This window comes from Paenibacillus terrae, from assembly GCF_000943545.1.
Taxonomy (GTDB): Bacteria; Bacillota; Bacilli; order Paenibacillales; family Paenibacillaceae; genus Paenibacillus; species Paenibacillus terrae_A.
On the sequence record NZ_JTHP01000027.1, the window covers coordinates 1 to 57,538 of the forward strand.

A 57,538-nucleotide genomic window follows, 5' to 3' on the forward strand; every position below is an offset into this window, starting at 1 on the left:
ACACGACGACTAACATTTCCTTGTTTGATTTCCTGAATCATCTGGGAATCTGTCATCATCCGAGTGAGACCCTCCTCGCCCATACATGTGCTGTTCTCCCATCCGATTCTGTCTATATATACCGAACAGGCCAAAAAAAGTTGCGCACTCTGCGCAAATGGATGAAACAGCATCATGGAACATTTGTTTTTTTCTTACCCTATGTAGTGCCAACAATAACGGTGCTATCCCCAACATTTCTCAACATCCACAATGGACTTACCCATTGTACCACAAAATAGTCGTCAGTAAAAAAGTCCAGAATCCCCGTGATTTCCATCACAAGCTACATAACGCTAGCAACCGTTTACGATTTGCGGCATTTCCAACCTATTTTAAGTTTTTTCAAGATAAAGTGACATAACCTCGAAACTGTCCCTTTTGAATATGATGGTAAGAATAACTACCCAAAAGAAAACGCTTTAAAAAATCATTGACAAAATGAAAACGTATACATATAATAAAAGTACAGTATGGTTTCTCTCCACTCCTATCCTACTCAGCTACTCCATAAGAGCAGCTACCACCCGGGGCTTTACCCGGGTGGTCTTTTTTTTGAACTCATATTCTAAGCTGAACTGGAAAGTTACGTAAGGTGCCAACTGCGCAGTCGGATGGTGCTTCCCATCGCTGTTGTCCAGCACCATTACGCCTACTCCGTTTTTTATATAAAATTTTCAAATTTAGCTTATATAACAAAAAAATATACTTACCCAGCTATATCACCTCAACCGGGCTTTAGGTCATAAAATAACAAAAAAAACGGGCGAAGAGGATCTCACGCCCGTTTTAAATCTTTCATGCTACTTTCACTCCCAGAAAGTGCGTTGCTTTTAAGGCGGTCGGTAGCGCAGCGGTCCATTTGAATCTGAAGAAGCGCCTCAACCTCCTTAACCAACAATCACACTTTCCTTTCTATACCACCACTTTATAGCTCATTGAATCCAGCAATGCCCTGGCGCGCTCCCAGTCCCGTTCTTGGCGGAAGGAAAGCCGCATAATACCGGGAACATCCTCACGGCTTTCGATGATTTGCATATTGCTCAGGTTAATGCTGTTATCTCCCAGCTCTGTTGCAATTCGACCGATAATTCCCGGGGTATCCGGTACATCAATATACAGATCAAACGTTGAGACGATGACACCTTTGCGGCGTTCCGGCAGCTCACTGCGGAAATGCCCCGCCGTCAAAAACTCGTCAGCGATTCCCTCTCCGTCTTGTATTCTCAGTAAATGGGTAAAACGTTCAATCTGCCCGTTCCACTCTTCCAGCAGACCTAGCAAAACATCACGATTGCTCAGCAAAATGTCCCGCCACACAATAGGATCACTGGAAGCAATTCGCGTAATATCGCGGAAGCCGCCAGCAGCCAGCGTACGATACAACGGATTTTCGTCATTGTGCTTGCGCACCTGATTCACCAGCGCCGCTGCAATAATATGTGGAAGATGGCTGATCGCCCCGACAATGTCATCGTGCATATCAGGCTGGACACGCACAACCTGAGCTCCTGTATATTTCAACAGACGCTCCAGCGAACTGTATGCTTCCTCAGGCACACCTTCTGCGGGGGAAAGTACATAGTAAGCATTCTCAAACAGCAACGCAGAAGCAGCCTTCACACCGGAACGCTCCGATCCGGCCATCGGATGGCCACCAATAAAATAGGCATTACATAAAGAGATTTCCGACGCTTTTTTGGCAATCGACGATTTTGTACTGCCTACATCGGTAATAATACAACCCTCTTTAAGCGGCAACCTGCTTAACAGCTCCAGATAATGCTCCAGTAAGCCGACAGGTACGCATAAAAAAATAAAATCGGCATCCTCTGCCGCCTCTTCAACCGAAAGAGTCGCAGTGTCCACGACACCACGGCTCAACATCGGCTCCATGAGTTCGGGGAGATGAGCATGACCAACAACGGTGATGCCCGGCTTCCCTTTAAAACAAAGCGCAAGGGACCCACCGATCAGTCCCACGCCGAAAATGGCAATCTTCATCAATTATCAAATCCCATCTGCGGAAATTATAGACGCGCTTTCGCCGCTTCCGCCCCCAGGACCTGTTCCAGCGCACGGATAAACCACTCATTTTGCGGCTGTGATCCAACCGACACCCTAATATATGTCGGATATTTGTGATGACCAGCGCGAATAATCACGCCTTTACGAAGCAGCTCCTGAAATACCTCACCCGACGGGCGACGTACATCCAGCATAATGAAATTACCATGTGCCGGAAAATATTCCAGTCCAAGGCGCTTTAATTCATTTTGCAAATAGGCTCTGCCCTCTGCGTTGTGGTCACGGCATTCCTGCACAAAATCCTGATCTTCCAACGCCGCAACCGCCGCAGCCTGTGCTACCCGCGAAGTATTGAACGGCTCACGAACTTGATTAATCAGGCGAATCGTTGCCACAGCTCCCATACCGTATCCGATGCGAAGCGATGCCAGACCGTAGATTTTGGAGAAAGTGCGCAATACAACCAGATTTTCATAGGCTGGCAACAGACGAATACCATCTGGATAAGTGCTATCCGTCACAAACTCGAAATACGCCTCATCCAGCACAACCATAACATGCTTCGGCACCCGATCCAAAAATGCGATCAGCTCTGCTTCAGGTACAATCGTGCCTGTCGGATTGTTCGGATTACAGATCCAGATCATTTTCGTACGGTCGTTAATTTGAGACAACATGGCTTCCAGATCATGCACCCCGTCACGCAAAGGCACCTCAACAGCAACCGCTCCCTCAATTTCCACATTGCTCTTGTATACGGAGAAGGTCTGATCGGCCATGATACTTTCTTCCCCGGGAAGAAGAAAGGCACGCGTAATCAACGCAATAATCTCGTCAGACCCACAGCCATAAATAAACTGATCCTCTTTTAAGCCCGTATGTTTAGCCAGCGCCTGTGTTAAAGCTACCGCGCTGCCGTCAGGATATACACTAATATTCGCAAATTCCTCCTGAATGGCCTGCAATACTTTAGGAGAGCTGCCATACGGATTTTCATTCGAGGCGAGCTTAATCACTTCATCAAGTCCTAGCTCGCGCTTCACATCTTCAATCGGTTTACCGGGCTGATATACCGGCAAATGTACAATATGCGGTTTAGGTTGCATGCCCCTACCTCCTCTATTCCATTCAAAACTACATTTGCTTCTTTCTATATTGACGCCAGTTACTGCTTTAATTGTGCCACAAAATTATGAATTTGCAAAAGTCCCTCTTCTCTGCGCGCAGAATCGTCCAGCAGTGGGATCGCTTCCTCCACCTGACGCACAATGGCACTTCCGACGACAACTCCATCACAGATGTCTGAAAAACGGATTACCTGCTCCCTAGTAGAGATACCGAACCCAACCGCTACCGGAATATCCGTATGCCGCTTGACCTGCGCGATAAAGCCCTCTATGCCCTCAAAAAAGGAAGCTCTTTCCCCGGTCACCCCAAGGGAGGATACGCAGTATACAAATCCGCGCGCTTGACGAACAATTCGTTCAATCCGCTGTTCAGAAGTTGGAGCCACCAACGGAATCAGATGCACATCAACCTCTGCTGCCCGTCCTCCCAACTCTTCTGCTTCCTCAAGCGGAAGATCGGGAATAATCAGGCCGCTGATGCCATGCCTCTGCAAGCCTGCAAAGAAAGCATCCATGCCCATCTGCAACACAGGATTATAATATGTGAACAAAATAAAAGGCAGGCTTGATCCCGCCGCCCGGGCCAGAGAAGCCGTCTCCATACACGTGCGGATCGAGATTTGCCGTTTCAACGCACGCTCAGACGCACGCTGAATGACAGGTCCGTCAGCCAGCGGGTCCGAATATGGCACGCCCAGCTCTAATATATCGGCTCCGGCCGACTCCAGTTGCCGAATGATTTCTACCGTCGTGTCCACATCCGGATCGCCTACCGTCAAGAAAGGAATTAATGCCGTTTTGCCTTCATTTTTGAGGCGTCCAAACACCTGATCAATTAAATTCATGACGGATTTCCTCCCAAATGCTTAATAATGGAGTCCACATCTTTGTCACCGCGACCCGATAAACAGATAACAATAATATCATCCGCCGTTAAGGTAGGTGCCAGTTTAACAACCTGCGCAACTGCATGTGCCGACTCCAATGCCGGAAGAATACCTTCCGTGCGGCATAACAATTGGAGAGCATCCAGCGCTTCCTGATCGGTAATCGGAACATACTTGGCCCGCTCGATATCCTTCAAATACGAATGCTCCGGTCCAACCCCCGGATAGTCCAATCCCGCCGAGATGGAATGCGCAGGCTGTACCTGTCCATATTCATCCTGAAGCAGATAGCTCATTGAACCTTGGAAGACACCTTGCGTTCCCTTGCTCATCGTTGCTGCATGAAATTCCGTTTCCACGCCTTTTCCAGCCGCCTCGACCCCAAGCAAAGCAACCTCGTGATCCTCGATAAATGGATAGAACATACCTATGGCATTACTTCCGCCACCAATCGCCGCTACCACGACATCTGGAAGTCTGCCTTCTTTTTCGAGAATTTGACGGCGGGTTTCGTCGCCAATGACACGCTGGAAGTTGCGCACCATCATTGGATACGGATGTGGTCCGACCGCCGAGCCCAAAATATAGAACGTATCATGGACATGGCTCACCCAATACCGCAGAGCTTCATTCCCGGCATCCTTGAGTGTACGTGTGCCCGATGTAACCGGAATGACCTCTGCACCCAACAGTTGCATACGGAATACATTTAGCTGCTGACGTACGGTATCCTCTTCTCCCATGAACACCTTACACTCCAGTCCGAGCAATGCCGCGACGGTCGCCGTTGCAACACCATGCTGACCTGCGCCTGTTTCGGCAATGACCTTCTGCTTACCCATACGCTTCGCCAGCAGTCCCTGCGCCAGCGCATTATTAATTTTGTGGGCTCCGGTATGGTTCAGGTCTTCACGTTTCAAGTAAATTTTAGCCTTGCCCAAATGCTGACTCAGACGCTCTGCATAATAGAGAGGCGTTTCCCGGCCCGAATAATCCTTTAGCAGTCCGTTCAGCTCAGCGTTAAAATCAGGATCATCCGCATACTTCCGGTAGGATTCCTCCAATTCAATCAGTGCGTTCATCAACGTTTCCGGTACAAAACGTCCGCCAAATGTTCCGAAACGTCCGTTATTATCAGGTAATTGTGTCATGCCTGCTTCACCCTTTCTACGAATGCTGTGATTTTTGCAATGTCCTTGACTCCATCCGTCTCTACACCGCTGGACACATCCAGCCCTGCGGGATGATACTCAGTAACCAGCTTTTCCGCATTATCGGCAGTCAGCCCGCCGGCTACAAACAAAGGAATTCCATGTTGTTGGGTCCAAGCCTGATAGGCAGGAATCCGATCCCACGCAAACGTTTTGCCGGAGCCGCCACCATACAGGGGATCATATGTATCCAGCAGTAAAGCGTCTATCGTTCCAACATAAGCATCCAATTCGTCCGTCAGGCGTTCTGTCTCGCCCTTCACCGTCTGCCCTTTACTATCCACAGACCATGCCTTGAATACCTGTACGCCAAAATGCTCCCTGATCTCCCGGCAGCGCTGCGGACTCTCCTGCCCGTGCAGTTGAATGACATCTAATGTTGCTTTCTCCATGACATCATTTAACAGTGCATCATCAGGGTTCACAAATACGCCCACGCTGCGCGGTCTGCTGCCTGGGGTCCATTCATCCAATACGCGAAGCAGCTCTCCAGCCTGTGCGCCGTCAATCCGGCGCTTGCTGTCGGCAAACACAAAACCTATATAATCGACCGGTAAGTTTACCATAGATTTTAGCACTTCAACGCTTTGAAGTCCACAAATTTTTACGCCCGTTTTGTTCATGCTTTAACCCCGTCCATCAAATCGGCTACAGCCTGTCCTACATCATCCTTGCGCATCAGATGCTCTCCAACCAGGATGCCGTGTGCGCCTACCGAATGCAAATACTTTACATCTTCGGGTCCCGCAATGCCGCTTTCGCTAATAAACGTAACTCCTTTAGGAATCAGTGAGATCAGCTCCTCTGTCGTCTGGAGGCGGGTCTCAAATGTCCTCAGATTTCGGTTGTTCACGCCAATCAAGGTAGCTGTCCCCAGATCCAGTACAGCTTTAAGCTCCTCACTGTCATGCACCTCTACCAATGCGTCCAGTCCTAGATTCTTAGCAATCTGTAAAAATGACCCCAAAACACGTGGCTCCAGTATAGCCGCAATCAACAGCACCGCATCCGCTCCCAGCAGACGAGCTTCATAAATTTGCCGTTCATCAATGATAAAATCCTTGCGCAGCAGTGGAATCTTTACCTGTTCACGAATTTGGTGCAAATATTCAGGACTCCCCTGAAAGTACGTCACATCCGTCAAGACAGAAATACAATCGGCTCCAGCTTCCTCATATGCCCGTGCAATGTCCACCGGATGAAAATCCGGTCGGATCAACCCTTTGGAGGGGGAAGCCTTCTTCACTTCGGCAATCAGTCCGAGCGGACGATTGCGACGCAGAGCTATAGCATCCTCGAATCCTCTCGTCGCAGGTAAATCGGCAACCAATCGTTCGACTTTACTGATTTGAAAATGCTCCTTAAGCTGCTCTACTTCCTGTCGCTTCGTCACTACAATTCGATCAAGATACATATTGATATTCCCCCGTTGCCTGTATTAATTGATCCAGCTTGGACAGGGCCAGCCCCGAGTCAATAGCTTCAGCCGCCCGTGCTACTCCGTCCGTTAAGGTAGCTGCTGCGCCCGATACATAGATGCACGCGCCGGCATTCGCTAACACGACGTCCCGATAAGCTCCCCGCTCCCCGTTCAAAATCCGACCTATAATGTCGGCGTTAACCTGGGCGTCCCCACCCAGCACTTCATCGAGACGGTGCGTCTGTAAACCCAGATCCGACGGGTTAAGTTCAAACGTATGAACCTGACCATCCTTCAGCTCAGATACCCGTGTCGGTGCCGAAATGCTGATTTCATCCAATCCGTCCAGACTGCTTACGACCATGGCCCGCTTGGAGCCGAGTCGATTCAGCACCTCAGCGATCACTTCCGTTTTTCCCGCGTCATAAATGCCCAGCAACTGGCGATCCGCACCTGCCGGATTCGTCAAGGGACCGAGCATGTTAAACACCGTTCGTACTCCAAGCTCCCTGCGTGGAGCGGCAGCATGCTTCATAGACGGATGGTACAACTGCGCAAATAAAAAGCAGATGCCGATACGATCCAGACATGACCGCGCCTGATCACTCGTCAAATGGATATTGACCCCTAGGGCCTCCAGCACATCGGCGCTCCCGGCACGTCCGCTTGCAGAGCGATTGCCATGCTTCGCTACCCGTACAGATACCGAAGCCGCAATAATAGCGGATATCGTGGAAATATTAAACTTGTGAATACCCGAACCTCCGGTTCCACATGTGTCCAGCAAATGGGTATCACCTTCTCCGATTTGCACCGGACTGGCATAGCTGCGCATAGCTTCGGCAAATCCGGTGATTTCATCCACCGTCTCCCCCTTGATGCGCAGAGCCGTCAGCAGCCCACCAATTTGCGCCTGCGTGGCACTCCCACTCATAATCTGTTCCATCACGCCACGGGCCTCCGTACGTGAAAGATGCTGTCCCTCAATGACCCGGCTTAACCCCACTTGCATCATGTCATGTCGTTCCATCGTCGTCTCCTCCTCAAAATCAGATTTTTGTATGTTACGGAGTGTACAAATAATCCTGGTTGATGACGCTGTTGTAGGGCTGTACCGTCGCCGGGAACATCGCTTCAGCCGTGCGGATCGCTTTCAGCATCGCCTTGGCCTTGTTCACCGTCTCCTGATACTCGCTTTCCGGAACCGAGTCCCACACAATCCCTGCACCCGCCTGAACATAGGCCCGGTTCTTTTTAAACACAATCGTACGAATCGTAATGCAAGTATCCATATTGCCCGAGAAGCCCAAATATCCGATGGCTCCTGCATACGGACCGCGCGCTTCCCGCTCCAGCTCGGCAATAATCTCCATCGCCCGCAGCTTCGGAGCCCCTGATACCGTGCCCGCTGGCAAGCAGGACAGGAAAGCATCGAAGAAATCTTTATCCTCGCGCAGCTTACCCGATACATTGGATACAATGTGCATCACGTGGGAATAGCGTTCAATTTCCATAAACGTATCGCAATTGACCGTACCGAACTGAGATACACGTCCCAGATCATTTCTTCCCAAGTCGACCAACATCAGATGCTCGGCACGTTCTTTTTCATCCTTCAGAAGCTCTTCAGCAAGCGCTATATCCTCTGTCTCTGTCACGCCACGCGGCCTCGTTCCGGCAATAGGACGGGTTTCCACCCGACCGTTTTCCACTTTGACGAGCGCCTCCGGCGAAGTGCCCACGATGATCTCGTCATCCATTTTCAAATAATACATATAAGGAGACGGGTTCATCGTGCGCAGCACGCGGTATACCTGTAAAGGAGAGGCATCTGTATCAATGTGAAAGCGCTGGGATAGCACGACCTGAAAAATATCGCCTGAGCGAATATATTCCTTCGCCTGCTCCACATTGGAAATAAACTGCTCCTTCGTCACATTCGATTGAATCTCACCCAGCTCCACATCGTCAGGAATGGAGACTGCTCCCAATGTCTCTGGTGGTGTCTGCTTACGCAGGTACTGCGCCGTTGCTTCCAGCTTCCGTTCCACCTCGGCATAAGCAGCGCGGATGTCCTCATCGCGGAAGCCTTCGCCTACATGAACATTGCCGACCAGCAAAATTTGCTGTTTCACATGATCAAAGACAATAACTTGATCGCAGAACATAAAACGAATATCATCCATATTCAAATCATCTACTGAATGCTCTGGCAGTTTTTCATAGTATTGCAGCAGATCATATCCAAAAAATCCGATAGCCCCGCCTGTAAATGGAGGCATTTCTTTCAGCTTCGGGCTACGGTACTTGCGCAGCAACGCCTTGAGCTCTTCAAGCGGCTTGTCGTTTAATATTTGTCGCTTACCATGCTGCTCCAGGATCAAACGGCCTTTTTTGCCGGAAACCATCAGGAACGGGTCCGTCCCGATGAATGAATGTCGCGCCCACTGCTCGCCTCCTTCTACACTCTCCAGCAGAAAGGCCCGGTCCCGCTCAGCGTACCGACGGAAAATCCGGATCGGCGTCTCCATATCAGCCAGCACTTTTTTGTACACAGGAATCAGGTTAAATTCATTCGCCATCGTTATCACTTGCTCCACATGCGGCGTTAACATGAGATCACTTCCTTTCCAATTTGGCGCAGAACTCAAAGGAGAGAATATAAAAAAGCCTCTACCCGGAAGGTAGAGGCTGTCAGTTATTGAAATTATAAGAATGCTACCATATGCAAAATGACTACAGCAAATATACAAAGTAGACTCATCCCTTTGCATAACCTGGGTTACTTCAAATAAGCCTCTCTGTCTAGGAAGGTTCTCCGTGGACAAAAGCTTACCCGCTACCGCTGGTCTCTGTAATCTTCATATGGAATTGGCTCAACTGCACTCTTCTCATCTCAACTCTGGCTCTGGCTAACTCTACTCAACTCTGCTACACACACTATATCTCATACGATGTTACTTTGGCAACCATCAACTTCAAAAACAGGCGATTACTTCCCTTGGGAAGCCAAATCCGGTCTTAGCGCCTGCGCTCCGTTCAAATATACATGTTTGATTTCCCGCTGTGTTTTAACCGTATTCACCTGTACCATCAAACGGATGCATTTCGGCAAACTACCCTCTACGGGAATTTCTAACGAACACATAAGCGGAACCATATCCCAGCCGTCAAGCTGGCGGATCGCCTTTGCCGGGAAAGTAGCATTCAGATCATGGGTCACAGTAATCCATACGTTGCTAATATCCTCCGGCTGAATTCCATTGTAGGACACAATTTCCTCTAACAGTAGGCATGTGGCTTCCAAAATTTCGTTTTCTTCATTGTTCGCTACGGTTGTCGCCCCACGAATTCCACGATTATACATCGTTACGCCTCCTCTTTTAGCTGTTCAATTACTTGTCGGATGTAAGAGACGGAAATATCCTTCACTACCTCCACACGCCCGATGCTGCGTGGGACGACAAAAGTAATACTGCCTTCCTTAAACTTTTTGTCATGCATCATCGCATCCAGCAGACGATCTGTTTCGAGATGAGCGGGAAGAGAAGTCGGTAAACGAAGCGAAGCCAGCATATCCCTCGTTTCTGTTACCAAAGAAGGATCTGCCCCCAGCTTCACACCCAGAAGTGCAGAGCCGACCATACCAATAGAAATCGCTTCCCCGTGTAAAAACTCGCCATACCCCGCAATCGCCTCTATCGCATGACCAATGGTGTGACCGAGGTTTAGAATAGCGCGTAAATCGTTTTCACGTTCATCGCGCGACACCACTTCGGCTTTCACAGAACAGCCCTTCTCCAGCCCATACTCCAGGGCTGCCGCGTCCAAAGCCAGCAAATCAGCCGCATGATCGCGGCACCACTGGGCAAAATCAGCATCCCAGATCAAGCCATGCTTGATCATTTCAGCCAGCCCGGCGGATACCTCACGCGGAGGCAATGTAGACAACGTATCCACGTCATACAATACCAATTCCGGCTGATGGAAGGCTCCGATCATATTTTTCGCCAAAGGATGATTGATGCCGACCTTGCCGCCCACGCTGCTGTCATGCGCAAGGATTGTAGTTGGAATCTGTACGAACTTGACGCCTCTCATAAAAGAAGCCGCCACAAATCCTGCCAGATCGCCCACTACACCACCACCAAGTGCGATAACGGCTGAATTGCGGTCCAAACCGCCCTCGATAGCTGCTGTAATCACCTGCTCATACACAGCAAGCGATTTGGACTTTTCACCCGGCTTGACGACAAAGGATACCGTCTTGTACCCCGATTCCTGAAGATTACTCTCCAGTATCGCCAAGTAAAATGCTGCTGTATGTTCGTCAGAAACAATCAACAATGGACTTTTTTGCGCAATTTCTCGTTCCTTCAAAAGCTCTCCGGCCCGATGCAGCAGTCCACGCCCGATATGAATGGGATAGGAACGTTCTCCAAGCTGTACCGTCAGCTTACTCATCTTAGTACCGTCCCAGTTGTTCTTCGTAGGATGCAATGTTCGCACGGATCTCTTCAATGGAATCCCCGCCGAATTTTTCAAGTAAAGCCTTGGCAATCTCCCATGCTACAACATGCTCCATAACCACACTTGCCGCTGGTACGGCACATGCATCCGAACGCTCAACCTGAGCGGTGAACGCTTCCTTCGTATCAATATCCACGCTTTGCAGCGGCTTGTACAGCGTCGGGATCGGCTTCATCACGCCACGAACCACGACAGGCATTCCATTTGTCATACCACCCTCGAAACCGCCCAAACGATTGGTACGGCGGTGATATCCACGTTCGTCATCATGCAAAATCTCATCATGCACCTGCGAACCACGCAGTTCTCCAGCTTCAAAGCCGATACCGATTTCCACGCCTTTGAACGCATTAATGGACATGACTCCTTGGGCAATGCGTGCATCCAGCTTCCGATCATACTGAACATGACTGCCCAGACCGATTGGAACACCTTCCACGATACATTCCACTACGCCACCAACTGAATCGCCTTCTTGCTTGATAAGGTCAATGTAGGCTTCCATTTTCTTTTCGGTTTCCGGATCGGTTACTCTCACTGAAGAAGCTTCTGTCACGGCAATCAGCTCGTCAATCGGCAACTCACGGTAAGGTGCCTCGATTTCTCCAATGCGGATAACCTGCCCAGCCACCTTGATTCCGAACTCTGCCAGCAATTGACGGGCCAAACCGCCGCATGCAACACGAATCGCCGTTTCACGGGCACTGGAACGTTCCAGCACGTTGCGCAGATCCTTCAGATTGTATTTCAGTCCGCCGTTCAGATCTGCATGACCCGGACGCGGACGGTGAACCCGGCGCTTTTCCTCGTCACTGCCTTCGATGGGCTCAATATTCATAATGTTCTGCCAATGCTTCCAATCGTTGTTTTCCACAATCAGGGCAATCGGCGCACCTGTGGTATACCCGTGACGAACGCCTCCGGCAATGTTGGCCGTATCCTTTTCAATCTGCATACGCCGCCCCCGTCCATACCCCTTCTGACGACGGTGTAGCTGAAAATTCAATTCTTCAAAATCCAATTTTAAATTGCTCGGCATGCCCTCTACAATCGCAGTAAGCTGGGGACCATGCGTTTCCCCCGCGGTTAAGTAACGTAAACTCATGACGCGTTCCCCCTTTAAACTGTTAAACTGTGCATCACTAAAATCTTTAACTGTGCTTCATTATAGTATACGCACCTTTCTTTGACAAGAAAAGCCATGGGTGTTCAGATAAAGAAAAACACGCCCTTTGGTCAAAGCCAAAGGACGTGCGCTTCTGATAAGACAACAGCCAACGTACTCGTTGTTAGGCACAACTAGCTACAAAACAATGGACTATATGTCCAGGTTTATGCTTTTTTACGATAAAAAAAGGTTTCTGTTGATTCCAGATCATATTGGTTTGGAGAAAAAATTTGCTCTGTACTGCCGACAAATAGCACGCCGCCGGGACGAAGACTGGCTGCAAACTTCTGGTACAGCTTATGCTTGGCCTCTTCCGTAAAATAAATCATGACATTACGGCAGATAATGAGATCGTAGCCGTCCTCAAACCGATCCAGAAGTAAATTTTGCTTTTGAAATTTCACAGCCTGCTTCAAACGGTCGTCAATTCGATACATCGCACCATCCGGCTTGAAATACTTACTAGCTACCTGTTCAGGCACATCCTTGAGCGAACGCTCCAAATATCTGCCTTCCTTGGCTTTAGCCAGTGCGCCGTCATCAATGTCAGAGGCCGTAATGGAGCAATTCCCCAAAATTCCCTTGCCGTCCAGCACCATAGCCAAGCTGTACGGCTCCTCGCCAGTCGAGCAGGCCGCACTCCACAGCTTGAGCTTCTGCTTACCTGCAAGCAGCTGTGGCAAAATCGTATCCCGCAGTACTTCCCACCGATTGGGATTACGCCAAAACTCTGAAACATTGATCGTCATCCGATCCAGAAATTCATAGAACAGGGGCTTTTCTTTCATCATGGCATCATAAAAAGAAACAAAACTGGGAAACCCGTTTTTGTTGCGAAGCGTCGTTAACCGCCTTTTCATCTGTGCTTCCTTGTATTGTGCAAGATCAATACCTGTGCTGTCCTTGATTTTGCGGATAAACGCTGTGTAATCGGGGTCCGTCTGACCCAGTTCCATATCCGTCATGCTACCATCCTTCTTCATTCGAAATTAAACTTACACCCAGGTCGCCACACTTTTTTCATACCGAACGGTTTCCTCCGGCGTGAAAAAATTCGCAATCTCGCGCTCCGCGCTCTCCGGTGAATCTGAACCGTGAATGAGGTTAAACGGTGTATGTGCAGCAAAGTCTCCCCGGATCGTGCCCGGAAGAGCCTCTGTCACTTGTGTTTTACCAATCAGCAGGCGGGACAGGGTAACGATGTTATCCCCCTCCCAAACCATGGCGAATACAGGACCAGAAGTGATAAAGCCTACAAGCTCTTCAAAAAAGGGCTTGCCCACATGCTCCGCATAATGCCGTTCCGCCTGTTCTCTAGATACCTGCACAAGTTTACCAGCCGTCATTTTGAAGCCTTTGTCTTCCAGACGACTAATAATACGTCCAATTAGTCCGCGTTGTACTCCATCCGGTTTAACCATCAAAAACGTACGATCCATCGGCTCACTCCCAATCCAATCTAATGTATTTATACAGTACTAATCTGTATTATAACAGAAAGCTTGGAAACGGTTAAAGTATTTTGTCATAGCAAACCCAAAACACAACTTTAGTAGGAGCGGCGAGTCACAAAATGAGCAATATCGCGCAGCGTCTTTTTTGTTTTGACATCAGGCAGTAAGTCCAGCGCGAGTAGCGCTTTTTTAATATATCGGTCGGCGAGAATTTCTGCTTTAGCGATTCCTTCACTTTTTTTAATCATATCCACCGCTTTGCGAGCATCTCCCTGCCCGTCCCCAGCCTGAATACGACCGATTTCAGCCAATAGATCGTCACGCAGCTCAGGCTGTCCAAGCGCATAAATAACCGGAAGCGTAATATTTCCCTGCCTCATATCACTGCCCGGCGGCTTGCCAATCTTTTTTTCCGTGCCACACAGATCGAGCAAATCATCCTGAATTTGAAAAGCCATACCTACATTGTAGCCATAAGTATACAACAGGGAATTCACGCTTTCCCGCGCACCCGCAGCCATAGCTCCCAATTGGCAGCTGACCGCAATCAACAATGCCGTTTTGCGACGTATGCGAAGCAAGTAATTACGTACACTCTGATCCACATTAAAAAAATCGCGGATTTGTTCCATTTCACCGATGGACATTTGCACCAGCGCCTTGGACAGCACCCGATGAATGTCCGGATTCGGCAGGCCCGCGACTATCGAAAGCGCACGCGCATATATGTAGTCTCCGGTGTACATGGCCACCCGATTGTCCCATTTGGACTTCACAGTTGGCTGGCCGCGCCTCATCTCCGCATCATCAATCACATCATCGTGAACGAGAGAAGCAGAATGAATCAGTTCCAGCGGTACCGCTATGCGTTTGAGCTTGTCCAGATCGTATTCCCCAAACTTGCCTCCCAGCAGTACAAATACCGGCCGCAAACGCTTGCCTCCCGCTTTGAGCAGATGAAGCGACGTATTATTAATCAACGGCTCTGTGCTGTCGATGCTGCGGTACAGCTCTTCTTCTATGAAGTTCATATCCTTCTTTAATAAACCGAACAAATCCAATCGTTTCATTCTTTCACCCGTGTCAGCGTATTGTCACTCCAGAGAAGCGGCTTCACTCGTCGGTCAAGCAGCCCCAGTTCATGCGCATACTGAAAATAAAGCTCTAAACCCTTTTGTTCCTTCTCTCCAAAATCATAACACAGATTAGTAAAGTAGCGCTCCCAATAATCCCGCAGGCCTCCAATTTCCTTGCAGGCTTCGGAAATAACAGACGTCAGATCAGACAGGCTGCGCTGCTTGCTTGCACGAAATGCATTCGCTACTTCAGTCACCGCATCAGGATTCTGTGTAGCAAAAACACGGCGTACTGCCCATACGGCAAAGGTCATACTGTACCCCGTCCAGCGTTTCCACTCTTCTCCGAGGTCCGTAACGTACAGACCATCACGCCGCCAGGATGCCTTGATCGCGTGATCTCCAATCAACAGCCCCGCATCCGCCTGCTCCAGCATCAAATCCAAATCCGGCTCGCAGTCGAAATAGGAAGGTTGGCCTTCCCACGCCTTCTCCATCAAAATTTTCAACAAATTCACAGATGTAGCAGACGTATTCGTCAACGCAATTGTTCCGTTTTTAATTTCATCCAGCGGTTTGCGTGAGAACAGCAAAATGGATTGCACAGGACCGTCTGCGCTGACAGACAGATCCGGCAACAGCAGCATATCCTCGGCACCGGATGCATAAGCAAAGGAGGACATCGCGCTGATATCCAGATTTCCTTTCAGCATACTGCGGTTCAATTCAGCCGGGACTCTAGAAACCAGCTCCGCCGGATGGAGGAGGTGTGAAGGATTAAAATAATGAAAAATGGGCCACGCATTTGTATATTTAATTTTTCCGATTGTGATTGTCTTGGTGTCCGGTGTCGGCATCGGAATCCCCCCATCTCGTAAACAGTTGATGTTCGATACGCAAGCTGTCCAATACTTTGCCTACGAGGAACAGTACGATATCATCCAGCGTCTTCGGATGAAAGTAAAAAGCCGGCATAGCAGGAATCATTTTGACTCCGAGCCTTGCAAGCTTAAGCATATTTTCCAAATGAATGGCATGCAGCGGTGTCTCACGCGGCACTAGAATTAGCGGACGGCCTTCCTTCAACATCACGTCTGCTGCACGCGCCATGAGATTATCGGACGAGCCATGCGCCACTGCAGACAATGTTCCCATCGAGCAGGGCATGATAACCATCGCGTCCACCAAATAAGAGCCACTCGCAATCGAAGCGCCAATATCCGTGAACGGATGGTATACAAGAGAACCGGGATGGCCTCCGAATTTGTCATTCAGAGCCCCTTCCCGGTCAGTCACGTTCCAGCCCAATTCCTCTTTGAGTACCCGCCAGCCAGCGTTGGAAACAATCAGGTGAACTGTGTATTGCAAATCCAGCAGTATCTCTACCAGCCGTATCCCATAAATGCTTCCGCTCGCGCCTGTAATGCCAATAACGATTCGTTTGCCTTGATGGTTGCTCACCTGATTATGATTCATAAGTATTGACGCACCACCAAATCAACCAGTGTAAAAGCAAATACGACAATGCTAAGCACACTGTTCATCGTAAAGAATGCTGTCTGCAAACGACTCAGGTCCTTCGGAGTTACGATATAATGCTGATAAAATAACATCATATAAGAAATAATCATGCCCGCCAGATACCACCAGCTTAAATCAGCAATAAAAAACATCACAATAAACCCGATCGCCGTAATCACATGGAATGCACGAGCAATTTTAAGCGCACCTGCTATACCAAAACGGGCAGGAATGGAGTAAACCCCCTCGTTCTGGTCAAAATCAATATCCTGACAAGCATAAATAATATCAAAGCCAGCCGTCCAGAATGCAACAGTGAGATAAAAAACAATAGCCGTCATATCTATTTGCCCAGTCACAGCTACCCAGCTACCCAGTGGCGCCAAGCCAATCGTCAAGCCAAGCACAATATGACAGAGCCAGGTGAAACGTTTGGTATAGGAATAAAAAACAAGCATAAAAAAGGCCAGTGGAAACAGCTTGAACGCCAGTGCACTTAAATTGAGCGATGCCCAAAATAGTAGCGCCAAGCTAACAATAATAAAAAGAACCACTTCGCTGGACTTGAGTAGCCCCGCCGGGATGGCACGTCCTGCCGTACGCGGATTTTTCCCATCAATAACACGGTCGATCATACGATTGAAACCGAAAGCCGCGCTACGTGCGCCGACCATAGCCAGCAAGATCCATCCGATCTGTGACCACGAAGGAAGCGTGCCTGTCACGACAACTGACCCCAATACAGCCCCCATAAATGCAAATGGGAGCGCAAATAACGTATGTTCAATTTTAATCATTTCCAAAAAAATAGAAATTTTCTTAAACATGCTGACTCTCCTTGATTCCAATATGCAATGCCGCAATGCCTCCGGTGAGAGAATGAGCCTGTACATCCTTTAATCCGACTTCACGGAAGATGCCAGCCAGCTCATCCCTTCCCGGAAAAAGCGCCAACGAATCAGGGAGCCATTTGTATTGCTCATAACGTTTGGCGAACAATTTGCCGAGCATGGGCAAGATGTGTTTAAAGTATGCATAGTAAATTCCCTTGAACGGCTGCCATGTAGGCTTGGATAGTTCCAGACATACGACCTGCCCGCCAGGTTTGACGACACGCTGCATTTCCTGTAATACGCGGCGCAAATCAGGCACATTACGCAGACCGAAGCCAATCGTTGCGTAGTCAAAAGAATTGTCTTCAAAAGGCAACTCCATCGCGTTGCCCTGAACAAGCTTGATCTGCTTTTCACGGGCTTCTGATACAATCTTGCGCTCGCCTACATTCAGCATGTTCTGGCTAAAATCCAGCCCTACGATGTGACCACTTTCACTTGCACGCGCCATCGCGAGCGTCCAGTCACACGTACCACAGCAAAGGTCGATTGCCGTATTCCCGTGGTGCATGTTCATTTTTTTCATCGTAAATTTACGCCAAGCCTTATGTCTGCGAAAGCTCAGTATATCGTTCATCAAGTCGTATTTACCTGCGATGCTTTCAAACACGCCATGAACGAATTGCTCTTTCGGCTTGGTGTCGCTTGATCCCATGACGTTCACCTAACCTTCCCTCACAACCGGGTGTGGACTATTCAGCAGCTTCAGGAAAGGCTCCAGCATGCGTTCGAATTCCTCGATCCCCGTATTTTGATCATCTGACAGGATCTGCCGGATGTGTGTAACAGTCGTCTGGAGTTTGTTCAGTATCGCGTCCTCGGCTTTGTACTTCAGAACAAGCTTATGCCATACATCAGTGTCTGAACCACTCTCAGACAGCAGTTCCCGTTCGTTCTGATCAGCATTACTATAAACATGCCAGAACATATATCCGAAACGGGACTTGTCCGATTCTGTACGCTTGTGCCATTCCTCTGCCAGCGTATCACAGAGGGCAAATTCGTTGAGAAGCTGCTCCCAGACTTCTCGATCCTGCTCTGCCACAAGGGAAGTAAAGGATAGAAAAAGCTCCTTTTTAAAACGAACCATCTGAGTTAAATACTGTGCCGCATTCAGACGGAGATGCTTCATCTCCCAATACAGGCTCATTTTACCAGCGTTTACTTCACATACAGCATCACTCAGCTTCGAAATGGTCGTGATGTGGCCTGCCAGTGCAAGCAGCTGATAAAAGCGGCTGCTAAAATAGTCCCCGGCCAACACTTTCAACTGTCTGGAACGCATTTCCTCCGGACTTCGTATACCGGATAAAGTATCAATCATATCATGCGTATCCAGCCCCATCTGCAAAAGCGAGGTGACCAATGCGTATAGCTCTTCCTCGCTGGCATGTAGCTCCTTCGCATTCCAGTTCAAAAACATAAACAACAGGCGGGTGCGACTGTCAGGAAAAGCCGGCATTTCCGTATGTTGTTGAATCATGTCGTATTCCACATATTTCCTTGCTAATTGGGGTACGCGATACGGTTTCATCCTAAGCCTCCGAGCCATGACTTTCTGGTGTACTCAAATAATTGCAATGCCTTATATTATATCACAATTTAAAATGATTCGCGACTAAAGTACTGTAGGTCCAACGACAGTAGCACCTAATCTGTATATACACCGTTAAACCTGCTTTGCCACATTGGAGTTACCGTAATACGGAAGCGGGCTTTCAGTTCCTCCGGCAAGTCCGCACCTTCCCGGCTTCTCAGCTGGTCCAGTGCTTCAATCGTCCATTCGTTCCGGCGTATATCGGATGCCAGCAGAAGATGCCGTTCTCCTGACCATTCGTCCTGCGTCACTACCCGAAGCAGTAATTGCCGTACGTTCGTTGTTCCATAAAAACTAAAGGCGGCAATCTCCGCCATATTTTGATAGATTTCAAGCGGGGCGGTTTCTTCCTTGGACAGCTTTACATCCAGAGTCAGGACTGAATGTTCCCAGCTTACGCTGGCAATTGGTGTCGTCAAAGGAAGCTCCTTCAGCGTATCCACCAGATTGTCATCGGTCAGCAGCACCCGCTGCTGCGACGATATCGTCGCCTGTGTCTCACGAACAGCTGCGGTTCCCGAATCCAGCGCCTGTAAGGATGGTAGCAGTACAGCAGCGGCGGTGGTTATGAGAATCGAGCCGCATAGCACAATCCAAGGTTTCATCAGAGCCTCCCCTGACCCCTACCCTGTTATGGGTTTGCTACGGTAAAGGTCCTCACTCTCATTGTACAACAAAAAAAAGCAGGCTATGCCTGCATTTTAATCCTCTGTATCCACGACCCCGTGCTTGGTCATCACAACGGCCTTGCCGCGAATTTTAATAGCAGAGGTATGATCGGTAAATTGGACGATCAGCACCTCACCCTTGTCCAATTTTTCTGAATGATGCAGGCGTGTATCCTGGCCTCTTGTTAAACCAAAAACTTGACATCCGTTGCTTTTTGCTTTAATCACAACGTACTCATTACTACCCGTCACGTTATCTTCCATATCCATTTCCCCCCCTGAGAGCCGAAGCTATACTTTTTATGATGGAGATTCGAGCTTGTTTTGTCAACCATATGCTTCGGCGCTAACTGCAACAATTGCCGCGTCCCGAGCCATACTATCTATGCAGCCCCATCTGCTAACGAAAGGAGCGAATTGAATGAAAAACTATCGTCCCGCTAATCTGAGTCCTGCCCAAGTAGAGCGGCTTCAGCAGCTGGAGCATGAATTTGCCGAGCTGACAGGTGAACCATTGGTGCTGATCGCCTATGCCTCACGGGATGACAGAACCGCTTCCCCTTCTTCGTCCCGCATCGCATCTGCTACGGTATAACAGAACAAAAAGAAAAGGCCGTGAATCAAATTCACGGTCTTTCCAGCGCAATGGGAATATGTAAGAAATCTTATTTAATTCCGTCCTTGAGCGCTTTACCCGGTTTAAATGCCGGAATTTTGCTCGCAGGGATTTCGATTTCTTCTCCTGTTTGCGGGTTACGTCCTTTACGTGCAGAACGTTCACGAACCTCAAAGTTCCCGAAACCTACCAGTTGCACCTTGTCTCCGTTTTGCAGCGCTCCGGAGATTGCTTCGAATACAGCGTCAACGGCTTTAGTTACGTCCTTTTTGGACAATTCAGTGCTTTCGGAAACCTGATTGATCAAATCCGTTTTATTCATAATATTCACCTCCCAATTCAAGTGTAGTCCAGCATTAAGGTTATCGGTGTTGTAGAACCGATATGAAGTCGCCTGTATAAAATAACCCGGGCGGCATATGCCTTCCATAATGTTATCATCTGTTTCCGTTTCGCCGTTAAATATACATAGAATATACCTAACCTCCGCAATATAGAGACAATATCGCCGAAACTGGCGTTTTATGGCACCCTTCTTGCGTGGAACAAGGTTTATAGTAATACAGTCCACAGACAATTTCAAGTACGGCGACGGTTTAGCACATAAAAAGTGATGGCCAGCGCGAGCACCAGCACAACTCCCTTGACGATATCATGAGCAAAATACTGCACGTTCATCATCGTCAGACCGTTCACCAATACCCCGATCAAAACCGCACCGATAAACGTGCCAATGACATTCGGTTTACCCGCTCCAAAGACCGAAAAGCCGACAAAAACTGCGGCTACCGCTTCCATCAGCAAGGGAGATCCTGCATCAATTTGGCCCGATCCTACTCGCGAAGCATACAAAATACCAGCAATGGCCGCAAATACGCCTGAAGCGACATAGGCCAGTGTGCGGACTTTTTTTACCCGTATGCCTGACAGACGAGCTGCTTCCTCATTTCCTCCGGTCACATACATTTGACGCCCATGCTTGGTGTAGGTTAAGAAAATATGCACTGCCGCTACCGCTAGCAGCAGCAAAATAACCGAAATCGGGATACCCAGCCATTTGCCTTGTCCCAAAATAAGAAAAGCAGGAGATATCTCTCCTGGCGCCTTGCTGCCATCAGGAAACTGCATATGATTATAGATGGTGTAGCCTTGAGCGTACGTTTTATGAATCCCGCTTACAATATACATCATCGCAAGGGTTGCCAGCAAATCGGGAATACGAAGCTTAACGATCAACAATGAGTTGAATAGTCCCACCACCGCACCGACAACCAAAGATACAATAATGACCACCGCAACAGGCTGTTCATACCAGACCATCAACGAAGCTGAAACAATAGTGGTCAGAGACACCGTAGCTCCCACCGAAAGATCAAAACCATCCACGATGAGAGACAACGTGACACCAATTGCGACGAAAGTCACAATCGCAATTGAGCCAAGAATGTCCATCAAATTATCATACGTCCAGAAATAGGGCAATGTGGCTGAAAAAAACGCCAGCACACCCATAATTACGACTACAGCCCCATAACGAAAGGAGACGTTTAACCATTTTTCCTTCATGAATGCACCTCTTCACCGCCGCTGGCATACAGCAGAAGCTGTTCCTGCTCCACTTCGCCCCGCGTAAATTCCTTTATTATTTTTCCGTCATACATCACCGCAATCCGATCACCAATACCGATGCCCTCAGCAAATTCACAAGTTAGATAGATGACCGCTTTTCCCTGAGCCGCCAATTCACCAATGATACGGAAAATATCACTTTTCGCCCCGATATCCACACCCTTGGTCGGCTCGTCAAAAACAAACACATCTGCCCCGGAATGCAGCCATTTTCCTATTGCAACCTTTTGCTGATTCCCGCCACTCAAATATTTAACGTTCTGGCGCAGAGATGGCGTCTTAATGCCAAGGGAAGCAACGACTTCGTTACCGTTCGTACGTTCTTTGCGACGACTGATAAAACCAAGTACACTCAACTTGCCCAATAGCGGAAGACTAAGGTTTCGTTCTACCGTCTCTTCGATGAATACACCCTGCTTGCGCCGTTCCTCAGGTATGGACACAATCCCCTGAACTATCGCGTCCGCAGGCTCTCTCAGACGAATGGAGCGACCTTTGAAGACCAGTTCCCCCTTATCGGGCTTATCGGCGCCTGTAAGAAGCCGGGACAGCTCGGTTTTGCCCGCACCGACCAAACCGACGATAGACAAGATTTCCCCGCGTCTGACCTGCAAATCGACACCGTGAACCCGTAATCCCCTGTGAAGCCCTTTGGCTTCCAGCACCGTTTCACCGATAGGAGCATCCGTTTTCGGAAATTCCTCCTCAAATGTTTTACCAAGCATATGCGTAACGATGTCGCCTACACTCAAATCAGAGGATGGACCCGTGAATACTTGCTCCCCATCACGCATCACCGTAACGCGGTCGCTGTGTTCGATGACCTCTGGCAATCGGTGCGTGATAAGAATACATGCAACGCCCTCCGCCTTGAGCGTATGGATGGTGCGGAACAACCGTCGCGTTTCTTCTTCGCTGAGCGGCGCTGTAGGCTCATCGAAAATGATTGTATTTGCTTGCTGTGTCAAAATACGCGCAATGAGTACAAGCTGCTTTTCTGCCAACGTCAACTCAGAAACGTATTGCCGTACATCAATATCGGCCTCCAGCCGTCCCAACGCCTCGCGCGCGCGTTTACGCATGGAACCCGGCGCAGCCCACCAGCGTCCTTCAGGTGCAGACAAATCGTCCAGTACAATGTTCTCCGCGACGCTCAGCTGCGGCACAAGCGCCGAATCGACCTCCTGATAGACACAGTGAATCCCCGCTCTCTTCGCCTCCCACGGCGAACCAATACTCAGCTCCTTGCCACCTGCTACAATGCTTCCCTGATCGGAACGATACGCGCCGGATAAAATTTTCATCAGCGTACTTTTACCTGCTCCGTTTGCGCCCAGCAGAGCGTGAATTTCGCCGCCATGCACCGTAAAATCCACGGACCGCAGCGCATCCACACCAGCAAACTGTTTGCTGATTTTCTTCATTTCCAGTGTATATACTTGTGAACTCATGGTACCTCCCTCACGCCTGCTTATGATAAAAGCGCGCCGAAGCGCGCCTTATGCTTTATCCTAAAGTTTATTTGGCCGTTTCATATTCTTTCATCCAATCCTTGTAGCCTTGCTCGCTTTTGCCCCATCCCTTTACATATTGAGACAGCTCGGATGTGGAAATTTGCTTATCCGGCAATGCTTCGCGCTGCACATAGACCGCCTTCAATACCACTTGCTCCTCCGGGTTGTCCCCGTGCAGCTTCTGATATGCATAGCGCACTTGTACACGTCCGATATCTGTAGGATCTACAGCCGCAGAAGCTACCCAAGGATTTTTCGGGTCCTGAATCATTTGCAGATCCTCGTCACTCATATCAATGCCGTAGACTTTAATTTCCGTGCGTCCAGCCTGCTGGATGGCGCGTGCTGCACCTTTGGCAAATTCATCCCAGGCAGCCCAGACCGCTGTAATTTCACCCTTAGGATATTGTTTCAACACAGCCTCCATTTTGGATTGGGTGTCCAGAGCTGGATTTTGAGCTGAGCCAAAAGTTGCAATTTCTTTAATATCCGGATTAGCTTTGGAAAACTTATCGTAAGCAACTTGACGACGCTCCATCGGTGCAAACCCGGCAACCCACACTTTTACGATGTTCCCTTTGCCGCCGATATCCTTTTTCATTTGCTCCAGCGTCAGCTCGGCCATGCTTTGGTCATCCTGTGAAAGTACGACAGCCCCCGGAACGTTGACCGCAGCATCGAATACGATAACCGGGATATTGCGGGAAATCGCTTTTTTCAACCCTGTTTCCAGCAACGCATCACCATGATCCGTCAAAATGACATCAAACTGCTGGTTAATCGCGCTATCGAGCAAGGAGGCCATTTTAGCTTTATCGTTGTCTGCCACAAACTTAGTCAGCGTACCGCCAAATTTCTTAACTTCCTCTTCCACGCCCTGAACATACTGCTGCGAGAACGTTCCTGTGTTAAACTCCATAATTAATGCAACCCGTTTGCCTTTTAAATTTAAACTGTCCGTTTTTGCATCCGTTGTGTTCGATCCTGTACTGCTTGTCCCTTGAGCACCGCTCTCTGTTTTCGGCGCGCCACATGCAGTGACCAGCAAAACCAGCACCAGCAGCATCATAGCCCCTAGTCCCAGCTTTTTGTTTTTTTGGATATTCATGCTTCGTTTCCCCCTCGTTCATTCAACAAAATGATTCAAATTTGATACTTAATATATCGCGTTAAACCAAGTATGTAAATAGGTTTTATGAATATAAAAAATATTTTACGATCATATATGACAAAATACGACAATTACATATCAAAATAACGCAAAGAGCGGTTAGCTCTCTGCGTTATTGTTTCTTACACGATTTTTATTTACTTACACTTAAAGAATGATGGCAATCAGGCCACCGGAGCCTTCGTTAATAATGCGGCCCAACGTTTCCTGAAGTTTGTAGCGTGCATTGTCCGGCATCATTGCGATCTTGCCCTGAATGCCTTCCCGCACAATGGAATGCAGCGAGCGTCCGAAAATGTCCGACTCCCAAATTTTGATCGGGTCATTTTCAAAATCCTGCATCAGATAGCGCATAAGCTCCTCACTTTGCTTCTCTGTTCCGATAATCGGAGCAAATTCCGATTCCACATCGACACGGATCATGTGTATGGAAGGTGCTGTTGCCTTGAGCCGCACACCAAACCTTGTACCCTGACGAATCAACTGCGGATCGTCTAGTGCCATCTCGGACAACGACGGCGCAGCAATGCCATATCCCGTTGTTTTGACCATTTCCAACGCCTCGGCGAAGCGGTCATATTCCCGCTTGGCATGGGCAAAATCCTGCATCATTTGCAGCAGATGATCCTTGCCGCGGATCTCTACCCCAACCACCTCGACCAAAATCTGATCGTACAGCTCATCCGGTGCGAACAGATCAATTTCCGCCACACCCTGGCCCATATTCATCCCGCTCAGACCGGCCCTGTCGATGAATTCATACTCCATAAACTGGCCGACCACCCGGTCTACATCACGCAGGCGTCGAATGTCTTTTACCGTATCGCGGACGGAATTCTCATAATTGCTGCGCAGCCAGTGATCTTCATTCAGTACCATAACCCAGCTCGGCAAATTCACATTCACCTCATGCACTGGGAATTCATATAATACTTCACGAAGCACGCCTGTAACATCATCTTCTGTCATCGTTGCTGCACTGAGCGTCATGACAGGAATATCATACTTGGCTGCCAACTCACTGCGAAGTTGAAGTGTTTCATCGCTGCGCGGATGCGTGGAATTGATGACCAGCACAAACGGCTTGCCTACCTCTTTCAACTCCTCAATGACTCGCTCTTCCGACTCTACATAAGAGCTACGCGGAATTTCCGCAATCGTGCCGTCTGTCGTGACTACAACACCGAGCGTCGAATGCTCCTGAATGACCTTGCGCGTGCCAATCTCCGCCGCTTCCTGAAACGGAATCGGTTCTTCAAACCATGGCGTGGAGATCATGCGCGGACCATTTTCATCCTCGTAGCCCTTCGCACCCTCTACTGCGTATCCTACACAGTCGACCAGACGGACATTCACATCCAGTCCTTCCGTTACTTTGATCTGGACGGCATTATTCGGTACGAATTTAGGCTCCGTCGTCATGATCGTTTTCCCTGCCGCACTTTGTGGCAGCTCATCTACGGCGCGGGCACGGTCCGCCTCACTTGTAATGTTCGGCAGAACAATCGTCTCCATAAACCGCTTGATAAAAGTTGATTTACCTGTTCGGACTGCGCCGACGACCCCAAGATAAATATCTCCTCCGGTGCGTTCGGCAATGTCTTTAAAAATGTCCACTTTCTCCAATGAAATCCCCTCCTCAAAAGTCTCCGAAGGAAAAATGCTTAATGAGCATCCGCTTCGTGTTCAACCAACTGCTTGATCCCAGATGCGGCAGAACAGCCTTTAAAATGCCCGGAAGTCGTCCGCCGCCGAGGTTCAGGAGACTGATGGAATCGGCGAAACGGCGTAAACTCGTACATGCATTTGGACTGATACCATCATATGTATCCCCTCCGTAAAATATGTTCAGTTTTTTTGAAAAAATAGAGTACGTCACAGAGATCACTGCAAAACGATATTTTACGTTTGGGTCCACTCACCTAATATATGCGTGGCGGGGTTTCCCCATGACTTCGATGCTAGATTTATAATAAAAAAAGGATGTCTCTCTGACTTTCTAAGCAAACTCGCACCCATATTAAGAACACTTTTTTGAGCGTTCACTTTAGGGGTATAAGTTTCATAGTCGTCGGATAACATCCTTTGTTTCTTATTCTTTTGAGTTTAAGCTTTACCATAGTTCGTCTTCCTGTGCCTGACGCTCAAGCTGTCGCCGAACAGCCGCCTTGAGCTTATCCTCTGGTATCATCACCTCAACATTACTCTGGGCGCGAGCCTGACAGGACAAGCGGATGCCTTCATCCAGCAGAGGTCCCAGCTTGCGGCGCTCTGCATCACTTGGCTGGCCTGCGTGTACAGCCCATTCCTGTGAAATATGCACCTTGCACATGAGACAGGCCGCTTTTCCATCACAACGGGTTGGAATATACACGTTCGCTTTACGTGCGGCCTGGAGCAATGTCGTGCCTTGACCGACCTGTACGCGCCTGCCTGATGGCTTAAACGTAATATGCACATCCATGAACGGCCCTCCATTCTTTTAGCAAACACAAACCTGCCAATTACAGCCTCATTCAGCTTCTGAAATGCAACTCGGGCCAAGGCAAAAGCTCTTGCAGCTTAGCCAACTGGTCATCTGTCCAAATGTTGCTGATCAGCAGTTGGTTCAGTACCGCTATATGTCGCTGTGGATCACGCTTTATGGCGTCTGCAATCGCCTCATATCGGTCGGGCCGATTTCGTAATAGATTAAATAGTAGCTCATGACTGAGTGGCATCAGACGCAGTGAAGAGCGCCCCAGGTCAAGCCGGATTCCAGCCGTCCATAGCAGCCGCTCGACCTCCAAACGATATAAAGCTCCATCACACAGCACCTCAAAACCACCCACAAGCTCAACTGGAAATCCCTCCAGCTCATAGTGGCTCAATAATGAAACGTATGAACCACTACGATCTACCTGCTGTCGATCGATCATTATACCCGGTGCTTTCGCATGGAGCTCCTTCGCTGCGTGAATATCTGCGTAAATATCAATATCTCGGGGCAGTCGATCCAGCTCAACCCCCTGCACAAGCAGCGAACAGCTTCCTCCCAGCATCCACGGAACAGCAACAGATTTCCAGCCGTCCGCCAAGCTGCTCAGCGCAGCCGTCAGCTCGTGAGGCAGCTTGTTCAATCGCACCGAAGGTATAGCCTCCATCACATTGTTTCCTCCCTTTCAATCCATCATCCCGTTTCCTGTTGGGCACCATTATAACATGTTATGTATGGCAGTTCGACATTTTATGCATAAGAGAGCAGACGAGAATCTGCTGGAATATATAAAAAAAACCGTGAACCTGTCTGGTTCACGGAGAATGGAACCCACCAGTACACGGCCGGAATTTTTATTTTTTCATCATCATTTTCATCAACCCTTCCATATTGGAAGGACTCATTCCGCTCTTTTTGACGGCACCGACAATATCCCTTACTGTATCTTCCGACACCGGAATGTTGGCCATCGCAGATACCTGCTTTATCAGCTGACGAAGCTGTGCTTCACTTTGAAGCGTGTCCGCCTTCACGGTGCTTGCCAGCTTTTTCACCGCATTTTCAGATATGTTTTTGCCACCTTTTTTGTTAATGGCCTTCAACGCATCTTTCGGAAAGTTTTTACTCACATTCTCCCCTCCTCCGCCATTGCTCAACTCAGTGTATGAATGGTGGAAGCCAAAGGTGATTAAGCTTACGAAAGACATGCCATACGCCTAACTGAAAAAAGCTGTCTCAACCGTAGATAAAATCCACTTGCGAGACAGCCTTTTGTATGTTTTTATGTGCAGCTAAACCTTTATGAATGCCATTGTTCCCATGTTTGCAGAGGCATGACTTCCATTTCGGTTTTCGGATCGCGCCCCATGAGCGCCTCGACGGCCTTGCGGACGTCACGTCCTTCAAATAGTACCCCGTACAGCACTTCCGTAATAGGCATCTGAACGCCCAGCTTTTGCGAGATCGCATAGGCTGCCTTTGTCGTCCGAATGCCTTCTACCACCATGCCCATGGATTCTAGCACATCATCAAGCTTTTGTCCCTGCCCAAGCAGTGAGCCTGCACGCCAGTTACGGCTGTGACGGCTCGTTGCGGTGACGACCAGATCGCCTATACCCGCAAGCCCGGAAAAGGTCAACGGATTGGCTCCCATTTCTACTCCGGCACGGGTAATCTCGGCCAAACCACGGGTCAACAAAGCGGCTTTTGCATTATCACCAAAGCCTAATCCGTCCGACATCCCCGCTCCCAGAGCGATAATGTTCTTCAACGCTCCGGATAACTCCACACCCAACAAATCCCGGTTCGTATATACACGGAAATAGGAGTTCATGAACAGCTCCTGTGCAGCCTGTGCAGCCTTCTCATTAGACGAGGCCACGACAACCGTCGTAGGGCATTTCCGCACTACTTCTTCCGCATGGCTCGGACCGGACAGCACGGCAATATCACCCTCCGCGACTTCCAGCTCTTCTGAAATCACCGTGGACATACGTTTGAGTGTTTCCGTTTCAAAACCTTTAATGGCATGAACAATCAGCATGTCCTTGGTAAAGAATGCTTTCAGACTACGCGCCACCTGACGCGCAGCAGCGGAAGGAGCTACGATTACGACTGCTTTAGCACCGGACACCGCAACTTGCATATCCGTTGTAGCCATAATCCGTTCAGACAGGACAGAACCAGGTAAATAATGCTCATTTGTATGCTTCTCATTGATTTCAGCAGCTTGCTGTTCGTTTCTCGTCCAGACAGAGACATCGTTGTTATTGGCCGCAAGGACGGAAGCCAGAGCTGTTCCCCAACTGCCCGCGACCAGCACAGCTATTTTCTCAGACAAGACGATCTCCTCCTTTGGAGCCAAGCTTGTTTTCTTTGCCCCGTACCAGCTTGGCAATGTTGGTGCGGTGTCTCCACACAGCAAACACACAAATGACCAGAGCCGTCCAGAAGAGCGGCCATGCATAACCAAGTACCAGTAAAATCCAAGGTGTCAAAATGACAAAAATCAGCGAGCCAAGGGATACATAGCGCGTAATTACGATTGCAAGAATCGCAATAATTCCGGCATACAATGCGGGGAGTAAGGCAATCGAGACCAATACACCAATAGCGGTAGCAATACCTTTTCCTCCGCGAAAGTGGAAATATACCGGCCAGTTATGGCCTGCAATCGCCGCAATGCCACACAAACCCGGTAACCAGAATGAATTTCCGCCAAGCCAATGCCCTATCAGCACCGCAACAATCCCTTTAAGTACGTCCAGCAGCAATACCAGTATGGCAGGGCCTTTTCCTAGCACACGCAGCGTATTCGTCGCGCCGGCATTGCCACTTCCATGCTGGCGAATGTCGATTCCTTTTAATTTTCCATACAGCAGACTGAAGCTGACAGAGCCAAGCAAGTAACTGAGTACGATGGCAATGATCTGTAAAATCAACCTATTCGCTCCTAACTTTCGTCAGACTTGCGCCGTGTAAAGATACGAATTGGAGTTCCCTCAAAGTTGAAGGCGGCGCGAATTTTGTTCTCCAGATAACGCTCGTAAGAGAAGTGCATCATTTCCGGATCATTGACGAATACAACCATCGTAGGCGGCTTAACAGCAACCTGAGTCACATAGTTAATACGCAGACGGCGTCCTTTGTCAGTTGGCGGAGGATTAATCGCAACCGCATCGGAAATAACATCGTTCAGCAAATGCGTCTGAATACGCAAGACATGCTGCTGCGCCACATGCTGGACAACAGGGAGCAGCTTTTGCAAGCGCTGCTTTGTTTTCGCAGACAAGAACACAATCGGAGCATAGGTCATAAACAGAAAGTGATCGCGAATTTTAGTTTCAAATTGGCGCATCGTTTTATCGTCCTTATCCACGACATCCCATTTGTTTACAACAAACAGCGAGGCTTTACCCGCTTCATAAGCGTAACCGGCAATGTGCTTATCCTGCTCAATAATACCTTCCTCGCCGTTAATAACGACCAGTACGACATCTGCACGCTCAATAGCACGCATGGCACGCATCACACTATATTTTTCGGTCGTCTCATATACTTTACCACGTTTACGCATACCCGCCGTATCAATCAGTACATACTTCTGACCGTCTTTTTCAAAAGGCGTATCAATTGCATCACGCGTTGTACCTGCAATGTCACTAACAATAACCCGTTCCTCTCCCAGAATGGCGTTAACGAGCGAGGATTTACCTACGTTCGGGCGACCGATCAAGGCAACACGGATCACATCTTCATCATAAATGTCCTCTTCCAGCTCAGGCAAATTGGACGTAATCGCATCCAACAGGTCACCAAGACCTATACCGTGGCTACCGGAAATGGCAATGGGGTCGCCGAATCCATAAGAATAAAATTCATAAATCAGATCCGCACGTGCCAGATTGTCCACCTTGTTTACAGCCACAACAACAGGCTTGCCCGAACGATACAGCATTTGGGCTACCTCTTCATCAGATTGCGTAATCCCTGCCTTCGCATCACTCATGAATACTATAACATCTGCTTCTTCTATAGCTAGTTCGGCTTGCATCCGGATGGATTTCAAGATTTCATCTTCCCCATCAATCTCAATGCCGCCAGTATCAATAATACTGAAGGATTTACCGTTCCACTCCGATATACCATAAATACGGTCACGGGTGATTCCAGGCTTATCTTCCACTATGGATAAACGATCCCCGATAATCCGATTAAAAATGGTGGATTTACCCACATTCGGACGACCGACAATAGCCACAACGGGTCTTGCCATAAATTCACTCCTCCTGTCAATTCTTCCGCTCTCATCATAGCAAAAAACATGCCTGTTAGCGATATTGTCACGTGACAACAATCGGCGAACCCTCTGGGTCCGCCGATGGTGTACGTTATGCTTATAAAGTGTATTGATTCAAACTCATTTAAATTTGTTCAGTTTATCGCCAAAACGTTCGCCAAGCGTAATGCTCAGACCAGAATTGTTCAAGGAAACGTTCGGATTGTTCAGTTCCTCACGAGGTGCGCGGGATGCACGTGGCGCTCTTTCTGCTCTTGGAGCAGCTTCTGGAGCTTCCTCAGTTTCTTTAATGCTCAGGCTAACACGTTTTTCAGTAGGACTCATTTCAAGAATTTTAACCTTAACTTCTTGTCCTTCTTCCAGAACTTCTTGTGGAGTTCCAATGTGTTTGTGGGAAATTTGGGAGATATGAACCAAACCTTCCACGCCAGAAGCGATTTCAACGAATGCACCGAAGTTAACCAGACGTTTAACAACGCCTGTTACAACGTCACCGTTGTTAAATTGTCCAGCAGCAGATTCCCAAGGACCAGGCTGTGCAGCTTTCATGCTCAGGCTGATTTTTCCTTTTTCAGGGTCCACTTTCAGGACTTTCACTTTTACTTGTTCTCCTTCAGAAACCGCATCGGAAGGTTTGTCAACATGAGTCCAGGCAATTTCAGATACGTGAACCAAACCATCCACGCCGCCTACGTCAACGAAAGCACCGAATTGAGTGAGACGTTGAACCGTGCCCACGATTTCTTGTCCTTCTTTCAGCTCAGCCATTACTTTAAGCTTGTTGGCTTCAAATTCTGCTTCCAGAACGTCTTTTTGAGAAAGGATTACTTTGTTGTTCTCACGATCCAGCTCTTTCACGACAACACGCAATGTGCGGCCTTTATAATCGCTGAAATCTTCAACGAAATGGCGTTCTACCATGGATGCAGGGATAAATCCGCGCAGACCCACGTCTACAACGATGCCGCCTTTAACGACATCATTAACAACCACTTCAAATACTTCTTTGCTTTCAAACAGCTGCTCCAGCTTTTCCCAAGCATTTTCACTGTCGATTGCACGTTTGGACAGGACAAGTTTTTCTTTGCCGTCGTCGATGCTGATAATTCTAGCTTCAACCTCTTGGCCTACTTGTACTGCTTCTTCTGCGTTGTCCAAACCAGAAGACAACTCGCGAATTGGAATAATTCCATCGTATTTATATCCAATGCTTACTACCGCTTGGTTATCTTCCAATTTCACGATTGTACCTTTAACGGTGTCACCTTTTTTCAGGGAGACGATTTGATCGAGCTCGTCTTGATTTGCCGCTTCAGCAGCTTCTTGATTTTTAATTTCTTCCGACATGTCAATACCCTCCTCAATTCAAAAAAACCATTTATTTAAACCTGCGCGTAGCAGAGTTCAAAACACTGATAAACTTCTGTTCTAGTTTTCCGAGATTAGACACAATTCATGCAGGCCTTTCAGTTATTCGTAGGCTCGCCGGTTTCTCGCATTGTACGAATACGAGACATAATCTCTTCTGTTGCCAGCTCAAGTGGATCTCCTTCGATAACGGTGCCTTTTTGGTAAGCATCCAAATTAACAGGTTTGCCGTATATCACTTTCGTTTTACGGAAAAGCTTGTAATCACCAACAATGGCGACCGGAACGGCAGCCGCTCCACTACGCAGCGCAAAGCTGGCAGCACCCTTTTTACCGATTCCCCCGGCTCCTCTGGAGCCTTCTGGAAAGATTCCCATAACCTTGCCGTCACGCAAAATGGTCAAGGCCAGCTTAATGGATTCCTTGCTCACACCACCGCGTTTGACCGGAAAAGCTCCCAGCTTGTCAATCAACGGACCAAGTACAGGAGTATTAAATAACTCGGCTTTCGCCATAAAGTGAACCTTTCGATCCAGCAAAATGCCAACTGTCGGAGGGTCCAGATTACTAATATGATTAGAACACAACAGTACTCCGCCCTCAGCAGGAACATTTTCCCTGCCTACAGCCTCAAGTCTGAACAGAAAGCGGTATATGAGACGCAAAATACGGACGCATACAGCATATATCATTGGCTGATCTCTCCATCCTTCGCCGTGGTGCAGTAAGATACAATAGTATCGACGACATCCTGAATGCCCATATGGGTCGTATCCAGCACGATAGCGTCGTCACTGCAACGAAGCGGGGATACCTCCCTCTCCTCATCAAGCTTGTCACGCGCCGCAATGTCACGTTCAAGCTGCTCCAGAGTGATATCATCAGCTCCACTTAGTTCTTTAAACCGGCGAGAAGCACGTTCCTGAACACTTGCGGTCATAAACACCTTGACTTCCGCATCAGGAAGCACAGTAGTTCCAATATCGCGACCATCCATAACGACACCTTTACGCGCGGCCATTTCACGCTGGTTTTCAGTCAAACGCGAACGTAACCCCGCAATACTCGAATACTGTGACACCTTGCCTGTCACTTCCATCGAACGAATCACTGTCGTTACATCTTCCCCGTTACAATAAACCTTTTGGCCTGTAGGGTCCGGTACTAATTCAATCACCAGCTCAGGCACATATTGAAGCACTTTTTGTACATTTTCCGCCGGAATTTCCTTGCGCATCATGTACCACGTTGCTGCCCGGTACATCGCTCCGGTATCTACATAAACGTAAGAAAGTGCTTTCGCTACCAAGCGGGCCACCGTACTTTTCCCTGCACCAGCAGGTCCATCAATGGCTACATTTATTTTATTACTTGAAGATACATGTTGCCTTGCCAACGGGTAATTCCTCCTAACCTAACCTCAAGAAAAAAGCAGGCATTGCCTGCGACGTGAAAATTATACCACACATTCAGAGTTGATGCAAAATGAACGGCAGGTTAACAAAAAAAGAATAAACCGGGATGTTTGCTATCTCCCCCGGAATTCCAACTGACGCTCAAAGCAATATTTGATAAGCTTTTGACGCTCCTGATCAGCAATTTTCTCATATTTCAGCATGATTAGCCTGCGACCATTTTCCATTTGCTGAATACGTACAATTTCGGATTGGAACGGGACATGCTCCTGAGTTCCATTTTTATAAGGGACCAAAATCCAGCAGGACAATGATTCACCTTCTTCCAGGTGATGTGATCCTTGAGTCTGAAAAGAAACGCCTCCACCTCCTATATCATGTGTCTCAGCTACAAACCTTGATTCGTTTAATCCATACTTTACCGCTATTTCCAGGTTGGCCTGAACCCGTAGAAAATTTCGACGCTGAATTTTGCTGATGCTGTCTGGGACAGGCTTGTGAATGCGGACCATCCGGAGCACATCCTCTTTAAAGCCGGTAACGTGGGTATTGAAATAGTTTTTTATCCCGCCCTCGCTCATAAAAAATATCGACAGTTCTTCTCCTAAAAACAGTTTTTTCAGTTGCCCGCTCGTTTGAGACATGGGTATTTCTATTAGAAAGTTCTGGGAATCCTCTTCCGCAATACGTGACTTAAATTCAAAATGTTCATCCGCATGATCGGTACCAGCCACTTGTATGTATAGCACATCATTAATTGTAGGAAACAAACCGCTCACCATCCTTGTCCATTTAAAAGCTTTATTAAGGTATATAATACCACGACTTTGTGCCTATTTTAAGCACTATATTTGTTATAACCATGTCAAAAGCACAAAAAAACCTCCTTAATGAAGGAGGTTTAGCGTGACTAATGGTTCATTTTTACGTATTTACCCTATTTACACTTAAACATTACTTCCAGAAGCCGGTTCATCCGAATCTTTAACTTGCTCAATCGTTTCTTCCATCCCCGTATCAGCGTTAATGTAGATTCGGTAAATGGAACCGTTGATTTTCCCGCCAAATTCGTAACACAGAACCTCTTTGGACAGTTCATTTTCAATCAGTGCTTTCCGGTGATAAGTTTCACGAAACTCAGGGTTCAGCTTCGCACGTGCTGCCTTCACATCCAGCTTAGCCTTCGGAATACGGCGGAGATGGCTGTGCTCGTACACGTAGTCACTCGATTGAAAACCGATCACTTGCCCGTTATCAAGACCGGATCTAACTGTGATTTTTTCTGGATAGATGATCACATCCCCTTTTTGAGTGGCAAATGTGATGTTGGCTAAATTTCCACTTTCATCATAAGAAACAGGCTTCATCCCTGGATATCCCTTACGTTGGAGATACTCACTCGCATAGCGAACCGCCTCATTGCGAGTTGATTTCTTCGGCCCAACCGTTCTCATATCATGGTAAGAAATAAGCTTGCCGCCTTTTTTGGTAAAATCCATGGTGGCTACGGGTTTCTGTTTGTTATACAGGGTAGCTGTATAAGATGCCCATTCCGTGCCTTTACCATTTTCATGGACACGAATTTGGCTTTCCGGTTTCCCGGTAAATTCAGCCGCACTTCGCTTAATTTGCTCCGCGTTCACAGCAGGAAGACTCAGCTTCTTCACAGAACGCTTGTCATAGATGCTAGCTACGGATGGTCCCCAATCCAGCTCCTTATAATTCTCTACTTTTTTGTCTACGGTTTGGAAGCCGTCAATAATGGTGTTGTCCTTAGGCCCGGTCTGGGAGCCTGGCGCTGTATCGACATCCATCCAACGCAAATTTTTGCTGAGGACTTTTTGCCGGACTTCGTGCATATTTTTCGAAATTTCTCTAGAATTAGTGTATAACGTCTTCAGATTCGATAATTCTTTCTCATTCAAAGGCTCGTGATCCAAATCACGGACAGATGTCTGATACGCAAATGCAGATAGATGTGACAACAGATCCTTGGCATGATTAAAAGGCATCACATTGAGCGGCAACTGGTTGACCTCATTTTGAGCCTCGCTTGTAATTCTCCACACATTCATCAGACATTTGCGATGCATGGCGTGTGACGTGTTGTGAACTGCAATAGCGTTCCCGAGTTGTGAATGCAACTGATCCATATGAAACGACAAATCATGAAACGCACGCTGATATTGATTTTCCGCTTTAATCGACATGCTATTTGCCTGAAGAGACACCTCTTTTCTCATCTGGCTTTCCCGATAACCCCACACAAATGCTCCTATCATAATCAGGGTAACAATCGGAAACATTACAGTACTAAGTCGTCTATACATATTGGGAGTCTCCTTTCTTCAAGTACACTAACGATAGTGTGACAAGAAGAATGCTCTCTTATGCATGGTTTTCCATAACTTCGATAATAAACTCACAGTGATCGCAGATACAGCGCTTAAATCCGGTCTGAACACTCCCTTGCTCCATCCGTCCTCTCAGTACGAAACGTTCACCACACCTTTTACAATGTATTCTCACTTTAATACGCAAAAAAAAGACACCTCTTTCTCTAACAGGTTTGTCAGATCAGTGTGCCCCAATTTGTTACATATTAACCTTTTCTTCCCGTTTGAACAGTCGAAATGGAGAGCGGTTGTTGGCCCTACTGATTTTCGCCATCCCTCCATACCAGAGAAATGCCATCAGAGGAATGATAAACCAGATCCAGTCATGCGAAATTGTCGTCAGAATCAGGTCATATATGCCATGCCAGAACCACGGAAGTACCAGTGACAGAAGCAACATATATTTGCTTTTCCAGTCCTCTGAAAACTTGGCCTTCCCCATGTAATAGCCCATCATGACTCCAAACATCGCATGACCGGATACTGGAAGCAATGATCTCATCAGCATCATACTAACAGAAGCGTGGCCTGCCCATGCGTACAACAGATTTTCAACTGTTGCAAATCCAAGCGAGATTGCGGCGGCATACAAAATACCGTCATAAGGTTCATCGAACTCGGTGTGATTATATATAAAGTGGTACAGCAAAAACCATTTGAAAAACTCTTCCACTCCGGCCGAAATGCCGAACACCTGAATTAACGTGTTGTCCCCCAGCCAAAGCAGCAACCCACGTTGAAAAATCATGACAGGCAGTACCACCAAAAAGCCGAGCAAAAACACTTTGATAACCATGTGCAGCGGCTCGGATTCATATCTGTCCTTCAAGTAAAAATACATTAATAAGGCGAGACCCGGCGCAGTTGCTGCCGCTAAAACAGAAAACAGAAGCACCGATCATCCCTCCATAAAAATGAGTCGGCCCTGCATTCAGCGCAGAGCCGACAAAGTCACTTCGATATTACTTTTCTTTAAGCCTCATTAAGAGCGGCTGTCAAAATGAGTGCAGATGACATCAATCGCCTGTTCAGGAATGACCAGCTTGCCATACTCCTCCAGCATTGCCGGTGTTACGGATGAGCCTTCCCCAAATTCAGCAAGAACCGCGATCAAGGCCGCAAGCTTGGGCTCTTCCACTTCTTCCGGTTCCAAATGCAGAATCCATTTTCCTCTATAATGATACAGCTTACCTGCATCCGTGGTGTTACTACGGAGCATGTGAGCCGCTTCTATGAGTACTTCGAAATCGCTAAACGCGTAGACGATGGAATCGCTGTGCTCCAGCGTAACTTCCATTTCATATACTTCCTCCGGAAGCTCATCATCAGGACCCGAACCATATTGCTGGTGGTCGTATTTCCCTCGAGTGACGATAACTACCATGCCCTGAGCAGGAAGCGCAAATACTTCGACAGCTAAAGGTCCCGTGGCGTCGAAGCCCAGCTCACTATATGCCTGATCCATCATTTCGGTGAACAGCTCATGGACTCTTGGAATCTCTTGCCACATGTCGTCTTTTTGAATACCGCGTTCGCTCAAATCATCAAAGGTAAGGAAAATCCGTATCTTGTCCTGGCTTAATCTTTCTATTTTCATACTGGACCCTCCTCCTGGCAGCCGAGTGTTATTAACAGATTATGATGCATTTATGGTGCTTGTGAAGAAAATGGTTCTATGTAATCATGTTATCATTTTATAATCGTAAATGCACGCAATAAAAATGATAAAAAAAAGAATCATTTGAACGGCTTTTACAAAAAAGCCGCAAAATGATTCGGGATAGAGGGTTCCGGGTTACAAACCCGGTACGGCTGTATGAGTTTCTTTCAGGATTTGCTCGACCTCACGCTTAACATCGGGACTGGTGCTGATAAAATCTCTAATCAGCTTCATATTTTCTTCTTTAGTTTGGGCTGTATGGGCGCTATGAGCTGTTGTATCTGTTGTGGAACGGTGATCGTGATCCTTATGGGTGTCTTGCTTGTTAAGCGTAATATCACCCATTCCGGGGAACGCCGCGTCCATCATTTTGGTACGGGCTTTTTGAACCAGATTACCGCCTTTTTTCCCATCCATGTCCATAGATAAGCCTAACATACTGCGGTTACGGGAGATCATAGTGCTCGCCACTGCGCCCAAAACGATTCCCAGGAAAAATGAAGATGTTTTCACAATTAGAACCTCCCTTTGTGGTAGAATCAAGCATAGTGTTCGTCAGCAGAGACAAACTCATACGGTATAAATACAGGAAGGTGAGATGAATTAATGGGTACAAAAACAGCAGCCATTTTGTTGACCGCATGTCTGCTGCTAAGTGCTTGCACTGCGGCCAAGCCAGAATCGGCAGCCACAAGCAATAACCAGACCCAGGCAACGTCTGAAACCAGTGACAACACAGACAAAGGGCAGGGCACAGCTTCTTCCCCAACCAACAGCAGTGAGCAAGCAGGCAGTAATCATGGTAATAACTCAACAGCCCAAACAACGCCGCAAACTGGCAAGACCGTCGCCGACAGCAACGAGGCTACAAATTCAACGGCTACCGTTAACAAAACGTATCATTTGGACAAGGCTTACAACGTGGTTCCTAACCAACAAGGGGCGGAGAAAAAGGTTGTTTTACTAACCTTTGACGACGGACCCAAGGAAGCGGTCATGATCAACAAAATTATTGATATTCTGGACAAGCACAAGGCTAAAGCCATTTTCTTCGTAAACGGTTACCGCGTGAAGGAGCACCCTGAGCTGCTCAAGCTCATACATGACCGTAGGCAGCCTATTGGCAACCATAGCTGGGATCACATCGTGCTAAAGAACAAATCCGAGGCCGAAGTGAAAAAGCAAATTGAATCGGTGCAAAAAATTGTTGAGGAAACAACGGGGCAAACGCCGGTGTTCTTCCGTCCTCCTCATGGTGCAGGTGGGGATGTCGGCCGCAAGGTCGCCAAGGAAAACGGACTTTTATATATGACATGGTCCGTTGGTTCGCTCGATTGGACAATGAAAAAGAGTCAGCCGAATAAAACCGATGCAATTCTCAAGAATGTAACGGAGCAATTGCATCCGGGCAGCAATATTTTAATGCATGAGCTGCCATGGACCACAGAAGCGTTGGATAGCCTGTTGACCCGTCTGGAGCAAAAGGGTTACCAATTTGTCGATCCACAAAGTATTGAGGTGCCTGCCAGCTAACAGGCCCTCGTGCTTCTATTACCGATCCTAAACGATTGCAAAAGAGCCTCCATTTCCCGCAAGTCATATAAGCGGGTAAGGAGGCTCTTTTAGTATACCGTTTGCAGTGCCTGTGCCTATAAATAACTCTACTCACAAGCAATCACACAGGTTTATAATTACCAGAGCATTTTACTAATGGGCGGTGCCCCTTTGATGCCCCACCACAGCAATGCTGCTGTAATGAGCACAAAAAGTGTGCTCAAAAAATTTAAAAACCACTTGCTCACCCGGATACGGCGGGACGGAAACATTTCTGCCCGTGTCCGGTACTCGCTGACAGGAGCATCCTCCTCCATCGTCACAGCAACTTCCGGTGCAGCAGCAACGTGAGCCAATTCCGGTGCGGGCCGTGAAGCACGGGAGCGAGCCGGTTTTGGACTGTTCTCTTCCTTGCTCTTGCGTCCATTTCGGCGGCTGCCATAAGTCTGCACTCTGCTAAGTTCCTGATTCATGCTTCATACCTCCGAAAACGTAGCGCCAAACCGGATATGAGGTCAATCACAAAATGACAAATAATCGGCGCCCACAGGCTACCGGTCTGCACGTATATGTAGCCCAAACCGTAACTGCTCAGAAAAACCCAGCCTGTTGGAATCCAATGCCGCAAATACCGGATGTGGATGACCGCAAACAAGATACTTGTCCAGTAAGGCCCAAAGCTGTACTGAATCGCCCCTCTGAACAATAGTTCCTCACAGATCGAAACGATGGCTGCTATACATACAATATGCCAGATGGGGCGGTTTTGAAACAGCATCTGGTTAATGCCCCCGTCATCCATAGCATCCTCGGGCATAACCCGCGACAGGAGCAGGTCCACCAGCAGCATAGCCGCAGCCAGTCCCAACCCCCACCATAAAACATGCAGACTGTTCGGCCACGCAAACAACTCCAGCACATTTCTTTTCTGAAAAATAATCCAGATTGCGCCGACCATCAGGGTCAATCCCTGGGTTAGATACAAATTGTAAAGCAGCAAGCGGTCATTCAATTCATGAATTTGCGCTCTTTTCCATTTCACTTTAAGCTTTTTCATAGTAGTTAGTCCTCTGCATAGTCTTCTTAAGCATCATAGCCAAAAAGTCGAACGGATTCAAGAAGGCTTAAAACTTATTATTCTGCATTCTGCAGCTTTGTATCTAGCCCGGTGTCCACACATGTCACATGTCCTATTGACATGTCCATGTAAGCCATGATACATTATGAAAAAATTATTAGCGACAACAACAATGATGGAGAAAAGGTATTGATTTCGTCTTCAGAGAGCCGGTGCTTGGGTGGAAGCCGGTGACGGAGTAATTACTTTTAGCGCTCCTGAGTTATTGCACCGAAGCCTCGGGATGATTTCCCGGCATTAGATGCAATCGGCAGAAAACCGTTATCCTTTCGGTCATATTTATGACCGCTGAAGGCAGTCCGTTGTGAAACGGCTGCGAATTAGGGTGGTACCACGATAAACTCTCGTCCCTTACTATGGAGATAGTATGTGATTCGGGAGTTTTTTTGATGCCCGCAAACCGCAAAGCGGTTCTGCATATGACTTTTTTAACCGTCAGTTAGGTGCATAATGCTATTTCATCCCTTTTCTGCGTCAATGCGTTATCACGTTAGTGCTGTCCGCGATCTTCTGTTTTTCAGAAGCATTTCAAGTTTTTTCACGTTCTTTATGGAATGTATTTCAGTTGAAGTACATCCTGTCCATAAAAGAAGTTAACTTTGAGGAGGAAACCAAATGTTTAAAGTTTTAGTATCCGATCCGATCAGTGACCTGGGCATCCAGCAACTGATGGATGCAGACGATGTAACGGTGGACAAGAACACAGGTCTCAGCGAGGACGAATTAGTTCAAATTATTGGTGACTATGATGCACTGCTTGTTCGTAGTCAAACCCGGGTAACAGAACGCATCATGACGGCAGGTAAGAACCTCAAGGTTGTCGGACGCGCCGGTGTCGGAGTGGACAATATTGATCTGGAAGCAGCAACACAACGCGGAATTATCGTCATTAACGCCCCTGACGGCAACACGATTACGACATGTGAGCATACTTTTGCCATGATGATGGCTCTGGCGCGTCATATTCCACAGGCGTATGCCAAAACCATCAGCGGTACATGGGATCGTAAAACGTTCCTCGGTGTTGAGCTGCGTAACAAAACGCTTGGCGTACTCGGTATGGGACGCATCGGCAGCGAGGTGGCCAAACGTGCCAAAGCCTTCGGCATGAGCATTCTCGGTTATGATCCGTTTCTGACGGAAGAACGCGCTGAGAAGCTGGGCATCAAGCTGGCAAGTGTGGACGAAATTATCCGCAACGCGGATTTCATGACGGTACACACACCGTTAACACCGGAAACGAAGCATATGATTGCCCGTCCGCAGTTTGAAGTGATGAAAAAAGGGATGCGTATCATCAACTGTGCCCGCGGCGGCGTTGTCGATGAAATGGCTCTCGTTGAAGCCATTGATGAAGGCATCGTTGCTGGCGCAGCCTTTGACGTATTCGAATCGGAGCCGCCAGCACAGGATCACCCTTTCCTGAGCCATCCGAAAATTATCGTTACTCCGCATCTAGGTGCATCCACGGTAGAAGCTCAGGAGAATGTAGCGATCGACGTATCCGAGCAGGTGCTGCACATTTTGCGTGATGAGCCGTTCAAAAATGCGGTCAACATGCCTCCGGTGCCATCCAACGTGATGACGCAATTGCAGCCTTATTTCTCGCTTGGCGAGAAGCTGGGCAGCTTTGCCGCTCAAGTGACGAACCAGGCTGTACGTGAAATCCAGGTGGATTACGCAGGTGATCTGTCTTCTGTAGATACACAACCACTGACACGTTATATCTTGAAAGGTGTGCTCAGTCGCCATCTGGGCAGCGATGTTAACATTGTAAACTCTGTCCACCTTGCCAAAACACGTGACATCCATCTTGTCGTGTCACAGGCTCCGGCTACCAAGGGCTTTACCAACCTGATCACCGTCACGCTCAAAACGCAAAGCGGAGAGGAGCAACGTGTAGCAGGTACCCTGCTCGCAGGCTATGGCGAACGTATCGTCCGGTTGAACCAGTTCCTGGTGGACGTGGCACCAGAAGCGCATTTCCTGCTCATCTCCCACAATGACAAACCCGGCATTATCGGGCGTGTCGGCACTCTGCTCGGAGAGAACAGCGTGAATATTGCCTCCATGCAGGTAGGACGTAAAATTGTCGGTGGTGAAGCCATCATGATTCTGACCGTTGATAAAGCCGTTCCTAAAGACGTACTGATCCAACTGGTTGGCTTGCCTGAACTGAATACCGCTCAAGAAGTGGTACTCGATTAAGCTATCAGCAGTGCTGTATAATGTTAACATGCTTTGCCTAATCAGAGAGGCGTCCGGCGAACCGGGCGTCTTTTTTTATATATCCACGCCCCATATCCGTGACCAGCATTAGACCTACCTGTTCTGAGAAGCTGAATGTTCCACGTTGAACAAGATAAATGTTGATTTTTCAACAAAAAGCACCCTCTTCCGAGGATGCCTGCGAACCGGGGTACTCTGCTGTTGGCTTACAAGCCTGTTACAGAGCCCGACTTTGTTTTTTTGAGATCGGCAGCAAAATAGTGAACTCCGTCCCTTCTCCCAATACGCTGGCTGCGGAGACAGAGCCTCCGTGAGCCTCCACAATATTTTTGACAATAGCAAGCCCCAGACCGGTTCCTTTGTCCACGCCCCGCACTCTGGCCTTGTCTGCCTTGTAAAAGCGGTCAAAAATATAAGGCAGGTCCTCACTGGCAATGCCCACACCTTCATCCTTAATCCGAATGCGAATCAGCTCATGCCGTTCCCCCAAAATCTGATCGGCACTAATGGTAACACTTTTTCCGCCGGGCGTATGCCTGAACGCATTATCTAACAAGTTGGTCAGCACCTGCTCCAATCGGTCTTCATCTGCTTCAGGTAGCAGTAGATGCTGACCTTGCTCATGATAATCGAGCGTCAGCCCCTGTTCCTTCGAGCGCACCGTAAATTTACGGTGAACACGCTCGATCAGTTCATTGACATCCACTTCCTGACGGTGCATGTCTGTATGACCTGCCTCCATTCGAGCCAGATCAAGCAGGTCCTTGACCAGTCTTCCCATACGCAACGATTCATCATGAATGACCCGCACCAATTCCTCGGATTCTTCTGGTGAACCAGCCATTCCATCGAGCAAGGCCTCGCTGTAGCCCTGCATCATAGAAAGCGGTGTACGAATTTCATGGGACACATTAGCGACAAAGTCACTCCGCATCTTCTCCAGCTTGACTTCCTCCGTGATGTCTCTGAGTACAGCGACAGCGCCACGAATTACATTATCCGTGTACAACGGCGCCATTTGTACCGACCATGAGCCCTGTTTTACATGAATATAGTCCCCACCGTCCTCTCCCCTGTGCATAACGGTGTGGAACAACGGCAGCAACGGCCCAGGTACAGACACTCCGAATTCCTCCTGATCATGCTCTTGCCACTCCAGCTTTTTCCAGCTATCCAGTAGACTTTGCGCAGGCGGATTCGTCAAAATGATTTGTCCGCTTCTGTCGAAGGTCATTACAGCATCAGACATGCTTCTCAGCACGCTGGACAGATGATTCTTCTCCTCATTCAGACTGCGGATCGTCGCTTCCAGCTCCGTAGACATATGATTAAAAGTTTTCGCCAGTTCGCCAATCTCGTCACTCGTTACCAGCGAAAGCCGTGTATCATATCTTCCCTCACGGATCGCATTCGCCGCCTGAATCAACAGCTGCATAGGCTGCGTGATTTTAGTAAAAAGAAACAAAGCAAAAAAAGTCGTCAGTAAAAAGCCGACAATGCATGTATAGGTGAACAAATGCTTGATTTCCGTCGATTCATATGCGGCGAAATTCCTGTTGATGTAAGGCAACAAAAAAAGTCCCAGAAAAATAAGCACACAGCCTACCAAACAAATGATGGTAATCCACAGCTTGCCTACCAGCGATCTCCAGAAGCTCACGTTATTTTGGAACCTCCAGCTTATAGCCGACACCCCAAACCGTTGTAATCATAGCCGCTGCCTCCGGTGATACTTTGTTCAGCTTTTCACGAAGCCGTTTGACATGCGTATCCACCGTTCGTAGATCACCAAAAAATTCATAATTCCATACGTCTTTCAGCAGCTCTTCGCGCGAAAACACCTTGTCCGGCGATACAGCCAAATAATGCAGCAACTCGTACTCTTTAGGAGTGAGACTGATTTCAATCCCGCCTGCACTTACGCGGTGCGCATCATGCTCAATAATAAGATTCGGGAAAACAATGCTGTTGCTCGGCACCGTCTCCTTGGTCAAAAAAGCAGTTTCCGACGAACGGCGTAAAATCGCCTTCACTCGATAAATCACCTCACGCGGGCTAAAAGGCTTGACCACATAATCATCGGCCCCGACTTCAAAGCCCTGTACGCGGTTCACTTCCTCGCCTTTGGCAGTCAGCATGATCACAGGTGTAGCTTTGGTCTGACGCAGACGTGTGCAAACTTCAATTCCATCCATGCCCGGTAACATCACATCGAGCAGAATAATACTGTAATCGCTTGCAGTCGCTTTCTGGAGCGCAATTTCGCCATCCTCAGCTTCATCAATTTCGTATCCTTCTTTTTCCAGGTACATCCGCAGAAGGCGGCGAATGCGTTCTTCATCATCTACAATTAATATGCGGTTGCTATGTTCTGACATATTCCCAGCCCCTTCGCTAAAAAAAGCATTCTCTCTATTTTACTATTTTCCCGTGTCCGGTCAAACCTTGCTCTGTTCATTCAGCTCTCTTTACACCAAAAAGGCCGGGGTTATGACCCCCGTCCTGTCCGTTTCTTTTTCGTGTTGTCTGACTGTGCAAGTTGAATGAGACGGTTGATTTCGTCCTTGGTGAGGGGTCTCGTCAGACCGCGCTTCAAATTTTGCAGCAAAAGATCGCCGAAGGCAATACGTTTAAGCTTGATGACCGGATGGGAAATGGCCTCAAACATCCGTCTGACCTGACGGTTTCTGCCTTCATAAATGGTAATTTGGATTACAGACTCTTTGCCGTTTGGGTCCACATCCTTGTATTCTACCTCAGCGGGTGCGGTAATACCATCCTCCAGCACGATCCCTTTTTTCAGCTTGTCCAGCTCGGTTCCGTGCGGAACGCCTTTGACTGTCGCTACATACGTCTTGGGAACATGATGCTTCGGATGGGTGAGCAGATTGGCGAACTCGCCATCATTGGTGAGCAACAACAGCCCTTCAGTATCGTAATCAAGACGACCTACCGGATATACGCGCTCCTTAACGCCTTTCAGATAGTCGGACACAATTTTACGGCCTTCCGGATCGGAAGCGCTCGTAATCACGCCTTTAGGCTTGTTCATCATTAAATAGATTTTTTTCTCGGTTTTGATCGGTCTACCCTTTACCGTAATTATATCCTGATCAGGGTCTGCCTTCGTTCCCAGCTCTGTTACGGTAACCCCGTTCACTTCCACGCTACCCGCCTGAATAAGCTCCTCACATTTACGTCGGGAAGCTACACCAGCCTGGGCCAGTATTTTCTGCAATCTTTCCATGTTCGCTAATTCACCTCATGCTAATGATACCCATCCATGAACAAAATCACAACCCCCGTTCACAAATCAATGCAGGAATCAAAATACAAGCAGGCAAATCGCAATCGCTGCCACAAAACCGACCACGTCTGAAAACAGCCCCACCTTCAAGGCATAACGCCCATTTCGAATACCTACCGCGCCGAAATATACAGTCAGCACATAGAGTGTCGTGTCCGTGCTACCCTGAATCGTGGAGGCAATACGACCGATCATGGAATCCGGGCCATACGTGCGGATCAGATCCGTCGTAAACGCAAGCGAACCGGTGCCCGTCAACGGGCGCAACAGTCCTAATGGCAGAACCTCACCGGGTACGCCCCAGCTTTTAATCCAAGGCGTTACCCAGGATATCAAGTAATCCAGAGCGCCGGACGCTCGAAAAATGCTGATAGCCACCATCATGCCTACGAGATGAGGAATGATACTGATAGCCGTAGAGAAGCCGTCTTTGGCTCCATCCACAAAGGAATCGTAGACCGGTACCTTTTTGGCATATGCATATAAAGGAATAAAGGCAAGAATAACCGGAATGGCCCAAGTCGAAACGAGGTTAATGAAGTAAAGCATGCCTCCCTCATCCTTTCCAAGTGGTGTTTCTGCCCTTGGCAGCCGTCATTCCCGATCCCTGAACGGCAGGTGAAGAAACGGGCGGCGTAGCCGGAGAGGACGCAGCTACTGGCGTGCCCTGTGGTGCCTGTGTTTTTGTTTTCTGTGGCGGCAATGATGATGTGGAAGGTGGACTGGCTGGAGGACGACGCAGCTCCCGGCTACGGTACCAGCGATCCGCCGCAATCGCGGCAAAGGTGGCTATCGCAGTCGCCACCAGCGTTGTCCCGACGATTTCGGTCGGATTGGCGGAATGATAATTGAGACGAATCGCAATCAGTGTGGTCGGAATAAGCGTAATGCTGGCCGTGTTCAACGCGAGCAGCGTACACATAGCGGGTGTAGCGGTCTGCTTGTCGGGATTAAGGGATTGCAGCTCTTGCATCGCCTTGATACCCATCGGGGTCGCCGCATTTCCCAGCCCGAGCAGGTTAGCGCTCATATTGGACAAGATATACCCCATTGCCGGATGATTACGCGGAACATCAGGAAACAGAAAGGCTACTAACGGGGCGAGCAGTTTGGATATTTTCTGCAAAAGCCCACCATCTTCCGCCAGCTTCATCATACCCATCCAGAATACAAGCACACTAATCAGTCCAAAGCATACCGTAACGCCCGTGGCCGCCCCATCAAATGCCGCCTTGGTCACCACTTCAATATTTCCCTGCGCGGCGGCAAACACAAATCCAATACAAATCAGGGCCACCCATATGAGATGAATCAAGGCCGATCCCTCCCTTTCACCGATGAATGTAACCTAACCTCTATGCTCCGAACAGATTTCTTAAAATCTCGCTCCATCCGCTCGTCCAGGTACGCTCTTGGATGCCATGGCTTGCAGGAGCTTGTGCAGTCGGAATTTCCTGTTGTGGCTGTACTGTGCTTCGGGCGGGCAGCAAGCTGCCTTTGTCATACACAGGAACGGAGCCAATAAGCTTGCCTTCCAGCAGAAACTCGACACGTCCCCGCAAACCGAAGGATACGTCAGCTCTGTTAGACTTGGCCTTTTTATACAGGACCAGTCTTTTGTGCAGCTGCGCCTTCTCCCCATCATGCAAAGGATAGGCAAAGCTTGTGCCTGTCAGCAGCGGATAACCGTCAATCGGCTGCTGCTTGTCCGTAATCGGAATGAGCGGATAATATCGGAAACCGTAGTCGAGCATACGGGCATGATCGTTCCAATCGTCTCCATCATTTAAGGTAACAGCGGCAAGCTGGCGACCGTCCCGTGTAGCTGAGCTGACCAGACAGCGAAACGCTTTTTTCGTAAAACCCGTTTTTACACCATCAGCTCCCTCATAGAGCCTCAGCATCTTGTTCTTGTTATGCCATGAATAATCCCATGATTCATTCGGATTAGGCGCTTTTTTTAACTCCGTCTTCACAATGCGGGAAAAGGTTGGATTATGCAGCGCATAAGCGGTAAGCCGGGCCATATCATTGGCAGAGGAATAGTGCCCCTCGGCATCCAGTCCATGCGGATTAGCAAAGTGGGAATGGCTTAGTCCAAGCTCAACCGCCTTCTCATTCATCAAATGAACAAATCCTTCCTCCGTCCCTCCCACATGCTCAGCAATGGCGGAAGCCGCATCGTTACCAGAACGGAGCATCAAGCCGTACAGCATATTTTCCAGTGTCATTTGTTCACCCTTTTGGAGAAAAAGTGAGGAACCCTCTTTGGCATAAGCCGTCGGACTCACCTTTACCGGATCCTGCAAGCGTCCATGTTCGATGGCTACGATCGCGGTCATAATTTTGGTCAGACTGGCAATACGCAGCTCTCGGTCACCCTCGGCGGAATATATGATTCTTCCTGATGTGACATCAATTAGAGATGAAGCCTGTGCATGTGTAGTAAAAGCAGGTGGGAATTCCTCCTTTTTCACTGCTCCCCAAGCAGCCTGCGGACTCAGCAGTGTGAGCGGCAATGTCAAGACGAGCAGCAGTGCCAGCGGCAACACAAAAACACGTATCTTGGGCAAAAGCTGGCTGTATCCCGCGTAGATTTTCGGCTTTCTTTTAAGCATTTGGATTCCTCCGGTTTTGAACAAGTCTTGTACCATTCTATGTCCAAGCTGTTCAAAGTATGTCCACCTTTATAGCAGAAAATCCCTCTAGGGACATGGTGTATCGTCCTTCTATCCGCTTTCTTTTCTACGCAAACAGGCAACTTGCATTCCTGATTACATATATATAATAGTTACTAAACATGACGAATGAATGGAGGTACAACATGCAGCGGCAACAGTTTGAAACGATCTTAAGAGCCCGGATTGTTGAGGCAGCTGAAGCCTTGAATCGAAGCGGTGTATCCTTCGCCACCTTTGATACAGCACGCAGCAACGAGCAATTTTGGGAATTGACGGAGAAAGGCGGATTTCAGATTAAAGCAGGTGTCACTCCGGCGCAGGGGATCAGGGATATTTTTGTGAATGGGCATAAATATGCCTTTGAGTGCGCGACAGCTATGGTCATTGTGCTCTACAAAGGAGTGCTGGATTCCATTCTGGAAAGTGAATTTAATCGGATTTTTGCCGATATGCTGCTATATGATTGGCACTATGACAGTGATCTCAGACTCATACAGGAGCAAGGGAGTCACAAGGCTGTTCCTGGCGACATCCTGTATTTCAACAATCCCGATGTATCACCCGAAACGCCGGAGTGGAAAGGAGAAAATGTTGTCAAGCTAAGGGAAGATTCGTTTTATGGTCATGGGATTGGCATCCACACAGCGCAAGGCATCATCGACTCCCTCAATCGTCATCGACGACCGAGGGCCACCACTTCTGCTTATTTGACAAATGAAGTGATCTACCCCGATTTTGCCTATCTGTCGCAGTTTGCCCCTGAAGGAAACCGGGAAGAAGAACTTGCGCTGAGCCCTTCACAAGAGCACCCTCCCCGTATACATGCGAGCATTGGTGGAAGACAGTATATTCGTGCATAAAAATATTATGGTTAGGTGTATGTAAAAAAGAGGGTATTCCTTAGCCGATAGCTGGCTTTGAGAATACCCTCCTGTACAAATAATCCTGTTCAATAACTTTTACAAGTAAGCCGGGCCAGAGTGACTGTGATCAGTAGTGACATCTACAGGTACCTGTGGGGGTGGAGTATGCAAGTCGCCGCCTGCATTCCGGAAGATAGACTGAACCTTATCAATCAGGTATGGTGTGGAGTCGATGAGTTTCTCAATCAGATGCGTTTGATTGTCCAATGGAACGATTTGTGCCCCCTGTTTGCCGACAACCAGAAAAGCAATCGGGTGAATAGATACACCACCACCGCTACCGCCGCCAAAAGGATGTCCTTCCTTGCCGCTGTGAGCACCTGACGACGAGGATGTATGAAGCGCCTCTTCATCTACATTAAAATCGCTGCCCCCGGCTGCGAAGCCAAATCCCACCTTACTGATTGGCAAAATAACGGAACCATCGGGTGTTTCCACCGCGTCTCCCACAATCGTATTCACATCCACCATGGCTTTGATGTTCTCCATCGCGGTTTGCATGAGCCCTTGAATCGGGTGATCTGACATGATTATTCCTCCTCTGCTTTGTTCAAGCGTAGACTGCCTTTTCTTTCGCTAGTGTGCGCAGGGGTTCAAGGAAATATGTATGGCTCATTATTCCTCATGCTTTACTGGTTTCTTGGAGAATACCCGTTTCCACGCCTCTGCACCGCCTGGTACGCGCCATATGCGGTAAGCCAACATGAGCATCGAATAAATGCCATAACCCAGTGAAATACTTGCCTCACAGGTCAAAGTGGTAGTAAAACGCAGGCGATCCACCCAATAGGGCACGACAAACAGCTTGGGTGTGCAGTTCATGCGCACAAAGCTGGAGGCAAAACCGATCAGTGACGTTTTCAGCCCCCACAGAATACCGGTAGAGGTAGCCGTATAAGCAGCGTCAGCAAGACTGATATTGGTGGACCATTCCATTTTCGACATCGTCACATGGGCTAGCGTATGACGTATCCATCGACGGAAGGACCGCGTTCCTTTCAGAAGTATCCGAACATCGTGTATAAATCGCTTAATTTTCTCTTTATCGATGGTGCCGCTGTCAATGGTGGCATCGGTTTTATGTATGTTTTTGTTGCGATCGAGTCGATAGAGAAGCCCTTTTTGCAAACCTGCCAGCAGAATAGCCGGAATGTCATAATTTATTTTAATCCACCCGTACAGAAATCTGATCTCCAGATGCGCCCGGTCATCATTATCATGCTTGGCAATATCCAGCTTCAATCGGATACGGGAGAGCAGAACAGCCAGCACAAGTAACAAAACGACGATGATGGCGATACCGATCCATTTCCACACTGGCGAGTCCTCCCTGCCTTTTTTCTCCATGGATATACCATGGCAAAAATAGTATGACCCTTCGCCCGGAAAACATGCATCCTAAAACGCTAAACAGCCAGCCCCCATTATGCGAGGACTGGCTGTTTTCTAAATTTCGAAACCTTTAACAATGAAGAGAACCCGTAAAACAGGCTTCTGCCAGGCATCAAGACTCCGTATCATTCATATCCTGCTGGCGGTTCTCCAAACGTTCGAACAACAATTGTGTCTCTTCCTCCAGATTATCTGAGTCCTCAAACAGCTCAGGCTGCGGCAAATCCGCCAAAGAGCCCAAACCGAAATAATCCAGAAATGACTTCGTCGTTCCATACAAAATCGGCCGTCCAATGGCCTCAGCCCGACCTTTTTCCTCAATAAGCTCCTTGTTGACCAGAGTATGTATAGCCCGCTCAGATTTGACACCGCGAATATCTTCGATTTCAACTCTTGTAATGGGCTGGCGGTAGGCCACAATGGCAAGTGTCTCCAAAGCCGCTTGAGACAGCGAGGCACGTGCCGGAGAATAGGCGAGCTTTTCAAAATAAGGTGCATGTTCGGATAAGGTTGCCAGTTGATAATGCCCAGCGATACGGACAATTTGCAAGCCTCTTCCTCCCTGCTCCATGTCCTGCTTCATATCCTCCAGACTCTTTTCAACCAGCTCTTGCTGCTGCTCTACAATGTCAGCGATCTGCTTGGCGGACAACCCTTCCTCTCCCGCGAGAAACAGCAGTCCCTCAATAATTGATTTCAGCTTCAGATAATCCATTAACCCGTAAATCCCCTCTCCACTCCATTACAATATCATCGAAAAGCTTCTCCTGATAGCAGAAAATCTGCTTCATTTTCATCAGTTCGAGGATAGCCAAAAAGGTGACTACCACTTCATGCCGATACATATCCTCATGCATCAGCTTGGAGAACAGAAGCCGTCCTCCCGTCCCTACCATCTCCAACGCCCCGATGACCTGCCGAATACGGTCCTTGACCGAAATTTCATCGCGGTGAATACGGGTTACCGTCGTACGTCGCTCTGCTTTACGCAGCGCACGCTGAAAGGCCGCGACCAAATCGCTTGCATGTAGCCCATGCACCGGATTGGCGGGTTCGGTGGGCAGGAATGCGCTCAAATCTTCCGGCTCCTTGCCGTAGATCAGACTTCGTTCCCATTCACGTTCACTCAGATGGCGGGCAATCCCTTTATATTTACGATACTCCACCAGCTTGCGAACCAGTTCATCCCGCGGATCATAATCCTCTTCTTCATAAAAATCCAAATCATCATATTCCATTACAGGTGGCTTGGGAAGCAGCAATTTACTCTTAATGGATAAGAGCGTCGCCGCCATCACCAGAAACTCGCTCGTAATGTCCAGCTCCAGCTCCTGCATACTGTGCAAAAAAGCCATATACTGATCGGTAATATCACTAATCGGGATATCCTGAATATCGATCTCGGCCTTATCAATCAGATGCAACAGCAGATCTAGTGGACCCTCGAATGTTTCCAGCTTGTAATTTACGACTGTCAATGTGCTTCCCCCTGCCTTACTCCAATCATCATTCAACAATACCTTTCCCCGTTAGCACTTATGCTCGACTTTATCAATCCCTCTTTCTGTAGTATATACGTCATCGCCTTGCTTAACAATCCAATCCCTTTTTCCGGCTATAGTTATGCCGTTCTATTCAGGTATTGGCAAAATTAAAACTGCTTGCCCAGATTCGCCATCTCAATCGCAGCCAGTGCGGAATCCCAGCCTTTATTACCAGCCTTCGTACCTGCACGCTCAATAGCCTGCTCAATGTTTTCCGTCGTCACTACACCGAAAATAACAGGCACACCTGTTTTCAGACTGCTTGCCGCCACACCCTTGGCCACTTCATTGCAGACGATATCATAATGGGAGGTAGAACCACGGATCACCGTACCCAGTGTAATCACAGCATCGTATTTACCGCTCGCAGCCATTTTTTGAGCAATTAGTGAAATTTCAAAAGCGCCTGGCACCCAGGCCACATCAATCTCATCTTCCTGCGCTCCATGCCGTTGAAGCGCATCGATTGCACCGCTTAACAGCTTACTTGTAATAAACTCATTAAACCGGCCTACCACAATACCATACTTCAAACCATCCGATACGAGATTACCTTCCAGAAAACGTGCCATATGAATCAACCTCTCTTTTTTTAAAATAATGAGTTTCAAAACTGTACTTACAATGACAAACGACGACGATAATCAATCAAATCCTGAATACTGATCAGCTTCAAATGATGACGCTTGGCGATCACTGCCAAATCAGGCACCCGAGCCATGGACCCATCTTCCTTTATAATTTCGCAAATGACTCCGGCGGGTTTGGAGCCGCAGAGCCGGGCCAGATCAACAGCCGCCTCGGTATGACCCGCACGCTGCAAAACACCCCCATCGCGGGCGATCAGCGGAAACATGTGACCGGGCTTGCGGAAATCGCTTCCTGTGGCTGCTTCGTCGGCCAGCGCACGCACGGTCAAAGAACGCTCGGCTGCTGAAATCCCCGTTGTCGTCTCTCTATGATCTACCGACACCGTAAAGGCTGTGCCGTGGAAATCTGTATTTTGCTCCACCATCGGCTGCAATTCCAGTGCCTCGGCTCTTTGCCCTGTAATCGGTACGCAGACCAACCCGCGGCCTTCAGTAATCATGAAATTAATGACCTCGGGGGACGCTTTTTCAGCCAGAGCGATAAAATCGCCTTCATTTTCCCGTTGCTCATCATCCACCACGATCACGACTTTACCGTTTTTTAGATCCTTCAGCGCTTCTTCAATGGAATCCAGACGAATTTCCACTTCCTGCTCCAACACACCATATTCCACTACGTCAGCCACTATATTTGAATGGCTCTCACTGCTTCCGCTTTCCATTACACTTTCCTCCTTATTTCTTGTGGTATCAGGCAAAGCCGTGTTTCGCCAAATAATCCAGACTCATAGGAGCTTTCTCCGTTCCCTGCGTCGCCGCTGATCTTCCGTAATTCAAAAGCTGCTCCACATATTTACCTAAAATGTCGCATTCAATATTGACGGTGTCTCCCTCACGTTTGGCCTGCAAGGCCGTCTCAGATAAGGTATGGGGGATGATAGATACGGCAAAGGTATCTCCTGTGCGCTGGGCCACCGTCAAGCTGATGCCGTCGAGTGTAATCGAGCCTTTGAGAAGAATATATTTGAATATTGCCTGATCTGTAGGTGCAACTTCGTACACAACCGCATTCTGGTCTGATGTCACCCGACGAATCGTGCCCGTTCCATCCACATGTCCTTGCACGATATGCCCTCCGAACCTGCCGTTCGCCGCCATAGCCCGTTCCAGATTGACCCGGCTACCGGATTTCAACTCTTTCAGATTGCTGCTGCGGAAGGTTTCAGGCATCACATCAACCTTAAAATCCTTAGTACCCACCTGTGTTGCGGTCAGACAAACACCATTCACGGAAACACTGTCTCCTATTTTCAAATCACCCAATACCACAGAACCCGCAATGCCCAGCACCATCGCTTCTCCGCTTCTGGAAATCTGCTGAATGCGTCCCACTTCCTCGACCAATCCGGTAAACATGCTTTCACTCCTTCCCATCTAAAGTTCAGTTTATCCCTTATTCATCAGGCGTAAGCGCAAAAAACCCCCAGTCCGGATCATATCCGTCATGGGGGTGATGAGAGTCGAATTTGCAGTATACAAGCGCAGTCCATATACATCCTGAGACCACATGAATGATAAGTTTGCCAATAGAAAGCATGACTGACCATACAACTAAATACGCTCAGAGCGCGTGCGAAAACGAAAGCTTGTAGAACAAGCAATCTTCCGTTTGCTACCTGCAACGAAATAAGCCGTACGTACAATTACGTATGCTAAAAATCGGCACATGTCACGTCATGCACATGCGCTTCGTATCCTTCTCCCATCCAGACTATACTGTCGGTCCCGGAATTGCACCAGGTCCACCTTCTGCTGATCGTTCAGCATCCGGGTCACGGACTAAGCCGCACTGTTCATCGCAGAAGCGATTTACAGACACGTCATCACCGCCGGTGGGGAATTGCGCCCCGCCCCGAAGGATCTTGCTTTATTCAATTGAATTAGCATTAAACTTGTTACGTATATTAGCACCGACTTCTAAAAAAAGCAAGTTATCTGATAGACGCTTCTGCTTTTGTTTTGACATATTGGCTGGAAAGCTCTTCAAACCAGGCCCTATCATTCATGTGAAGCGCCAGATCAATCAGATCGGCCAGTTCTTCGATCCCGAGCTGCGTAGCATGATCGAACGTAATGACCGCTGAAGCGGTTGGTCCACGGCCACCCTCCGCGCATATATCGTAATCCAGCCGTACATCAACATGCCCGTCGATAAACTCACATTTCAGAAAATAAATAATTTCGCACATTAAAATGGGGCGCACCTGCGTCTCCAGCACACAATCCATCACCTTGGCAGAATAATGCTGGTTCGTCAGCGTGAATTTGTGATCCGTCGCTGCCAATGATGTCCGTCCAAAGTCATCGGTAAATTTCAGTTCCACTGGCGTGATATTCATGACCTTGGGTATTTGCTTCTTTATAATTTCGATTATCTCAACTGTATTCAGCTTAATCATACCTGCACCTCATTGCATCTTAAAATTCAGAGAAAGCACTAATTCAACATGTTTCACGTAGGCCTCCACTCCTATATCGGAAATCATTACCTGATTTTTTATGCTTCATCCCATAAACGACAAAAAAGATTCTTCGCGCAACAAGCGCAAAGAATCTTGATCGAACCGGTACCGCAACATCTTATAACAATGTTCAAAGTGTATTATACAAAAAAACTGGATTATAGCTCCGAAATTTCATGTTTCTTTTTCAAAATATTCCAGCGGCGTTCAATCTCCTGCTCAAAGGTAGCCAGCGTGGCTTCCTCCTTGAGAAGATGTTTTGTTTTGCCCATTAATTTGAGCCATTCTGCGGCTGGAATCCGTTTTCCCTTGTCCTCCGGATTGTACGTAATCGTCGTACTGCCTTGCTCAATCTCATACAGCGGGAAGAAACAAGATTCCACAGCGGCACCCACAATACTGGTACCCAGTCTATCCTCGGATTTCCAGTTCAGCGGACAGGCGCACAGGATTTTACCATAAGCCGTCCCCACGTTATTCGCATACCATTGTGCTTTGGCCGCTTTGCGTAGCATATCCTGCGGATGGCTTTCGGCTGCCGTGAAGGCATATGGAATATTGCAGGCAGCCATAATTTGCACTGTATCCTTGTGATGGCCCTGCTTGCCTTTTTGCATCTTGCCTACGCCTGACGTGCTCGTCATATGGCCAACCGGAGTCGAGTACGATTGCTGCGACCCTGTATTCATGTACCCCTCGTTATCATATTCCAGCATGATCAGCTTATGATTACGAAGAGCCGCACCAATTGCAGAACCCATACCAATATCCATCCCGCCGTCACCACTGATCATGATAAAGGTCGGATCATCCGCCATCTTAATTTCATTGCGGCGCTTCATCTCCATGTAAGCCTCCAGCGCTCCAGAGAGCGTAGCAGCCCCATTTTGAAAAAGATTATGAATCATCGGTTGCTTGTGTGATGTATACGGATAACCTGTCGTGACCACGTATACGCAGCCTGTCTGGAACAGCACGACGATATCGCCCTCGATGCCTTTGAAAAACAGCTCCAACGCAGACAGCGCTCCACAGCCCGGACACGCCCCATGACCCGGCGTGAGACGGCGTGGTTTGGTCGTCAGCGAACGCAGCGGCGGTACCTTGACCTTGAGCTTACCGGTCGCCTCATCCGGCGTAACCTGAATCAGACCCGTACGGTACGCATCTCCCCGTGGCGGCTGCATAACCTGCGGCATGACCTTGTCCGGGGACCCCGGATTAAGCCCATAATAATCAAAAGGCTTCTCGGTCCGTCCGGCTTCCGCCGCCTCAATTGCAAGCTGGAAGAACGCCTCAGCGTCTTCCGCATAAAAATCCTTGCCGCCCAAGCCAAAAATGCGGCACAATACAAGCGTCCGATTCAGCGGGTCCTCCTGCAAGGCCGCCTTGATTTCGTGCGTCAAATTACCGCCATCGGCGCCGTACGAATCCGCACGTTCACCCACCAGCAGCGCCTTGACATGGCGCAATGCCTCACGCAGCTGCGCGGCC

Annotated in this window: 62 protein-coding genes, 1 riboswitch and 1 other annotated feature (1 of these 64 cut by a window edge); of the genes, 4 read left to right on the forward strand and 58 right to left on the reverse strand. The window is 48.4% G+C overall.

The genetic code is table 11. The features are described 5' to 3' along the window. Positions 1-954: 954 nt before the first annotated feature. From QD47_RS14240 to mtrB, 21 genes are all read right to left on the reverse strand, one after another. Positions 955-2,043 carry a prephenate dehydrogenase gene (locus QD47_RS14240; protein ID WP_044646761.1) on the reverse strand — a complete coding sequence of 363 codons (1,089 nt, stop codon included), beginning with the start codon at positions 2,041-2,043 and terminating at the stop codon, positions 955-957. A 26-nt stretch (positions 2,044-2,069) separates the two neighbouring features. Next, complete coding sequence (gene hisC, locus QD47_RS14245) at positions 2,070-3,173, reverse strand: histidinol-phosphate transaminase (RefSeq protein ID WP_044646762.1); 1,104 nt, start codon at positions 3,171-3,173, stop codon at positions 2,070-2,072. A gap of 59 nt (positions 3,174-3,232) precedes the next feature. Then, complete coding sequence (gene trpA, locus QD47_RS14250) at positions 3,233-4,039, reverse strand: tryptophan synthase subunit alpha (protein ID WP_044646763.1); 807 nt, start codon at positions 4,037-4,039, stop codon at positions 3,233-3,235. Further along, positions 4,036-5,232 (reverse strand): tryptophan synthase subunit beta, encoded by a 1,197-nt coding sequence (gene trpB / locus QD47_RS14255; RefSeq protein WP_044646764.1) that lies wholly within the window; start codon positions 5,230-5,232, stop codon positions 4,036-4,038. Before trpB ends, trpA begins: the two co-directional genes overlap by 4 nt. Further along, on the reverse strand, positions 5,229-5,915 hold the full coding sequence (locus tag QD47_RS14260; protein ID WP_044646765.1) for a phosphoribosylanthranilate isomerase: 687 nt from the start codon (positions 5,913-5,915) through the stop codon (positions 5,229-5,231). The genes trpB and QD47_RS14260 overlap by 4 nt, the downstream gene beginning before the upstream one ends. Then, positions 5,912-6,706: an indole-3-glycerol phosphate synthase TrpC gene (gene trpC / locus QD47_RS14265; protein WP_044646766.1), complete on the reverse strand. Its 795-nt coding sequence runs from the start codon at positions 6,704-6,706 to the stop codon at positions 5,912-5,914. The genes QD47_RS14260 and trpC overlap by 4 nt, the downstream gene beginning before the upstream one ends. After that, positions 6,696-7,742: an anthranilate phosphoribosyltransferase gene (gene trpD / locus QD47_RS14270; protein ID WP_044646767.1), complete on the reverse strand. Its 1,047-nt coding sequence runs from the start codon at positions 7,740-7,742 to the stop codon at positions 6,696-6,698. The genes trpC and trpD overlap by 11 nt, the downstream gene beginning before the upstream one ends. Positions 7,743-7,776: 34 nt before the next feature. Next, positions 7,777-9,327, reverse strand: a complete 1,551-nt coding sequence (trpE, locus tag QD47_RS14275) for an anthranilate synthase component I (RefSeq protein WP_044646768.1) — start codon at positions 9,325-9,327, stop codon at positions 7,777-7,779. A gap of 377 nt (positions 9,328-9,704) precedes the next feature. Then, complete coding sequence (gene aroH, locus QD47_RS14280) at positions 9,705-10,079, reverse strand: chorismate mutase (protein ID WP_044646769.1); 375 nt, start codon at positions 10,077-10,079, stop codon at positions 9,705-9,707. A 2-nt stretch (positions 10,080-10,081) separates the two neighbouring features. Beyond that, the gene (gene aroB / locus QD47_RS14285; protein ID WP_044646770.1) at positions 10,082-11,176 is read right to left on the reverse strand and encodes a 3-dehydroquinate synthase; all 1,095 of its coding nucleotides are present in this window, start codon (positions 11,174-11,176) and stop codon (positions 10,082-10,084) included. Between the two features lies 1 nt (position 11,177). Further along, positions 11,178-12,347: a chorismate synthase gene (gene aroC / locus QD47_RS14290; RefSeq protein ID WP_044646771.1), complete on the reverse strand. Its 1,170-nt coding sequence runs from the start codon at positions 12,345-12,347 to the stop codon at positions 11,178-11,180. A gap of 227 nt (positions 12,348-12,574) precedes the next feature. Then, positions 12,575-13,375, reverse strand: coding sequence for a CheR family methyltransferase (locus QD47_RS14295; RefSeq protein WP_044646772.1), 801 nt, complete (start codon positions 13,373-13,375; stop codon positions 12,575-12,577). Between the two features lie 30 nt (positions 13,376-13,405). Next, a complete protein-coding gene (ndk, locus tag QD47_RS14300) occupies positions 13,406-13,849 on the reverse strand; it encodes a nucleoside-diphosphate kinase (protein ID WP_044646773.1) in 444 nt (147 codons plus the stop codon). Between the two features lie 110 nt (positions 13,850-13,959). Continuing rightward, positions 13,960-14,934: a polyprenyl synthetase family protein gene (locus QD47_RS14305; RefSeq protein ID WP_044646774.1), complete on the reverse strand. Its 975-nt coding sequence runs from the start codon at positions 14,932-14,934 to the stop codon at positions 13,960-13,962. Beyond that, positions 14,931-15,797: a menaquinone biosynthetic enzyme MqnA/MqnD family protein gene (locus tag QD47_RS14310; RefSeq protein WP_044646775.1), complete on the reverse strand. Its 867-nt coding sequence runs from the start codon at positions 15,795-15,797 to the stop codon at positions 14,931-14,933. The genes QD47_RS14305 and QD47_RS14310 overlap by 4 nt, the downstream gene beginning before the upstream one ends. Further along, positions 15,754-16,416 carry a UbiX family flavin prenyltransferase gene (locus QD47_RS14315; RefSeq protein WP_044646776.1) on the reverse strand — a complete coding sequence of 221 codons (663 nt, stop codon included), beginning with the start codon at positions 16,414-16,416 and terminating at the stop codon, positions 15,754-15,756. The genes QD47_RS14310 and QD47_RS14315 overlap by 44 nt, the downstream gene beginning before the upstream one ends. After that, positions 16,413-17,288, reverse strand: coding sequence for a UbiA-like polyprenyltransferase (locus tag QD47_RS14320; RefSeq protein WP_044646777.1), 876 nt, complete (start codon positions 17,286-17,288; stop codon positions 16,413-16,415). Before QD47_RS14320 ends, QD47_RS14315 begins: the two co-directional genes overlap by 4 nt. Beyond that, complete coding sequence (locus tag QD47_RS14325) at positions 17,281-18,009, reverse strand: demethylmenaquinone methyltransferase (RefSeq protein ID WP_044646778.1); 729 nt, start codon at positions 18,007-18,009, stop codon at positions 17,281-17,283. The genes QD47_RS14320 and QD47_RS14325 overlap by 8 nt, the downstream gene beginning before the upstream one ends. Positions 18,010-18,018: 9 nt before the next feature. Then, the gene (locus QD47_RS14330; protein WP_044646779.1) at positions 18,019-18,888 is read right to left on the reverse strand and encodes a heptaprenyl diphosphate synthase component 1; all 870 of its coding nucleotides are present in this window, start codon (positions 18,886-18,888) and stop codon (positions 18,019-18,021) included. 116 nt (positions 18,889-19,004) lie between these two features. Next, complete coding sequence (locus QD47_RS14335; RefSeq protein ID WP_044646780.1) at positions 19,005-19,556, reverse strand: hypothetical protein; 552 nt, start codon at positions 19,554-19,556, stop codon at positions 19,005-19,007. A gap of 96 nt (positions 19,557-19,652) precedes the next feature. Then, entirely contained in the window at positions 19,653-19,883 is a 231-nt protein-coding gene (gene mtrB / locus QD47_RS14340; protein WP_044646781.1) for a trp RNA-binding attenuation protein MtrB, read from the reverse strand. A gap of 157 nt (positions 19,884-20,040) precedes the next feature. Between mtrB and QD47_RS32545 the strand changes: the two genes are divergently transcribed. Beyond that, positions 20,041-20,214, forward strand: a complete 174-nt coding sequence (locus QD47_RS32545; protein WP_200893440.1) for a hypothetical protein — start codon at positions 20,041-20,043, stop codon at positions 20,212-20,214. Positions 20,215-20,284: 70 nt separating this feature from the next. On the opposite strand, the gene QD47_RS14345 is transcribed toward QD47_RS32545, so the two are convergent. From QD47_RS14345 to QD47_RS14440, 20 genes are all read right to left on the reverse strand, one after another. Further along, the gene (locus QD47_RS14345) at positions 20,285-20,557 is read right to left on the reverse strand and encodes an HU family DNA-binding protein (RefSeq protein ID WP_014282101.1); all 273 of its coding nucleotides are present in this window, start codon (positions 20,555-20,557) and stop codon (positions 20,285-20,287) included. A gap of 257 nt (positions 20,558-20,814) precedes the next feature. Continuing rightward, on the reverse strand, positions 20,815-21,801 hold the full coding sequence (locus QD47_RS14350) for an ABC transporter permease (RefSeq protein WP_044646782.1): 987 nt from the start codon (positions 21,799-21,801) through the stop codon (positions 20,815-20,817). Then, positions 21,798-23,315 (reverse strand): sugar ABC transporter ATP-binding protein, encoded by a 1,518-nt coding sequence (locus tag QD47_RS14355; protein WP_044646783.1) that lies wholly within the window; start codon positions 23,313-23,315, stop codon positions 21,798-21,800. The genes QD47_RS14350 and QD47_RS14355 overlap by 4 nt, the downstream gene beginning before the upstream one ends. 67 nt (positions 23,316-23,382) lie before the next feature. After that, positions 23,383-24,486: a sugar ABC transporter substrate-binding protein gene (locus QD47_RS14360; protein WP_044646784.1), complete on the reverse strand. Its 1,104-nt coding sequence runs from the start codon at positions 24,484-24,486 to the stop codon at positions 23,383-23,385. 210 nt (positions 24,487-24,696) lie between these two features. Then, positions 24,697-26,175 (reverse strand): stage IV sporulation protein A, encoded by a 1,479-nt coding sequence (gene spoIVA / locus QD47_RS14365; protein WP_044646785.1) that lies wholly within the window; start codon positions 26,173-26,175, stop codon positions 24,697-24,699. 13 nt (positions 26,176-26,188) lie between these two features. Continuing rightward, entirely contained in the window at positions 26,189-26,467 is a 279-nt protein-coding gene (locus QD47_RS14370; RefSeq protein ID WP_044646786.1) for a hypothetical protein, read from the reverse strand. 195 nt (positions 26,468-26,662) lie between these two features. Further along, on the reverse strand, positions 26,663-27,013 hold the full coding sequence (locus tag QD47_RS14375) for a 2Fe-2S iron-sulfur cluster-binding protein (protein ID WP_044646787.1): 351 nt from the start codon (positions 27,011-27,013) through the stop codon (positions 26,663-26,665). 52 nt (positions 27,014-27,065) lie between these two features. Next, on the reverse strand, positions 27,066-27,692 hold the full coding sequence (locus QD47_RS14380; protein ID WP_044646788.1) for a hypothetical protein: 627 nt from the start codon (positions 27,690-27,692) through the stop codon (positions 27,066-27,068). 187 nt (positions 27,693-27,879) lie between these two features. Beyond that, on the reverse strand, positions 27,880-28,155 hold the full coding sequence (locus QD47_RS14385) for a stage VI sporulation protein F (RefSeq protein WP_044646789.1): 276 nt from the start codon (positions 28,153-28,155) through the stop codon (positions 27,880-27,882). Positions 28,156-28,325: 170 nt separating this feature from the next. Further along, positions 28,326-29,366 carry an NAD(P)H-dependent glycerol-3-phosphate dehydrogenase gene (locus QD47_RS14390; RefSeq protein ID WP_044646790.1) on the reverse strand — a complete coding sequence of 347 codons (1,041 nt, stop codon included), beginning with the start codon at positions 29,364-29,366 and terminating at the stop codon, positions 28,326-28,328. Next, positions 29,359-29,967 (reverse strand): glycerol-3-phosphate 1-O-acyltransferase PlsY, encoded by a 609-nt coding sequence (plsY, locus tag QD47_RS14395; protein WP_044646791.1) that lies wholly within the window; start codon positions 29,965-29,967, stop codon positions 29,359-29,361. The genes QD47_RS14390 and plsY overlap by 8 nt, the downstream gene beginning before the upstream one ends. A gap of 11 nt (positions 29,968-29,978) precedes the next feature. Then, positions 29,979-31,301: a ribosome biogenesis GTPase Der gene (gene der, locus QD47_RS14400; RefSeq protein ID WP_044646792.1), complete on the reverse strand. Its 1,323-nt coding sequence runs from the start codon at positions 31,299-31,301 to the stop codon at positions 29,979-29,981. A 144-nt stretch (positions 31,302-31,445) separates the two neighbouring features. Beyond that, on the reverse strand, positions 31,446-32,672 hold the full coding sequence (gene rpsA, locus QD47_RS14405) for a 30S ribosomal protein S1 (RefSeq protein ID WP_044646793.1): 1,227 nt from the start codon (positions 32,670-32,672) through the stop codon (positions 31,446-31,448). A 119-nt stretch (positions 32,673-32,791) separates the two neighbouring features. Beyond that, complete coding sequence (locus QD47_RS14410; protein WP_044646794.1) at positions 32,792-33,385, reverse strand: lysophospholipid acyltransferase family protein; 594 nt, start codon at positions 33,383-33,385, stop codon at positions 32,792-32,794. Beyond that, positions 33,382-34,089 carry a (d)CMP kinase gene (cmk, locus tag QD47_RS14415; protein WP_044646795.1) on the reverse strand — a complete coding sequence of 236 codons (708 nt, stop codon included), beginning with the start codon at positions 34,087-34,089 and terminating at the stop codon, positions 33,382-33,384. The genes QD47_RS14410 and cmk overlap by 4 nt, the downstream gene beginning before the upstream one ends. 132 nt (positions 34,090-34,221) lie before the next feature. Next, on the reverse strand, positions 34,222-34,878 hold the full coding sequence (locus QD47_RS14420) for a flagellar brake protein (protein WP_044646796.1): 657 nt from the start codon (positions 34,876-34,878) through the stop codon (positions 34,222-34,224). Positions 34,879-35,055: 177 nt separating this feature from the next. Continuing rightward, positions 35,056-36,438, reverse strand: a complete 1,383-nt coding sequence (ypeB, locus tag QD47_RS14425; protein WP_044646797.1) for a germination protein YpeB — start codon at positions 36,436-36,438, stop codon at positions 35,056-35,058. 265 nt (positions 36,439-36,703) lie between these two features. After that, on the reverse strand, positions 36,704-37,399 hold the full coding sequence (prsW, locus tag QD47_RS14430) for a glutamic-type intramembrane protease PrsW (protein ID WP_044646798.1): 696 nt from the start codon (positions 37,397-37,399) through the stop codon (positions 36,704-36,706). An 87-nt stretch (positions 37,400-37,486) separates the two neighbouring features. Further along, entirely contained in the window at positions 37,487-38,101 is a 615-nt protein-coding gene (locus tag QD47_RS14435; protein ID WP_014282120.1) for a genetic competence negative regulator, read from the reverse strand. Between the two features lie 198 nt (positions 38,102-38,299). Continuing rightward, on the reverse strand, positions 38,300-38,677 hold the full coding sequence (locus QD47_RS14440; RefSeq protein WP_044646799.1) for a hypothetical protein: 378 nt from the start codon (positions 38,675-38,677) through the stop codon (positions 38,300-38,302). Between the two features lie 93 nt (positions 38,678-38,770). On the opposite strand from QD47_RS14440, the gene QD47_RS14445 reads away from it, so the two are divergent. Next, positions 38,771-39,697 (forward strand): polysaccharide deacetylase family protein, encoded by a 927-nt coding sequence (locus QD47_RS14445; protein WP_044646800.1) that lies wholly within the window; start codon positions 38,771-38,773, stop codon positions 39,695-39,697. A 158-nt stretch (positions 39,698-39,855) separates the two neighbouring features. Here the strand turns inward: QD47_RS14445 and QD47_RS14450 are convergent, their stop codons facing one another. Both QD47_RS14450 and QD47_RS14455 read right to left on the reverse strand, forming a co-directional pair. Next, on the reverse strand, positions 39,856-40,191 hold the full coding sequence (locus QD47_RS14450; protein ID WP_044646801.1) for a hypothetical protein: 336 nt from the start codon (positions 40,189-40,191) through the stop codon (positions 39,856-39,858). Further along, positions 40,188-40,775, reverse strand: a complete 588-nt coding sequence (locus tag QD47_RS14455) for a type II CAAX endopeptidase family protein (protein WP_044646802.1) — start codon at positions 40,773-40,775, stop codon at positions 40,188-40,190. Before QD47_RS14455 ends, QD47_RS14450 begins: the two co-directional genes overlap by 4 nt. Before the next feature lie 184 nt (positions 40,776-40,959). After that, positions 40,960-41,211: a binding site (T-box leader), on the forward strand. 260 nt (positions 41,212-41,471) lie between these two features. Between QD47_RS14455 and serA the strand changes: the two genes are divergently transcribed. Beyond that, positions 41,472-43,064 (forward strand): phosphoglycerate dehydrogenase, encoded by a 1,593-nt coding sequence (serA, locus tag QD47_RS14460; RefSeq protein ID WP_044646803.1) that lies wholly within the window; start codon positions 41,472-41,474, stop codon positions 43,062-43,064. Positions 43,065-43,302: 238 nt separating this feature from the next. On the opposite strand, the gene QD47_RS14465 is transcribed toward serA, so the two are convergent. From QD47_RS14465 to QD47_RS14490, 6 genes are all read right to left on the reverse strand, one after another. Next, complete coding sequence (locus QD47_RS14465) at positions 43,303-44,745, reverse strand: ATP-binding protein (RefSeq protein ID WP_044646804.1); 1,443 nt, start codon at positions 44,743-44,745, stop codon at positions 43,303-43,305. 1 nt (position 44,746) lies between these two features. After that, positions 44,747-45,463, reverse strand: coding sequence for a response regulator transcription factor (locus QD47_RS14470; RefSeq protein WP_025685818.1), 717 nt, complete (start codon positions 45,461-45,463; stop codon positions 44,747-44,749). 110 nt (positions 45,464-45,573) lie between these two features. Further along, complete coding sequence (locus QD47_RS14475) at positions 45,574-46,332, reverse strand: pseudouridine synthase (protein ID WP_025685819.1); 759 nt, start codon at positions 46,330-46,332, stop codon at positions 45,574-45,576. 78 nt (positions 46,333-46,410) lie between these two features. Then, positions 46,411-46,941 (reverse strand): spore maturation protein, encoded by a 531-nt coding sequence (locus tag QD47_RS14480; protein WP_025685820.1) that lies wholly within the window; start codon positions 46,939-46,941, stop codon positions 46,411-46,413. Between the two features lie 7 nt (positions 46,942-46,948). Next, positions 46,949-47,707, reverse strand: coding sequence for a nucleoside recognition domain-containing protein (locus QD47_RS14485; RefSeq protein WP_044646805.1), 759 nt, complete (start codon positions 47,705-47,707; stop codon positions 46,949-46,951). Between the two features lie 40 nt (positions 47,708-47,747). Further along, entirely contained in the window at positions 47,748-49,010 is a 1,263-nt protein-coding gene (locus tag QD47_RS14490) for a D-alanyl-D-alanine carboxypeptidase family protein (protein WP_044646824.1), read from the reverse strand. Positions 49,011-49,192: 182 nt separating this feature from the next. Between QD47_RS14490 and QD47_RS14495 the strand changes: the two genes are divergently transcribed. Further along, the gene (locus QD47_RS14495; RefSeq protein ID WP_268794248.1) at positions 49,193-49,933 is read left to right on the forward strand and encodes a protein-glutamine gamma-glutamyltransferase; all 741 of its coding nucleotides are present in this window, start codon (positions 49,193-49,195) and stop codon (positions 49,931-49,933) included. A gap of 99 nt (positions 49,934-50,032) precedes the next feature. Here QD47_RS14495 and ytfJ read toward each other — a convergent pair whose 3' ends face one another. The 9 genes from ytfJ to QD47_RS14540 form a co-directional block, all read right to left on the reverse strand. After that, a complete protein-coding gene (gene ytfJ, locus QD47_RS14500) occupies positions 50,033-50,524 on the reverse strand; it encodes a GerW family sporulation protein (RefSeq protein ID WP_044646807.1) in 492 nt (163 codons plus the stop codon). An 87-nt stretch (positions 50,525-50,611) separates the two neighbouring features. After that, complete coding sequence (locus QD47_RS14505) at positions 50,612-51,313, reverse strand: DUF2953 domain-containing protein (RefSeq protein WP_044646808.1); 702 nt, start codon at positions 51,311-51,313, stop codon at positions 50,612-50,614. 187 nt (positions 51,314-51,500) lie between these two features. Beyond that, a complete protein-coding gene (gene scpB / locus QD47_RS14510; RefSeq protein WP_044646809.1) occupies positions 51,501-52,103 on the reverse strand; it encodes an SMC-Scp complex subunit ScpB in 603 nt (200 codons plus the stop codon). Beyond that, positions 52,072-52,866, reverse strand: a complete 795-nt coding sequence (locus QD47_RS14515) for a segregation and condensation protein A (protein ID WP_044646810.1) — start codon at positions 52,864-52,866, stop codon at positions 52,072-52,074. Before QD47_RS14515 ends, scpB begins: the two co-directional genes overlap by 32 nt. A 173-nt stretch (positions 52,867-53,039) precedes the next feature. Beyond that, positions 53,040-53,504 carry a 6,7-dimethyl-8-ribityllumazine synthase gene (gene ribH / locus QD47_RS14520; protein WP_044646811.1) on the reverse strand — a complete coding sequence of 155 codons (465 nt, stop codon included), beginning with the start codon at positions 53,502-53,504 and terminating at the stop codon, positions 53,040-53,042. 47 nt (positions 53,505-53,551) lie between these two features. Next, entirely contained in the window at positions 53,552-54,244 is a 693-nt protein-coding gene (gene ribB / locus QD47_RS14525; RefSeq protein ID WP_082067189.1) for a 3,4-dihydroxy-2-butanone-4-phosphate synthase, read from the reverse strand. Positions 54,245-54,272: 28 nt separating this feature from the next. Continuing rightward, entirely contained in the window at positions 54,273-54,938 is a 666-nt protein-coding gene (ribE, locus tag QD47_RS14530) for a riboflavin synthase (protein WP_044646812.1), read from the reverse strand. 334 nt (positions 54,939-55,272) lie between these two features. Then, a riboswitch (FMN riboswitch) is annotated at positions 55,273-55,446 on the reverse strand. Positions 55,447-55,513: 67 nt separating this feature from the next. Beyond that, positions 55,514-55,981 (reverse strand): IDEAL domain-containing protein, encoded by a 468-nt coding sequence (locus QD47_RS14535; RefSeq protein WP_044646813.1) that lies wholly within the window; start codon positions 55,979-55,981, stop codon positions 55,514-55,516. A gap of 221 nt (positions 55,982-56,202) precedes the next feature. Continuing rightward, positions 56,203-57,538 carry the 3' portion of a thiamine pyrophosphate-dependent enzyme gene (locus tag QD47_RS14540; protein ID WP_044646814.1) on the reverse strand. It continues 953 nt past the right edge of the window, so the window shows 1,336 of its 2,289 coding nt (coding positions 954-2,289); its start codon lies beyond the right edge, outside the window — the gene reads right to left on this strand; it ends in the stop codon at positions 56,203-56,205.

Excerpts from the sequence above, each read along its gene's own strand:
- QD47_RS14240 (WP_044646761.1), bottom strand. The coding sequence starts at position 2,043 with ATGAAGATTGCCATTTTCGGCGTGGGACTGATCGGTGGGTCCCTTGCG.
- hisC (WP_044646762.1), bottom strand. The coding sequence starts at position 3,173 with ATGCAACCTAAACCGCATATTGTACATTTGCCGGTATATCAGCCCGGT.
- trpA (WP_044646763.1), bottom strand. The coding sequence starts at position 4,039 with ATGAATTTAATTGATCAGGTGTTTGGACGCCTCAAAAATGAAGGCAAA.
- trpB (WP_044646764.1), bottom strand. The coding sequence starts at position 5,232 with ATGACACAATTACCTGATAATAACGGACGTTTCGGAACATTTGGCGGA.
- QD47_RS14260 (WP_044646765.1), bottom strand. The coding sequence starts at position 5,915 with ATGAACAAAACGGGCGTAAAAATTTGTGGACTTCAAAGCGTTGAAGTG.
- trpC (WP_044646766.1), bottom strand. The coding sequence starts at position 6,706 with ATGTATCTTGATCGAATTGTAGTGACGAAGCGACAGGAAGTAGAGCAG.
- trpD (WP_044646767.1), bottom strand. The coding sequence starts at position 7,742 with ATGGAACGACATGACATGATGCAAGTGGGGTTAAGCCGGGTCATTGAG.
- trpE (WP_044646768.1), bottom strand. The coding sequence starts at position 9,327 with ATGTTAACGCCGCATGTGGAGCAAGTGATAACGATGGCGAATGAATTT.
- aroH (WP_044646769.1), bottom strand. The coding sequence starts at position 10,079 with ATGTATAATCGTGGAATTCGTGGGGCGACAACCGTAGCGAACAATGAA.
- aroB (WP_044646770.1), bottom strand. The coding sequence starts at position 11,176 with ATGAGTAAGCTGACGGTACAGCTTGGAGAACGTTCCTATCCCATTCAT.
- aroC (WP_044646771.1), bottom strand. The coding sequence starts at position 12,347 with ATGAGTTTACGTTACTTAACCGCGGGGGAAACGCATGGTCCCCAGCTT.
- QD47_RS14295 (WP_044646772.1), bottom strand. The coding sequence starts at position 13,375 with ATGACGGATATGGAACTGGGTCAGACGGACCCCGATTACACAGCGTTT.
- ndk (WP_044646773.1), bottom strand. The coding sequence starts at position 13,849 with ATGGATCGTACGTTTTTGATGGTTAAACCGGATGGAGTACAACGCGGA.
- QD47_RS14305 (WP_044646774.1), bottom strand. The coding sequence starts at position 14,934 with ATGAAACGATTGGATTTGTTCGGTTTATTAAAGAAGGATATGAACTTC.
- QD47_RS14310 (WP_044646775.1), bottom strand. The coding sequence starts at position 15,797 with ATGCCGACACCGGACACCAAGACAATCACAATCGGAAAAATTAAATAT.
- QD47_RS14315 (WP_044646776.1), bottom strand. The coding sequence starts at position 16,416 with ATGAATCATAATCAGGTGAGCAACCATCAAGGCAAACGAATCGTTATT.
- QD47_RS14320 (WP_044646777.1), bottom strand. The coding sequence starts at position 17,288 with ATGTTTAAGAAAATTTCTATTTTTTTGGAAATGATTAAAATTGAACAT.
- QD47_RS14325 (WP_044646778.1), bottom strand. The coding sequence starts at position 18,009 with ATGGGATCAAGCGACACCAAGCCGAAAGAGCAATTCGTTCATGGCGTG.
- QD47_RS14330 (WP_044646779.1), bottom strand. The coding sequence starts at position 18,888 with ATGAAACCGTATCGCGTACCCCAATTAGCAAGGAAATATGTGGAATAC.
- QD47_RS14335 (WP_044646780.1), bottom strand. The coding sequence starts at position 19,556 with ATGAAACCTTGGATTGTGCTATGCGGCTCGATTCTCATAACCACCGCC.
- mtrB (WP_044646781.1), bottom strand. The coding sequence starts at position 19,883 with ATGGAAGATAACGTGACGGGTAGTAATGAGTACGTTGTGATTAAAGCA.
- QD47_RS32545 (WP_200893440.1), top strand. The coding sequence starts at position 20,041 with ATGAAAAACTATCGTCCCGCTAATCTGAGTCCTGCCCAAGTAGAGCGG.
- QD47_RS14345 (WP_014282101.1), bottom strand. The coding sequence starts at position 20,557 with ATGAATAAAACGGATTTGATCAATCAGGTTTCCGAAAGCACTGAATTG.
- QD47_RS14350 (WP_044646782.1), bottom strand. The coding sequence starts at position 21,801 with ATGAAGGAAAAATGGTTAAACGTCTCCTTTCGTTATGGGGCTGTAGTC.
- QD47_RS14355 (WP_044646783.1), bottom strand. The coding sequence starts at position 23,315 with ATGAGTTCACAAGTATATACACTGGAAATGAAGAAAATCAGCAAACAG.
- QD47_RS14360 (WP_044646784.1), bottom strand. The coding sequence starts at position 24,486 with ATGAATATCCAAAAAAACAAAAAGCTGGGACTAGGGGCTATGATGCTG.
- QD47_RS14375 (WP_044646787.1), bottom strand. The coding sequence starts at position 27,013 with ATGGATGTGCATATTACGTTTAAGCCATCAGGCAGGCGCGTACAGGTC.
- QD47_RS14380 (WP_044646788.1), bottom strand. The coding sequence starts at position 27,692 with ATGGAGGCTATACCTTCGGTGCGATTGAACAAGCTGCCTCACGAGCTG.
- der (WP_044646792.1), bottom strand. The coding sequence starts at position 31,301 with ATGGCAAGACCCGTTGTGGCTATTGTCGGTCGTCCGAATGTGGGTAAA.
- rpsA (WP_044646793.1), bottom strand. The coding sequence starts at position 32,672 with ATGTCGGAAGAAATTAAAAATCAAGAAGCTGCTGAAGCGGCAAATCAA.
- QD47_RS14410 (WP_044646794.1), bottom strand. The coding sequence starts at position 33,385 with ATGATATATGCTGTATGCGTCCGTATTTTGCGTCTCATATACCGCTTT.
- ypeB (WP_044646797.1), bottom strand. The coding sequence starts at position 36,438 with ATGTATAGACGACTTAGTACTGTAATGTTTCCGATTGTTACCCTGATT.
- QD47_RS14435 (WP_014282120.1), bottom strand. The coding sequence starts at position 38,101 with ATGAAAATAGAAAGATTAAGCCAGGACAAGATACGGATTTTCCTTACC.
- QD47_RS14445 (WP_044646800.1), top strand. The coding sequence starts at position 38,771 with ATGGGTACAAAAACAGCAGCCATTTTGTTGACCGCATGTCTGCTGCTA.
- QD47_RS14450 (WP_044646801.1), bottom strand. The coding sequence starts at position 40,191 with ATGAATCAGGAACTTAGCAGAGTGCAGACTTATGGCAGCCGCCGAAAT.
- QD47_RS14455 (WP_044646802.1), bottom strand. The coding sequence starts at position 40,775 with ATGAAAAAGCTTAAAGTGAAATGGAAAAGAGCGCAAATTCATGAATTG.
- serA (WP_044646803.1), top strand. The coding sequence starts at position 41,472 with ATGTTTAAAGTTTTAGTATCCGATCCGATCAGTGACCTGGGCATCCAG.
- QD47_RS14470 (WP_025685818.1), bottom strand. The coding sequence starts at position 45,463 with ATGTCAGAACATAGCAACCGCATATTAATTGTAGATGATGAAGAACGC.
- QD47_RS14475 (WP_025685819.1), bottom strand. The coding sequence starts at position 46,332 with ATGGAAAGATTGCAGAAAATACTGGCCCAGGCTGGTGTAGCTTCCCGA.
- QD47_RS14480 (WP_025685820.1), bottom strand. The coding sequence starts at position 46,941 with ATGCTTTACTTCATTAACCTCGTTTCGACTTGGGCCATTCCGGTTATT.
- QD47_RS14490 (WP_044646824.1), bottom strand. The coding sequence starts at position 49,010 with ATGCTTAAAAGAAAGCCGAAAATCTACGCGGGATACAGCCAGCTTTTG.
- QD47_RS14495 (WP_268794248.1), top strand. The coding sequence starts at position 49,193 with ATGACGAATGAATGGAGGTACAACATGCAGCGGCAACAGTTTGAAACG.
- ytfJ (WP_044646807.1), bottom strand. The coding sequence starts at position 50,524 with ATGTCAGATCACCCGATTCAAGGGCTCATGCAAACCGCGATGGAGAAC.
- scpB (WP_044646809.1), bottom strand. The coding sequence starts at position 52,103 with ATGGATTATCTGAAGCTGAAATCAATTATTGAGGGACTGCTGTTTCTC.
- ribH (WP_044646811.1), bottom strand. The coding sequence starts at position 53,504 with ATGGCACGTTTTCTGGAAGGTAATCTCGTATCGGATGGTTTGAAGTAT.
- ribB (WP_082067189.1), bottom strand. The coding sequence starts at position 54,244 with ATGGAAAGCGGAAGCAGTGAGAGCCATTCAAATATAGTGGCTGACGTA.
- ribE (WP_044646812.1), bottom strand. The coding sequence starts at position 54,938 with ATGTTTACCGGATTGGTCGAGGAAGTGGGACGCATTCAGCAGATTTCC.
- QD47_RS14535 (WP_044646813.1), bottom strand. The coding sequence starts at position 55,981 with ATGATTAAGCTGAATACAGTTGAGATAATCGAAATTATAAAGAAGCAA.